The 57,671-nt window shown below is 46.7% G+C and carries 41 protein-coding genes (2 of these 41 cut by a window edge); 4 read left to right on the plus strand and 37 right to left on the minus strand.

Features of this window, described 5'->3' with window-relative positions:
• From Q9R46_RS25195 to xylA, 8 genes are all read right to left on the minus strand, one after another.
• A protein-coding gene (locus tag Q9R46_RS25195) for a transglutaminase domain-containing protein (RefSeq protein WP_145414508.1) crosses the window boundary here: on the minus strand, positions 1-430 show its 5' portion. 698 nt of this gene lie to the left of the window's left edge; the window shows 430 of its 1,128 coding nt (coding positions 1-430); its start codon is at positions 428-430; its stop codon lies beyond the left edge, outside the window.
• A 328-nt stretch (positions 431-758) separates the two neighbouring features.
• Positions 759-3,161: a YcdB/YcdC domain-containing protein gene (locus tag Q9R46_RS25200; protein WP_311282207.1), complete on the minus strand. Its 2,403-nt coding sequence runs from the start codon at positions 3,159-3,161 to the stop codon at positions 759-761.
• 192 nt (positions 3,162-3,353) lie between these two features.
• Entirely contained in the window at positions 3,354-4,316 is a 963-nt protein-coding gene (locus Q9R46_RS25205) for an alpha/beta hydrolase (protein WP_260984776.1), read from the minus strand.
• Between the two features lie 201 nt (positions 4,317-4,517).
• Positions 4,518-5,177, minus strand: a complete 660-nt coding sequence (locus tag Q9R46_RS25210; protein WP_311282208.1) for a bifunctional 4-hydroxy-2-oxoglutarate aldolase/2-dehydro-3-deoxy-phosphogluconate aldolase — start codon at positions 5,175-5,177, stop codon at positions 4,518-4,520.
• 982 nt (positions 5,178-6,159) lie between these two features.
• Entirely contained in the window at positions 6,160-8,361 is a 2,202-nt protein-coding gene (locus tag Q9R46_RS25215; protein ID WP_311282210.1) for a glycosyltransferase, read from the minus strand.
• A 22-nt stretch (positions 8,362-8,383) separates the two neighbouring features.
• Entirely contained in the window at positions 8,384-9,175 is a 792-nt protein-coding gene (locus Q9R46_RS25220; protein WP_311282211.1) for a glycosyltransferase family 2 protein, read from the minus strand.
• Positions 9,176-9,398: 223 nt separating this feature from the next.
• Positions 9,399-10,892 (minus strand): xylulokinase, encoded by a 1,494-nt coding sequence (gene xylB, locus Q9R46_RS25225; protein ID WP_311282212.1) that lies wholly within the window; start codon positions 10,890-10,892, stop codon positions 9,399-9,401.
• A gap of 488 nt (positions 10,893-11,380) precedes the next feature.
• Positions 11,381-12,697, minus strand: a complete 1,317-nt coding sequence (gene xylA, locus Q9R46_RS25230) for a xylose isomerase (protein ID WP_311282213.1) — start codon at positions 12,695-12,697, stop codon at positions 11,381-11,383.
• Between the two features lie 213 nt (positions 12,698-12,910).
• On the opposite strand from xylA, the gene Q9R46_RS25235 reads away from it, so the two are divergent.
• Both Q9R46_RS25235 and Q9R46_RS25240 read left to right on the plus strand, forming a co-directional pair.
• Positions 12,911-14,074 carry an ROK family transcriptional regulator gene (locus tag Q9R46_RS25235; protein ID WP_311282215.1) on the plus strand — a complete coding sequence of 388 codons (1,164 nt, stop codon included), beginning with the start codon at positions 12,911-12,913 and terminating at the stop codon, positions 14,072-14,074.
• A gap of 154 nt (positions 14,075-14,228) precedes the next feature.
• Positions 14,229-14,426 (plus strand): hypothetical protein, encoded by a 198-nt coding sequence (locus Q9R46_RS25240; RefSeq protein ID WP_123065878.1) that lies wholly within the window; start codon positions 14,229-14,231, stop codon positions 14,424-14,426.
• A gap of 218 nt (positions 14,427-14,644) precedes the next feature.
• Here Q9R46_RS25240 and Q9R46_RS25245 read toward each other — a convergent pair whose 3' ends face one another.
• Together Q9R46_RS25245 and trxB are read right to left on the minus strand one after the other, a co-directional pair.
• Complete coding sequence (locus Q9R46_RS25245; RefSeq protein WP_111268376.1) at positions 14,645-14,875, minus strand: glutaredoxin family protein; 231 nt, start codon at positions 14,873-14,875, stop codon at positions 14,645-14,647.
• A gap of 87 nt (positions 14,876-14,962) precedes the next feature.
• Entirely contained in the window at positions 14,963-15,904 is a 942-nt protein-coding gene (gene trxB, locus Q9R46_RS25250) for a thioredoxin-disulfide reductase (RefSeq protein ID WP_311282216.1), read from the minus strand.
• Between the two features lie 257 nt (positions 15,905-16,161).
• Between trxB and Q9R46_RS25255 the strand changes: the two genes are divergently transcribed.
• Positions 16,162-16,893, plus strand: a complete 732-nt coding sequence (locus Q9R46_RS25255; RefSeq protein WP_090924449.1) for a ZIP family metal transporter — start codon at positions 16,162-16,164, stop codon at positions 16,891-16,893.
• 144 nt (positions 16,894-17,037) lie between these two features.
• Here the strand turns inward: Q9R46_RS25255 and Q9R46_RS25260 are convergent, their stop codons facing one another.
• From Q9R46_RS25260 to Q9R46_RS25390, 27 genes are all read right to left on the minus strand, one after another.
• Positions 17,038-17,847: an alpha/beta fold hydrolase gene (locus tag Q9R46_RS25260; protein ID WP_311282217.1), complete on the minus strand. Its 810-nt coding sequence runs from the start codon at positions 17,845-17,847 to the stop codon at positions 17,038-17,040.
• Between the two features lie 163 nt (positions 17,848-18,010).
• Entirely contained in the window at positions 18,011-20,095 is a 2,085-nt protein-coding gene (locus Q9R46_RS25265) for a heavy metal translocating P-type ATPase (RefSeq protein ID WP_311282236.1), read from the minus strand.
• A 959-nt stretch (positions 20,096-21,054) separates the two neighbouring features.
• Entirely contained in the window at positions 21,055-22,362 is a 1,308-nt protein-coding gene (locus Q9R46_RS25270) for a homocysteine synthase (RefSeq protein WP_145334816.1), read from the minus strand.
• A gap of 246 nt (positions 22,363-22,608) precedes the next feature.
• On the minus strand, positions 22,609-23,457 hold the full coding sequence (locus Q9R46_RS25275; protein WP_311282218.1) for a sugar phosphate isomerase/epimerase family protein: 849 nt from the start codon (positions 23,455-23,457) through the stop codon (positions 22,609-22,611).
• A 40-nt stretch (positions 23,458-23,497) separates the two neighbouring features.
• Entirely contained in the window at positions 23,498-24,250 is a 753-nt protein-coding gene (kduD, locus tag Q9R46_RS25280) for a 2-dehydro-3-deoxy-D-gluconate 5-dehydrogenase KduD (protein WP_145334813.1), read from the minus strand.
• An 80-nt stretch (positions 24,251-24,330) separates the two neighbouring features.
• Positions 24,331-25,089 carry a DeoR/GlpR family DNA-binding transcription regulator gene (locus Q9R46_RS25285; RefSeq protein WP_145334811.1) on the minus strand — a complete coding sequence of 253 codons (759 nt, stop codon included), beginning with the start codon at positions 25,087-25,089 and terminating at the stop codon, positions 24,331-24,333.
• 23 nt (positions 25,090-25,112) lie between these two features.
• Positions 25,113-25,952, minus strand: a complete 840-nt coding sequence (gene kduI / locus Q9R46_RS25290) for a 5-dehydro-4-deoxy-D-glucuronate isomerase (protein ID WP_311282219.1) — start codon at positions 25,950-25,952, stop codon at positions 25,113-25,115.
• 318 nt (positions 25,953-26,270) lie between these two features.
• The gene (locus tag Q9R46_RS25295) at positions 26,271-31,592 is read right to left on the minus strand and encodes a fibronectin type III domain-containing protein (protein WP_311282220.1); all 5,322 of its coding nucleotides are present in this window, start codon (positions 31,590-31,592) and stop codon (positions 26,271-26,273) included.
• A 238-nt stretch (positions 31,593-31,830) separates the two neighbouring features.
• On the minus strand, positions 31,831-32,160 hold the full coding sequence (cyoD, locus tag Q9R46_RS25300; protein WP_090924960.1) for a cytochrome o ubiquinol oxidase subunit IV: 330 nt from the start codon (positions 32,158-32,160) through the stop codon (positions 31,831-31,833).
• Positions 32,161-32,781 carry a cytochrome o ubiquinol oxidase subunit III gene (cyoC, locus tag Q9R46_RS25305; protein ID WP_090924959.1) on the minus strand — a complete coding sequence of 207 codons (621 nt, stop codon included), beginning with the start codon at positions 32,779-32,781 and terminating at the stop codon, positions 32,161-32,163.
• Positions 32,782-34,752 (minus strand): cbb3-type cytochrome c oxidase subunit I, encoded by a 1,971-nt coding sequence (locus Q9R46_RS25310; protein WP_090924958.1) that lies wholly within the window; start codon positions 34,750-34,752, stop codon positions 32,782-32,784.
• Positions 34,753-34,773: 21 nt separating this feature from the next.
• Positions 34,774-35,745 (minus strand): ubiquinol oxidase subunit II, encoded by a 972-nt coding sequence (gene cyoA / locus Q9R46_RS25315; RefSeq protein WP_154891743.1) that lies wholly within the window; start codon positions 35,743-35,745, stop codon positions 34,774-34,776.
• Positions 35,746-36,067: 322 nt separating this feature from the next.
• Positions 36,068-36,331 (minus strand): hypothetical protein, encoded by a 264-nt coding sequence (locus Q9R46_RS25320; RefSeq protein ID WP_090924956.1) that lies wholly within the window; start codon positions 36,329-36,331, stop codon positions 36,068-36,070.
• A 630-nt stretch (positions 36,332-36,961) separates the two neighbouring features.
• A complete protein-coding gene (locus tag Q9R46_RS25325; protein WP_311282221.1) occupies positions 36,962-38,308 on the minus strand; it encodes a GH1 family beta-glucosidase in 1,347 nt (448 codons plus the stop codon).
• A 403-nt stretch (positions 38,309-38,711) separates the two neighbouring features.
• A complete protein-coding gene (locus Q9R46_RS25330; RefSeq protein ID WP_311282237.1) occupies positions 38,712-40,397 on the minus strand; it encodes an ABC transporter substrate-binding protein in 1,686 nt (561 codons plus the stop codon).
• Positions 40,398-40,561: 164 nt separating this feature from the next.
• On the minus strand, positions 40,562-42,262 hold the full coding sequence (locus Q9R46_RS25335; RefSeq protein WP_311282222.1) for an ABC transporter substrate-binding protein: 1,701 nt from the start codon (positions 42,260-42,262) through the stop codon (positions 40,562-40,564).
• 398 nt (positions 42,263-42,660) lie between these two features.
• Complete coding sequence (locus Q9R46_RS25340; protein WP_311282223.1) at positions 42,661-44,340, minus strand: ABC transporter substrate-binding protein; 1,680 nt, start codon at positions 44,338-44,340, stop codon at positions 42,661-42,663.
• A 222-nt stretch (positions 44,341-44,562) separates the two neighbouring features.
• Entirely contained in the window at positions 44,563-45,465 is a 903-nt protein-coding gene (locus Q9R46_RS25345) for a carbohydrate ABC transporter permease (protein ID WP_145334797.1), read from the minus strand.
• A gap of 15 nt (positions 45,466-45,480) precedes the next feature.
• Complete coding sequence (locus Q9R46_RS25350) at positions 45,481-46,464, minus strand: ABC transporter permease (protein ID WP_145334795.1); 984 nt, start codon at positions 46,462-46,464, stop codon at positions 45,481-45,483.
• A 299-nt stretch (positions 46,465-46,763) separates the two neighbouring features.
• The gene (locus tag Q9R46_RS25355; protein ID WP_311282224.1) at positions 46,764-49,796 is read right to left on the minus strand and encodes a glycoside hydrolase family 2 protein; all 3,033 of its coding nucleotides are present in this window, start codon (positions 49,794-49,796) and stop codon (positions 46,764-46,766) included.
• A 137-nt stretch (positions 49,797-49,933) separates the two neighbouring features.
• The gene (locus tag Q9R46_RS25360; RefSeq protein ID WP_311282225.1) at positions 49,934-51,541 is read right to left on the minus strand and encodes a response regulator transcription factor; all 1,608 of its coding nucleotides are present in this window, start codon (positions 51,539-51,541) and stop codon (positions 49,934-49,936) included.
• Positions 51,534-53,324: a cache domain-containing sensor histidine kinase gene (locus Q9R46_RS25365; RefSeq protein ID WP_311282226.1), complete on the minus strand. Its 1,791-nt coding sequence runs from the start codon at positions 53,322-53,324 to the stop codon at positions 51,534-51,536. The genes Q9R46_RS25360 and Q9R46_RS25365 overlap by 8 nt, the downstream gene beginning before the upstream one ends.
• 288 nt (positions 53,325-53,612) lie before the next feature.
• Positions 53,613-54,035: an OsmC family protein gene (locus tag Q9R46_RS25370; protein ID WP_090924948.1), complete on the minus strand. Its 423-nt coding sequence runs from the start codon at positions 54,033-54,035 to the stop codon at positions 53,613-53,615.
• 74 nt (positions 54,036-54,109) lie between these two features.
• Positions 54,110-54,856: an amino acid ABC transporter ATP-binding protein gene (locus tag Q9R46_RS25375; protein WP_311282227.1), complete on the minus strand. Its 747-nt coding sequence runs from the start codon at positions 54,854-54,856 to the stop codon at positions 54,110-54,112.
• A gap of 15 nt (positions 54,857-54,871) precedes the next feature.
• Entirely contained in the window at positions 54,872-55,516 is a 645-nt protein-coding gene (locus Q9R46_RS25380; protein WP_123065900.1) for an amino acid ABC transporter permease, read from the minus strand.
• A gap of 31 nt (positions 55,517-55,547) precedes the next feature.
• Positions 55,548-56,408, minus strand: a complete 861-nt coding sequence (locus Q9R46_RS25385; protein WP_311282228.1) for a transporter substrate-binding domain-containing protein — start codon at positions 56,406-56,408, stop codon at positions 55,548-55,550.
• Between the two features lie 146 nt (positions 56,409-56,554).
• The gene (locus Q9R46_RS25390) at positions 56,555-57,187 is read right to left on the minus strand and encodes a TetR/AcrR family transcriptional regulator (protein WP_145334782.1); all 633 of its coding nucleotides are present in this window, start codon (positions 57,185-57,187) and stop codon (positions 56,555-56,557) included.
• A gap of 243 nt (positions 57,188-57,430) precedes the next feature.
• On the opposite strand from Q9R46_RS25390, the gene Q9R46_RS25395 reads away from it, so the two are divergent.
• Positions 57,431-57,671, plus strand: the 5' portion of a protein-coding gene (locus Q9R46_RS25395; protein WP_240037061.1) for an undecaprenyl-diphosphate phosphatase. It continues 548 nt past the right edge of the window; only the first 241 of its 789 coding nucleotides appear in the window; it begins with the start codon at positions 57,431-57,433; the stop codon falls past the right edge of the window.

A 57,671-nucleotide genomic window follows, 5' to 3' on the forward strand; every position in this document is an offset into this window, starting at 1 on the left:
TCGTCATGCCGGGTTTAATAATTTCTTTGAGTACACTAGCTACTTTCCGATTTACATAATCGGTCTGCGCCTTCGTTTCCCGGTAAGAGAGGGTCACATCCACCTCGGCCGATGTATTGGAGCCTTTATAGTTAAACGCATAACTTTTCACTGTATATTGAATATAAGGATCACTCTTCATTGCTTCATCGATCGAGGTCTGTAGCTGTTTCTTGAGGCCCTTTACATTCCCCTTATAGGTAAACACCACTTTCTCTGTACGCTGCGACATCGCATTCAACAGTGTCTGACGCAAATCCGTCGCTGTAGATAGTTCGGACGTGCCTGACGCTGCATACAATTGATCCAAATCAACTGTACGCGGCAACCAGGCGGCAACAAGACAGCCTGCGAGCAACATGGTGATTACTCGTTTACCGTTCTTACCCATGAAAGGACCCCACCCTTCTTCGTAGCATTCTCATGCCTTATTGTATCATAAAAGGTCTTGTTTTCAGTGTTCTATATAAGTTGAATTAAAAATTTTACACAGTCCACTCCGAGGACAGAATAACCTTCCCATCGCTGTTATCCCCAGATTTTTTTGAATTCCCTTTTCCAAAGAGGAAAAAGGGCCTTCTCGGAAGGCCCCTTGAACTTTAGTTGCAGTCATCATGTTTGCCGCTTCACTTCATCCTATGTCTTCCTGGAGCAAATTATGAGTGGCTTTGCATACGCACGGATACGTACAAATGAATGCAGGTGAGCCCTGCCTGGAATTAATAAAGGCGGCTACCCGTCATAAACGTGTCCGTTTTGCCCTGTAACTTGGCAAGTCGTTCAAGAACTTGAGATGCCTCGGCTACCGTGACTTTGCGTGCGGGCATGAATCTTCCCTCAATAGAAGGTAACAAGCCAAGCTTCAAGCTCAGAGAAACAGCACCTTTATTGTTGATCGCACTTGCATCGGCAATGTTAGGCAAATCTGACGGCTGCATATAGAATCCGGCGAGCTTCTCATAACGCAGAATACGCATCAGCAAGACCGCCAATTCTTCACGTGTCATTTCTTCCTCAGGTTTTAGCTGCTTCTCAGGGTCAGCTCCACCGATCCAGCGTTGATCTATAAGGACTTTCACTGCTTTGTAATACGGACTTTCTATCATTACATCAGCAAAAAGTTTTTCATTGCTATCGCTGTTATAGTACATGTCCATGTTCGGATTAATCGCTCTTGCCAGATAATTAAACCAATCTCCCCGGGTAATGACCCGATCCGGAAATACACGTCCCTGCTCGTCAGCAATCAACACCTTATGCTTGCTCATGTTACGCAAAGCTGATTCAGCAATATGACCCGCAATATCTGTCGGTTCGATCTGAGATGCCGTATGGTCCAGACCATACATGAAGAACCATTGACCTGTATTGGCATCAAGCAGTACATTCAAATTGTACAGAGATTTCTTGTCGCTTACCGGCACATATGCCAAATTCACTCCTGCAGGTACAGGTTCGCTAGAACCCAAACCGTACCCACCATAACGAGCATAATTCAACGTTAACGTATATTTCTTCAGATAGAGTTCTTTCGCTTTTTCGTAAGAGATTGCAGGTGTAATATCTGCCGGTAGCTGCTCAGGAGATGCCGCGAGGCGTGTATAGAATTCAGTAATATCCCCGTTGTTCTTTACCTGCACCTGTGCCGTGTCATCTTGAACACGAATCCCGTTCAAATAACGCTGAAACACAAACGTACGAGCATCGTCTACTTCTATCATTCTGGCAAGCTGATACTGCTCTTTTGCTTGCGGTACAGTGGCAATAATTGTATTCATTGCCAGCTTCTCGGCCTGTTGTGAAGTAACCGTCTTTTTCTCCTTCTCTTGAGGAGGCTTCTCCTGTCCCATCTCTGGTCCAACCCGTTGCATCAAGTTGTAGCTGTAGACCTGTCCGGTAACCGCATCGACCTGTGCCGAAATATCACGCATGAACATATAGGATATGTTTGCATTCCGATTGCTCCAGCTCAGACTCCATACCTGATTGTTCATGTTGCTGTAATAACCTTTAGTTAATTGACTGTGTTCGAGTTTGTAATCCTTAGGAATGTCAAAATTGGCCGCAACCCGCTCTACTGCCTGTTGCACATTTAAGCGCTGACCGCTGGCTGCAACAAATGCCGGCCCATTGCCTGTTACTTTTTTATTTTGTTGTGAACTGCTCTTTTCCACGGCTTTTCCTGTCATCACGTCAATTCGATCTAACGTGTTAGCGTTGATCGGCCCCATACTATCACCTTTTGGCAAATAACCGAGAACATATTTTTGCCCTTGTCTGGATGACCATTGTTCTTTGGAGATATAGGCAAGCTCTACATCAAATCCATCTTCAAATACCTGTCTGGCCTGCTCTTCCGAGGCCCTCGGCTTGGAGGAAGGATATTTCGCCGAGATGGTCGAACGTGAATACGATGTGGCCTGACCTCTCTCATCCACAGTTATGTAGACTGTCTCTGCATCCGACACGACGCCATCATGCTTCAAGTTATAGACAAACTGATATTCATTGCGACCAAATAACGCTTGTTGCTCCACAGGTGAAACCATGTCTCCTAGCGGCACATACTGTCCTTCCTGTAGTTCAGGAATTGCCTGATGTAGCAGTTCCAAAGCTGTTTTTTCAGCTTCTTCCTTGGTAAGTTGAACATCTGAAACGGATGACAACTGACTCTCCACAAATTCAGATGGCAGATGTACGCTTAGGACTTCTCCCGTACCTGCATGCACATTCGCGCTGAATCCCATGGTGTGATTACCTTGTACAATCTGAAATCCGATATCCCATACCTTGTAATCCGGCGGTGGATAGGAATTGGATACATCAAAATTGGCAGACGAGATCGTCGCTTTTTTTAATAATGGAAACAACTTTACTATATTTTCAGCGGCTTGCCTGGATGAAATTTTTGCACCCTCCGGCACGTCATTGCTTGTTATCTCTAGTTGATCAATTTCCCCCGACACTGCTTCATTCACTGAGCCAGCTTCCGCCTTAGCAGCAGATGCACTCCCCGTCAAACCTGGCACCTGTGTCGTCAACAGCAGAGTTGCCATTGCTGTTGCTGCGGCTTTGGCTGTGAACGTTTTAAGCCTTCCATTCATGTTCCAATCCCAACTCAAAATGGTTACCTCTCCCTTCGATTTCATGCAGGATGCATGATAAATACTCTTGCATGAATTTTGCCATTCTAATCTATGATACCATAAGCTTCCTTTTTAATCGCTGTTTTCCGGGTAATTTTACAATTGTGAATTTCTGTATAATAAAAAGGCACAACAAAAAAACGCCAATCAAGTTGGCGTTTCCATCTATCAACCTGCGCTATGATTCAGATCTGTTCCGTCCTGATTTATTGTAGCTTCATCATGTGTAACTCGCTCTGGAGCAGAACGGACATGCATTTTCAGGAACGGAATGACCGTGGCCCAGAAAGCCGGGTCTTCCTCTGAGCAGCTGTGTCCTTCACTGTTAACCCATAGATGCTCTACCGGCGGATCGGCTTTGGACATAAAATATTCCAGTTCACTCGGTGGAATAAAATTATCGCCTTTGGAGTGTATCATCAGGAATGGCAACTGCATGCTTCTTCGCCGTTCATTCAACATCATTACGGCATCATTCTGCTGATATGTCTTTAAAGACTCACCTAACCGCCAAAACCAGATTCGAGGGATCAACTGTGCCAGCGGGAACAGCGGCAGGCGCCGGCGTCTCAGTTCCGAGCTGACGATCACCTGAAACTGGGATGGCATGGAGTCGGTAACCACGGCGGAAACCGGAATGCCTTCTGTAATGGCAAGAATCGTCCCCAGTCCACCTAAGGAATGCCCCAACACTCCAATCGCTTCGGGATCAATCTCGGATCGGCCTGACACATAGGTCAACGCAGCCAGTAGATCGTCCCTGAACAGATAGGCCGATGCAGCGCGAACGGGATCACTGGCTCCATGACTACGTACATCATACATAAACAGTGCATACCCTGCCTCCCAGATGGGGCGCGCATAGCGTAACACACGAGAACGATTGGAACCCCAGCCATGTGCGATGATTACGAGCGGCCAGGGCTTAGGAACATCGGGTCTCGCTGGAATGAACCAACCTTGCACCTGTCCCCCTCCACTTTCAAAGGTAATATCCTCAAAAGGCATCGGCGGTGTCAACGTAATCGGAATTTTTTTGGGTGTCTGGCTTTTTACCGCTGCCTTCCATAAACCACCCGCAGTTACAGCGGCCACCGCCAACATACCGCCAATCATCGTTCTCGCTTTCACAAGGCCTCTCTCCTCTCTGGCTACTGACATACACTTATCATACGATAACAGGATCAACTACACGTTAAATGATCTCCACTTTTTGTTTGTTATAACGATTAACCATGTAAACTATTTTATATATACCCCATTACGCCAAATTTACTTATTTCTTCTTAAATTAAGACTTCTACTCTACTTTACTCTATTCCATACCGTTACCTAACCGCGTTGTCTGTCTGTCTGCCTGCCTGTTCTTACTGTCGCCGCCTCCACAAATGCCCTTGCTCGAGCTGAAACCTGTGTGCTATCTCCTGAAGCCAGAGCCTCTTTTGGCAAAAGTGCACTTCCCAAGCCTACTGCGGCTGCACCTGCCTCATAATAGGCATCGATATTCTCCAGTGTCGCGCCACCCGTTGCGAGCAGTGGAATGTGATCGAGAGGTGCCTTGATTTCACGCAGGTATGGAATACCCAGACTGGCCATAGGAAACAGCTTAACAGCCCGTGCCCCTGCTTCATACGCAGCTACAATCTCCGTTGGTGTCATCGCCCCTGGCCAAATCTCAACACCATGTTCTACAGCATATTCAATAACAGACAGATCGACATTGGGGGAGACCAAAAATTGTGCTCCTGCAGCCACGGCTTCCTTTGCCATGCTCACATTAAGTACCGTACCTGCGCCGACATAGGCTTGTCCTTCGTGACGTTCGCGCCAATCAGCAATGATCTGATGCGCATTCGGTGTATTCAGCGTCACTTCCATTAGACGAATGCCACCCTCGGTCATTCCCTGACCGGCTGTCACCGCCGCTTCCCGGCTTATGCCCCGTACGATTGCGACCAGTCTCGATTCGAGTAGTATTTCTGTCAGATTCATATCCATTCACTCCCTTAGTTCGTTCAGATTCGGTAGCCAAGAACCCGTGAGGACAAATTCTGGTGTTCACTGCTTTTCCGTTAAAAACTATTGTAATGCATATGCTTCATTGGAAGAAATACATTAATCCATATTAGGTATTATGAAAATAGGGGATGTAGACATAAAAACAATAAGTCTCCCCGTGGTGTCAGAACGACCAAGAGATAGAGGTGTCGAGGTATCAAGACATCAAGACATCAAGACATCAAGACACTTCCATTTTTTCATTGCAATTTATTAGAGCCGATTCCGTTTAGGCATAGCACTATAGCATTAAAATCTTCTAACGATCACCAGAAAGCTTATTTTGCCTGATTCGCCACTTTTTATTTTCTAACGATCACCTGAGAGCTTATTTACTCAAATTAGTTATGATTTCACCCGATTATGTGCATTTTTAGCGAAATAGCGTCTGTGGTGATCGTTAGAATCCTCGAACCCTCAAAAATCTTAAAATAAGCTCTCCTGTGATCGTTAGAATAAAGTCGGAGCCAATTACCCTCGCACCATGAATCCCATTAACGTAATGTAATAATCGCTCCGACATTATAATATCCACTCCGAGATACACTAATATTGGCGCACATTGTCTCTAAAGAAAACTCAGAGCGTTGGTTTTCCACAAGCTTCGGGATTGAGCTCTTCCGCGAGATTCCCAATCATCTCTGTATGATTCTCGGATAAATTTTACCGTTTGATTCTTGAATTCTTCATTATAACGTCGCTAATCCCCCCTGTGAAACCACCTCCTTAATTATAGTTTTTTAAAATAGAAATAAAAAAACCTCTTCATCGCGAAGAGGTGGACTCTGCTAGTCTTAGGATTCATTCTATTTTTTTGAAAAAGAGGACCTACCCACGCAACATTTCCGTGCACTACATGCATTACGGCAACGAACGTGCTGATCATATATCGCTATTGAAGCCCATTCAACTGACTTTAAGTGTTTTCCATTACACTTTCCTTCGCCAAATCCTTAAAATATCGATCATTGTACAACATGCTGGGGTGAGTAGGATGATAAGTTAGGGCAATGTCGTTGTGCTCCTTCGCTTTCGCCCGGTTGCCCATTCGATCATAACATACGCATAATTGCAGATGCGGCATCCAAGTCCACGCTGCTTCATTCAGTACAACCATCGGATCACCCGGACGGATTGCCTGCACAGCCTGTTCATACCAGAATATAGCTTGGCGGTAGTCTTCTCTATCTGCAAAATATCCCCCCAGTCGGCAACACACCTCTGCTCTCGGTAAATCATAGGCAAAGGAACGGAACAACGCGGCCGATTCTCGTTCCGGACGTTTCAGTACTGCCTCGCAATCGGCAATTTTCTGACAGGCCGCAATTCGATCCTCCACCCATCCCAATCCGGTATCCAGAAATTTCTCATAGTAGGTTACGGCTTCTTCATGATAAGCATGGTCTTTCAGTTCATTGCCAAAATAATAGAGGTCACGTGGTGAGAAGTCTTCACCTGCCTGTTCCCGTTTGCGGTATATTCGCAGATTTCGATCTGTATACACCTTATCTTTCTTATGGGTTACAGCCACCTCACTATGTAGCAAATTGCCTGCTACAGCGAGGTATTCATGTACTGCCCCAATCCAACGAAACTGGCGATCCCGACGCACCAGACGATTTCGCCGCAGACTATACGCGACCTTGCCCTCTGGCGTGAAGGAGAGGTTGTAATCCATCGTTACACTATCCACCGCCGGATCAAGGGACTGTTTCAATGCAATCAGCTTGGCGCGATCCTCCGGTTCAAACACATCATCCGCATCCAGCCACAATATATATTCGCAGGTGGCTTGGTCAAAGGCAAAGTTTCGTGCCGCTGCAAAGTCATCCACCCATTCAAAATCGAAAATACATTCGGTGTACTGAGCCGCGATTTGCCTTGTACGATCCGTGGAACCCGTGTCCACGATGACGATCTCATCGGCAATTCCTTTTACAGAATCGAGGCATCTGGCGAGGGAGGTTTCTTCATTTTTCACAATCATACATAAGCTAATACGAATGCCCTCTTCGCCTCGTCTAATTCTGCAGTTATAGGCCGCTGCCCCCGGTAAGTCGGACAAACGATAGATATGGTAGGCTGGATAGTGAGTGTCCACAAACAGTTGAAACCCGTACGCCTGAGCACGAATGCAGAAATGACGATCCTCTCCCCAAAAAGACACATTCGGGATACGGTCAAAATTCACTCCCGCTTCAAGTACGGATCGCCGAATTAGAGTACAAGCACCTAACCCGCCCACCTCATAACACCCCGGAATACGTAGCTGGTTTAGAAAGGCACTCGCCTGTGCGTCCTCATCCTGCGCCTCTGTTGCCTCAAGAGCTGAACCACCCCGCCGATAGAGTGCGTATTCATCCTGAAGCCATACCTGCGGCATTTCCTTTGTTCCCGGTTGCCAGCTGGTCCAAAAAATATTGGATACAATCTCGTTTGAGCTCGATACCAATTGTTCCAGCGTTCGAGGGTGCAACACCAGATCAGAATCGATCAGAAACACGCCGTCATATTGTTGCTCACGTGCGTAATGTAAAATGTTATTTTTCAGCCTGGCTACTCGCCATACCTGTTCATTTCTCCAGTAGTGACCACCTTCATCTTTGTTGTAGTTTCCTGGGTCATCCGCGTCCCCACTCTCCGTATCATTCAAATCGCGGGCACGAATCACCTTACCGTTATGTCGAAGTACAAAATCGTTCAGCATGTGGGAGGAGGCTTCCTCCTCATTATCATCTACAAACAAATAGTCTGTACGCACCGTCTTTCGCTCAAGTCTCTGCAAGGAATCCAGAAATTCATTCAGGATGGCAGCTGTCTGCCGTACAGGGCTAGCAATGAGGATAAGCTCACGGGTACTTTGCAGGATGTCCTCTTCCACTTTCATTTCCACTTGTTCTTTCTTTTGTTGTGGCTGTGATTGTCGGTCCCCCTTCTGCCCTGTCATTTGTTTGGACTGTTCCATTTGCTTCTGTACTCGTTCTTCCTCTTGGGATTGCTCTTGTTTTATCCTTAACGTTTGCACTGTTTCCTTCTCAGACTTGGAGGGTATGGTATCCGCTTGTGGTTTACCTTGGACACTTTTGCTACTGTTCTTACGGTCTAGCGGATTTTTCATCAATGAAACTCACTCCCTTCCCTTAATCAGACCATGGAATAAGCCGAGGCTCTGCATCCAATATCGATTCATATTGCTCTTTCCAGCCATACTGTGCTTCGGGATCCAGTCTCTGGTATCTCTCATATTTACGAACACGATCTTCTTCTCTTGCCCAGCCATAATGCTTTACTCGCGGGGGATGACAGGCATAAGGCAGATGCTGAATGCTCAACGGGAATCGTCCGCAATGTTGCGGTGTTTCCTTCCATTCATAGACCATCCCGGGACGATACTTGACTAGAAAAGGCCGATAATACATATGAGCCTGCCAGTATGCATCCTCCCGGTACGCGGTCTCACTCCACATATCATATAAACGGAGGTAAATCGCTTCTTCCATTCCACTTAAGATGTCATCACGCAAAATCCCGAAATCCGGCGTTAAAACCTCATCCGCATCCAGATTAAGAATCCACTCCGGGTTAGTTGAAAGGGTCTCCTCCCATTGTTGCTTTCGCAGACTCACCTCATCGGAAAAACGCGAGACCGGATTCTGCACTAGCACTAGAGGGATACCTTGTAAAAGCTCTCTACACATGGCAACTGTCCCATCCGTGCTTCCATCATCAATAATGACAGCCTGATCAATCCATGCACGATGTGTCATAAGTGCCTGCCTAAGATAGCGTTTCTCCTCGTTGCATACAATCATGGATAAGGTGATATGTGGCCTCCCCTTTACCGATTTTTCCTTTGCCTGCCCATGCTTCTGTTGTTCTTGTTCTTGTTCTTGTTCTTGTTCTTGTTCTTGTTCTTGCCCCCGTTCTTCCACCTCCACACCCCCATGCTTCCGATTCTTTTAGATGCCAACCCTCTATATCCAATCTATGCTAAGCCGGAATCCGGTTATGCAGGGCAAAGTGTTCCGACATAGCCACCTCAGAATTCACTTCTACACCTAACACAAAAAAAGCACTCGCTTACGCGAATGCTTTTGGATCAGGATACTTCTATTCAGTTTATTTTGAATACGGACTACTTATGAAACCTTCGATTTAACGATATGCCGCTAAACGATCATTCAAACCACGTGTCTGTCCATATACCTCCTGATAAAGAGCAAACAAACCGTCATATACTGCTACCGTCTCCGGATTTGGTTCATAGGACTTCGCTGGACGAATAAATGCCGCCGCACACTCTTGCATCGTCGGGAACCAGCCACTGCCATAAGCCGCCAGCATGGCTGCCCCCATCGCCGGACCTTGCTCGCTCTCCAGCTTCACAATTGTTGCATTGAAAATGTCCGCTTGCATCTGCAGCCAAGCTTCGTTCTTCGCCCCGCCTCCAATGGAGATCACCTCGCTGACCGTCTTGCCTGCGCCACGCAAAATATCAATCGACTCACGTAACGAGAAGGTGATGCCTTCCATTACAGCACGTCCAAAATGCTCCAGCTTATGCCCGGCATCCATGCCGATAAAACTGCCTCGAATGTTCGCATCCGGGTGAGGTGTACGCTCCCCTACGATATATGGCGTGAACAACAGACCGTTACTTCCTGCCGGAATCTGGTCAATGCCCTGCAAGAGAACATCAAATGATTTGTCTGCTGCAAAGGTATCTTTAAACCAGGAGAGACTGTATCCCGCCGCCAGCGTCACACCCATAATATAGAAGGCATCTTTCTCACCATGGTTAAAAAAGTGCACTTTCCCTTCGAAATCAAGATCCTTTCGTTCTTCGTATGAGAGAACAACTCCGGACGTACCAATGCTACACATTGTCTGTCCTTCACTCAGAATGCCTGCACCAATTGCCCCGCAGGCATTATCGGCACCGCCAGCAAATACTTTGGTTGCTGGCGCTAAGCCTGTTTGCTCTGCAATCTCAGGCAACAAGGTGCCGACTTGGTCGAATGATTCAACGAGGCGCGGGCAAAGCGTCATCGGCAAGTTGAATGCAGATGCGATCTCCGTGCTCCATTGTTTGCCTGCCACGTCCAGCAGCAACGTACCCGCTGCATCGGAATAATCCATCGCGTAATCGCCAGTCAGGCGGTAACGTACGTAGTCTTTTGGCAACAGGAACAAAGATGCTTGTTCCAGCAATTCAGGTTCATTTTCCTGCACCCACAAAATTTTAGGTAACGTAAACCCTTCCAATGCACGGTTCCGGGCAATGCTGAGCAACTTGCTGTCAAGCACCTTCTCAATCCGGCGGCACTGTGCTGTCGTTCGGGTATCGTTCCACAGGATGGCATTGCGCAACGGTTTGCCTGCTGCATCCACCAGCACCAGCCCATGCATCTGGCCGGAGAAGCTTAATCCTTCAATCTCGGAAGGTTGCACTCCAGATAATTCCAGAAGCTTGCGAAGCGATACAATCGTCTGCTCCACCCAATCCTCTGGATTTTGTTCACTATATCCAGCTTTAGGCTGGTACAACGGATAAGCCTCCGATGCTTCGAAAGCCACTTTACCTTCACGATTGACCAATACGGTCTTGACTGCACTCGTTCCGAGATCAACGCCAATTACGTAACTCATAAGTGTACTCCTTTCTTTTATACAGGATTGAAATCTTAGGTGGGACATGGAAGGTCACTCCGTGTGCAGAAAACCCTGCGATCGCCCTGACCCCCGGATTTCTTCTCTTTCCCCTCTTCAAGGGTGAAATCCGGTTGTAAATGCGTAGCATATGCTTACGATGCCAGCTTTCCCCCTGAAAGCTTTCAGCTCCGCTTCTCCGGGTTCTTTCTGCTCACTCCGTTTCTGCATGCCCCTTGTAACGTTGCTTTCAAACGGTACAAACGTACTCGTTTGGGGCAACGAGCCTCAAACCAACAAACCGTCCCCGCCTTCCCAGGGGAAAGCGGGGACGGTTTGAATGTCACGCTTATTCAACGTCCAGGGTGCAACATGCTTTTGCACCGAATAGGAAGTGATGATTCCTGCTTTATGTGCGGCAATGATTTAGTCATAGAGCCATAGCCAGTTCATTCGGACATGATTTTACTCTTCCTCTATGACTGTGATTAGTCAGCCAGGATGTATTGGTTGAGTTTTGCTCTCAGCAATTCCTGACGTCCGGATTGGTTTTTGCGTGGGTTTTCGTTGTTCAAAGCATACTCCGCGAGGGAAGCAAGTGTTGCTTTACCTGCAACAACCTCTGCACCGATGCCTTCGTTGAAGCTGCTGTAACGTTGCTCGATGAATTCATCGAATACACGGTCTTCGATCAGCTTGGAAGCTACTTTCAGACCTTTCGCATACGTATCCATACCTGCGATGTGAGCCAGGAACAGATCCTCAGGTTCGAAGGAGCCACGGCGAACTTTCGCGTCGAAGTTTACGCCACCTTTGCCCAGACCGCCGTTTTTCAACACTTCGTACATGGTCAGAGTAGCATCATACATATCAACCGGGAACTCGTCCGTATCCCAGCCAATCAGCAGATCGCCTTGGTTTGCATCCAGGGAACCGAGCATGCCGTTGATACGAGCAACGCGAATTTCATGATCAAAAGTGTGACCAGCCAGCGTTGCATGGTTCGCTTCAAGGTTCAGTTTGAACTGTTTGTCGAGATCATATTTTTGCAAGAACGCAATGGAAGTTGCTGCGTCGAAGTCGTATTGGTGTTTTGTTGGCTCTTTTGGTTTAGGCTCAATCAGGAACTGAGCGTCGAAGCCGATTTCTTTTGCATAATCAACAGCCATATGGAACATACGGGCAATGTTGTCCTGCTCCAGTTGCATGTCCGTGTTCAGCAATGTGTCGTACCCTTCACGGCCGCCCCAGAAGACATAGTTTTCTGCACCCAGACGTTTACCTACTTCCAGACCTTTTTTGATCTGCGCTGCTGCGTGAGCATATACGTCTGCGTTGCAAGTGGATGCTGCACCAAACATAAAACGCGGGTTGGAGAACATGTTAGCCGTGTTCCACAGCAGTTTTTTGCCGCTTGCTTTCATGTGCTCTTCCAACAGATCAACGATCGTATCGATGTTGCCGTAGAATTCACGCAGCGATGCGCCTTCTGGAGCCACGTCTACATCGTGGAAACAGTAGTAAGGCAGATTCATTTTTTCCATAAATTCAAAAGCCGCTTCTACACGAACTTTCGCTTTATCCAATCCGGAGTAGCTATCCCATGAACGTACTGCTGTTTCAGCACCGAACGGGTCACTACCGCCTGCAGTTAATGTGTGCCAGTAAGCCATACCGAAACGGAAGTGCTCTTCCATCGTTTTACCAGCGACAACTTCTTGTGGATTATAATGTTTAAAAGCAAATGGATTCTTGGAATCTTTACCTTCGAATGCAATCTTATTAACGGATTCAAAATAGGCCATGTGATAAATGCCTCCTCAAAAGTTTTAAAAGAGTTTGTATAAGAAATCGTTTACACCGTTATCCTAACACATTGGATTTACTTTGTCTATCGGTTAAACAAAGTAAAAATAAAATTGTTTTTTCCCGGTTCGTTTACGCTATAATAGTCGAATAGCTTCTTAGCGGATATACATGAAATCCTTTGTTACAAAGAATAGGAGTGCCTTAACGATATGAAAATTACCGGAGACCAGATGCTGGTCAAAAAAATAAACAAGTCGATCGTACTGGATACGATTCGCCGTCATGCCCCCCTTTCCCGGGCGAAATTATCCGAAGTGACCGGTCTCAACAAAGCAACGGTTTCCAATCTGGTAGCGGATCTGATCAGCGATGAGTTGGTGCAGGAGATTGGGCCAGGAGAATCTAGCGGTGGACGTAAACCTCTAATGTTGCTTTTTCGAGGTACGGCTGGATATGCTGTTGGTCTGGAACTGAGCGTAACCCGTTTGAAAGGTGTTCTCACCGACCTCGAAGGTCATATCGTTGCCGAATATGCCGTTGATCTGGAGCAGCATGATGCAACGTCTGTATTTGAACAACTAAAGCTGGCCGCGAGGCACTTGATGGATCAGGCTCCCTCCTCTCCACACGGAGTCATCGGCATTGGCATTGGAGTGCCAGGGATGGTGGACGAGCAAGGCACCGTGCTGTTTGCACCCAACTTGAAGTGGGAAATGGTTCCCTTGCAAGCCATGATGGAGGAAAGTTTCAACTTGCCCGTCACGATTGATAATGAAGCTAACGCCGGTGCGCGTGGTGAATTGAACTTTGGTGCAGGTGTTGGTGTACGTCATCTGATCTATATCAGTGCAGGGATCGGAATTGGTTCAGGTATTATGGTTGATGGTGAATTATATAAGGGTGCTTGGGGATACGCCGGTGAGACTGGACATATGTCCATTGAAGCAGAGGGTCTGCCTTGTTCTTGCGGTAATCGGGGATGCTGGGAGTTATATGCCTCGGAAAAAGTATACGAACACCCGGATCAGCAGCACCTGCCTGCATATACGACCAAAGAACTGATTAAACACGCACGGAATGGACACAAGGACGTGATAGCATTGTACGACATTATTGGACGCAAGCTGGGCGTCGGCATTACCAACATCGTAAATAGCTTTAACCCGGAGCGTATTATTATCGGCGGTCCGCTTTCAGAGGCTAAGCCTTGGATTGAATCGGCGCTCAAACAGGTGGTCGAGGAACGTACGCTCCCTTACCACCGTCGAAGTCTGCAAGTGGAATGGGCTGCACTCGGTAGCCGTTCGACCAGAATTGGGGCTGCCTACTCTGCAATATCCCAATTTTTAGGGAATGTACGGGTGTCTGTTTAATATTTTGCACAAAAAAATATAAAATGGACAAGATTTTGCCCCATTTCCTCCCTTTTTGTTAAAGAAATCCAGAGGTATAATGAGACTATGTGATTTTTGTCATGGCAGCGCTATAGTTGCTGTGTTATCCGATAATGAAACGGAGTGAAAACTCGTGACCTACGTGGATACATCAGATATCTCGGCGCCAGTATTTGTCACCGTACTCCTGTTCCTGATTGTGCTTGCGCCCCTGTTCAGCCTGGGCATACTTCGATTTTTTCAGAGCAAAAAGAAGGCTGGTTTCATGTACATGCTGTCAGGTTTACTGGTGTATGTCGTATTTCAGACGTGTATGAGTATTTTTTTCTAGCTCAAAAAGAAGACGCTTATGCGCAGTGTCCTTAAGTCCTGACGTTGCCTTACGCGTCTTCTTTTTTTCTATCCATTCCACATGTAAAAACAGAAAAACCGTACCTCATCCGGTACGGCTTTCTTATTCACTTCTATATTCAAACGGCTCGCGCGAACCGGAATAGCTTCAACTTTTCTAAACTACATTGCCAGCAACCAGAGCTAGGCAAGCGTTAATTAAGCGTCCAATACTTTTGCAAATTGGGTTTTGTTCATACCCAGAATGCGGTGTTCACCGATCACAGTCAGAGGAACTGCGCGTACGCCCATGTCCCATACTTGTTGTGCGAACTCGTCGCTTGTCTCGATGTTGCGCTCTTCATAAGCAATACCTTTATCAGCCAGGAAAGACTTCACGGATTTGCAGTTCGGGCAGTTCGTGGATGTGTATACAATTACGTTTTCCATGTTTAGTTCACCTCATAATGATTATTTGATTTATACAGTTAATTTATAAGCTAAATGAAGAACTGTTTAAACACCGGACTTTCCGAATTACAACGCTACTGCGCTGTGCTCCAGGCTTTCAATGAATTTCTCGGTGTCCATTGCAGCCATACATCCGCTACCTGCAGCGGTGATCGCTTGTTTGTAGCGTGTATCCTGAACGTCACCACATGCGAATACGCCTGGGATGTTCGTTTCAGAAGTTCCTGGTGTAGTCAAAATGTAACCATGCTCGTCTGTAGTAATCTGACCACCCAAGAAACCTGTGTTTGGTGTGTGACCAATCGCTACAAATACGCCGCTTGCCGAAATCACTTCTTCTTCACCAGTTGCGTTGTTGAGCACTTTCAAGCCAGTTACGCCGTTGTCGCCAGCAATCACTTCAAGTGGTGTGCGGTTCAGGGCCATTTCTACTTTCTCGTTGCTACGTGCACGATCTTGCATAATTTTGGAGCCACGCAGTTCTTCACGACGGTGCACCAAGGTTACTTTGGAACCGAAACGGGACAAGAAACTCGCTTCTTCCAATGCGGAATCGCCACCGCCAATAACGATGATTTCTTTGTTGCGGAAGAAGAATCCGTCACATGTCGCACAAGTGCTGACACCGCGGCCCACGTTTGTTTCTTCTCCCGGGATACCCAAATACTTAGCAGATGCGCCTGTAGACAAGATCAACGTCTCGGATACGAGTTCGCCCATACCTTCGACTTGAATTTTGAAAGGACGCTCGCTCATGTCGATGTTGTTTACCCAGCCCGTACGGAATTCTGCGCCAAAACGCTCCGCTTGTTTACGCATGTTGTCCATCAGTTCAGGGCCCATGATACCATCAGGGAAACCCGGGAAGTTTTCCACTTCTGTCGTTGTTGTCAGCTGTCCACCAGGTTGCGGTCCTTCAATAACGAGCGGGTTCAGGTTGGCGCGTGCCAGATAGATTGCTGCTGTCAGCCCTGCAGGGCCTGTTCCAATAATAATTGATTTATACATGTATAGTTCCTCCCCCATGTTCTGCAAAAAGATCAAGCTCTCCGGCATCAAAAGCGCGAGCCTTTGCATACACTAGAACGGATAGCCCACATCATGTCCATAAGAGCTGCCTACGAATATGACGATTCACCTATGCAGAAACGGAATTCTAATTTATAATCATTCTAATCTGTTGTTCATTATGATCTCTTTTACGTACGGTGTCAATGCTCGGCAGCGATTATGAAGAAGTCTTCATCAGGAGGGAAAATGGAAGCATGAACGACGCTCTACTCGGCAGTATTATTTCGGCCATGTCGACTGGACTTGGAGCCGTACCGATCTTATTTATGCGTAAAATATCACATCGTCTGCGCGACATTTTACTCGCTTACGCAGCGGGTATTATGACCTCAGCCTCGGTGTACAATCTCATTCCCGAAGCACTGGGACAATCTAATTTATTTGTTCTTGCTTTTGGCATTATGCTCGGCAGTCTGGTTCTGCTGGTGCTGGAGATGCGGATTCCACACGTAGATCTGGAAAACCCCGAAAAGATGCCTTTCAAAATTGAAGGCAAAGCCTTCATGATTATCGCAGCCATTACGATGCATAACTTGCCGGAGGGCTTGTCTGTCGGTGTAAGTTATGCAAGTACGGATGAAAATTTAGGGAATCTGATTGCCTTTTCGATCGGTTTACAAAATGCACCGGAAGGTTTTCTGGTCGCTCTCTTTCTCGTCAATCAGAACATCGGTCGCTTCAAGGCACTTGGCATTGCAACATTGACCGGGGCTGTAGAGATTATAACGGCCATGATCGGATATACACTCAGTAGTCTTGTTGCCGGACTGGTGCCTTACGGTCTCGCGTTCGCAGCAGGTGCGATGATGTTCATCGTTTATAAAGAGCTGATCCCTGAGAGTCATGGTGACGGCAATGCACGCGCAGCTACAATCTCCTTCCTGTTTGGTCTGATTACGATGATCGGACTAACCGAACTGTTCTAGATTGGCGAAAGGCAAAAGAACCCGGACCCCAGCAGATGCTGAAGTTGGGTTCTTTTTTTAGCCATAAATGAAGATTCCATGAAATTACTGAAATTGCTGAAATCATCTGTAAGGCAATTTATACTTTCTTTTTGATCCAAACGATCAAGATTGAATAAATCGAATCAGTTCAGCATTGTATTTTTCCAATTCATCGTAAAAGGCACCGTGTCCACTTTCTTCAAACACAACCATTTCAGCCGAAGGGATCGCTTTGTGCATCTCTTCAGCGAATTCGAATGGGCAGATTTCATCTTTTTTACCGTGGAAAATGGCTGTAGGCACCCGGATCGTTTCCAATTCCCCACGCAAATCCTCATCACGTAGCGCCATCGCACTGCTAATCGTACCATAAGACGAAGCCTCCATGCCTAGTGCATGGAACCATTGCATGAACGGCTCGCTGTGCTCTTTTGCAAAAAACATTCCGCCGAACGTATCCAGCAGCTTCGCACGATCCGTGAAGATCGGCTCAATAATCTGCTCATTCAGCTCATCCGGCGTTAAACCGTACGGATAACGTTCACGCTGTGTAAATACAGGAGCCGCCGCCGATAACAAAGCCAGCTTCGATACTCCGTGACCCTCATGACGCGCCATGTAATGTGCCGCGATAGCACCACCCATGGAGAAACCAGCGAGTATGGCATCTGTCAGCCCCAGGTCGTCAATAACAGCACGAACATCGTCTGCCATACGGTCATAATCATATCCGGTTGACGGCTTATCGGATAAACCATAACCTCTGAAATCCATTGCAATGGTACGAATGCCGTGGTTCGGTAGCACATTCAATTGGTATTCAAACATTTTATAATTGACAGGCCAGCCGTGTAAAAACAGTACCGGAGTCCCTTCACCAACATCTTCAACATATACTTTTACATTCGGTTCAACTTGTACGTAACGGCCCATTGATCACAGCTCCCTTTATCGTTAAAAGTAATTATCGTCAGTGAGATACATTGCATTTGCATTGTATCGTCTCTTCGACTATTACCCTCTGACCACAGGTTCAAACGGGAACTGCTGAAGCACTGTGCGTCAAATCTGGTTGTCCCCATGGCCCTCTCACAACTTAACGCAACAGCCGAAGCCCATTCAGAATCACCAAAATAGTACTGCCTTCATGACCAACCACTCCAAGTGGCAAAGCAATATCTTGTAAGAAGTTACCCGCGATTAACGCCAAAATAACTGTAATGGCAAAGCACATATTGTATTTCACCGTGCGTTCTGCTCGCCGAGCTTGCCCGATTACCCAAGCAATCTCTTCGATATTGTCATTCATAAGCACCGCATCCGCTACCTCGATCGCTGTTCCACTGCCTGACAAGCCCATGCCCATCCCCACCGTTGCTACCGCAAGCGCAGGCGCATCATTAACCCCGTCACCAACCATCAGCACATGACCATATTGCTCACGGAGCGCTTGTACCTGTTTGACCTTATCTTCAGGTAGCAGATCAGCATAGACCAGACTAACCCCGGTTTCACCGGCAATGACCGAAGCTGAACGGGCACGATCACCGGTTAACATCGCTACTTTGACACCCATATTCTCCAGCTTCTTCACAGCTTCAGCCGCCTGCGGACGGATCATATCCCTCATCGCAATCAAACCCGCAAACTCACCATTGACGGTTACAACAGATATCGTTTTGCCTTCCCGCTCCAGTCGGGTACATACCGTTTCCCAGTCTGCTTCACCGTTTACGGGTACATCATTAGTTATGGACTCCACAGCTTTGCCATTCTGTAATTCGCCAGTTAGCGTAACAGCTAGCGTTTCCGTAGCTCCTCTCTCTTCCATCGTCTGCTTCTCTTGTATCTCATGTATCTCTTGTGCCCACACTGTTCCATCCAGCCGTCCAATCTTCCACACGACGCCATTTACGATTCCTTCAATGCCGTGTCCTGTAATAGACTGCACATGCTCTGCCTCTTGTAGAGGTACGTTTTCCCTGCTCGCCTGTTCCACGATAGCCCGAGCAAGGGGGTGCATCGAGAGATTTTCAACAGACGCCACTGCGGACAATAATTGCTCTCTGCTTACTCTCGGTGCAGTTAGGATATCCGTTACTTTGGGAGTTCCCATCGTGAGCGTGCCTGTTTTGTCAAAAGCGACCACTTGGGTATGAGCAATATTCTCCATATGCGCCCCTCCCTTGAACAATATCCCGCGGCGAGCGCTGCTGGACATTGCAGACAGCATCACAGGCATGATGGAGGACACCAGTGCACAAGGTGATGCCACCACAAGAAAGACCATGGCTTTGTAAAAAGCTTCATTCCACGTCCATCCCAAGAGTAGTGGTGCTCCTCCAATAACAAGAAGCGTAACACCTACAACAATTCGTGCATAGATGCCTTCAAAACGTTCCATAAAACGTTGCGAATCCGGTACCTCGGCTTGCGCTTCCTCCACCAGCTTGATGATTTTTCCGAACAGTGAGCCCCCGGCCGACTTGGTGACTTCGACATATAGCGCCCCCTCACCATTTACTGTACCAGCATAAACTTCGTCCCCTGCACTCTTATCGACTGGCATGGATTCCCCGGTAATCGACGATTGATTGATAAAAGAACTTCCACGATAAACAATTCCATCAGCAGGAATCAGTTCGCCTGGCTTCACGAGTAAAAGATCCCCCGGTTTCAAATCCTCAATCGCCACGACATTCATTTGTCCATCCTCGATCCGCAGTGCCGTCTCCGGTTTAAGTGCCAGCAAGGATGAGATGTCTTTGTGACTGCGCTCCGTCGCGTAGCTTTCCAGTGCTCCACTAAGGGCAAAAATAAAGATCAGCATCGCGCCTTCATTCCAGTAACCAATCGTCGCCGCTCCAAGTGATGCGGCAATCATTAGCAAGTTAACGTCCAGATCACGATCCTTAACCAATGTTTCGACACCTTCCTTGGCCTTCGTCCAACCGCCAATCCCGTAAGCGGCAATGTAGATTATCACAGACAACGTTGCAAAATAAGGTGCTATTCCCCATGCAATCAGCATCATGATGCCACTGCCCAGCGCTGCCTGCATCTCCTTGTTTTGCAACATCGCGCGGAAATTCGGTTTCTTGCCACGTTTAGGTCCAGGAGTATGGGCCGATTGTTGCTTGGCTTGTTGTTTCCCTTGTAAAGGCTGATGTATCGCTTGCATATAAATCACGTTCCCTTCGGATGGTTTTGTTCTCATCTGACTGCATTAACCCAGGTTGTATTGAGAATGAGAGCCATTGTTATTGCCCTAAAAATGGCACATGCTGCTACGGGAATCCCGTAGCAGCATGGTTTAGAGACGATTGACATTTTCATTAGATCATTAATCCAGTGAGAATGATAATCATTTTTGTACTTATGCAATTATTTTTACTCAATACAACTTTTGTTCAATTATATGCCTGCGCTGTTCATTTGTAAATGGGTGTTTCTTGTAGATTTTAGAACATATCAAAAAATCACAAACTCACAAACTCATCTAAATAATCCAAACACATTAAAAAAGCCGCTAACTGCGGCTTCATGGTAAAGAACATTAAATTTTTTTGTCTCTAATCCAGGAGATATACCGGACAATTGATGTACCTGTCACACAGGTCAACATACCCCATACAAGTAAAAGCATGCTTGCTCTTCCCGTCTCCGATAAACCTTCAAAATTCCTCACAATAAAAATCAACAAACCAATGTCAGTAGCAACAAAGATTAGAACTGGGATGGCGTAACCTATACGTAATTTAATACTTTTCGCCCCCTCTTAAAAAATATACATAGATAAGTATATCAAAGCTAGGTACTTCTCTGTACATCCTTCTCATGCAAACTTTATATCTTCTCAGATTCAATGAATTCTTCTTCTCCTCCTCCTATCCCTTATAACTCCCCTCTGCATTCCACTTGACCATATTACACAGAGACAGCAGCATGCTAATTTGCTGGGTGCTAACCATATAGCTCTTCATACTAAAAACTTCCCATACAAAAAGGTCAAAGCCCCTCTGAACGCGGCTTTGACCTTTCAATGTACTGCATGTTTTTTCTGTTACACCACTTTAATTCTGTTACATCGCTCTAATCCATTTTACATGCTTTGATACACCTACAGTTGTAACGTACTTTTTAAGCGCCTACGCTTGCACCTTGGCTCGCTTGAATCGCTTGCTCCAGATCGTAGATGATGTCCTGAATATTTTCCGTACCGATAGAGAGTCGGATCAATTCCGGATTTACGCCAGCCGCTGTTTGCTCTTCTTCCGTCAATTGAGCATGGGTTGTGCTTGCCGGGTGAATGATCAATGACTTGGAATCGCCTACGTTAGCAAGGTGGGAGAACAATTTTACGCTTTCGATTAATTTACGTCCTGCATCTACGCCGCCTTTAATACCGAACGTCAGAATCGCACCTTGCCCTCTTGGCAGATATTTCTGTGCAAGTTCATAGGATGGATGACTTGGCAGACCAGCATAGCTCACCCACAGGACATCCTCATGTTTCTCCAGATACTCTGCAACTGCCAGCGCATTGCTACTATGACGTTCCACGCGAAGGTGCAATGTCTCCAAACCTTGTACCAACAACCAGGAGTTAAATGGTGAAATGGACGCTCCCAAGTCACGTAGCAACTGTACACGCGCTTTAATAATATAAGCAATCGGGCCGACCGCTTCCGTATACACAACCCCGTGATAACTTGGGTCTGGTTCAGTCAGTCCCGGGAATTTACCACTTGCTTTCCAATCAAATTTACCGCTGTCTACGATGACACCACCGATGGACGTACCATGTCCTCCAATAAATTTGGTCGCCGAGTGAACGACAATGTCTGCTCCATGTTCAATTGGACGAAGCAAATACGGACTCGGGAACGTGTTATCTACGATCAGTGGAATCCCATGTTCATGGGCAATCGCTGCCACCGCTTCAATATCCAGTACGTTTCCCTTCGGGTTACCGATCGTTTCAGCGTACAACGCTTTTGTTTTCTCCGTAATCGCTGCACGGAAGTTCTCCGGATCACTGGAATCTACAAATTTCACATCAAGACCTAATTTCGGCAACGTAGTTGAGAACAGGTTATATGTTCCGCCATACAGACTTGCCGAGGACACAATCTCGTCTCCAGCACCGGCAATGTTCAGCAAAGAGAACGTAATGGCTGCTTGACCCGAAGCTGTAGCCAATGCGCCTGCCCCACCTTCCAGAGCCGCAATCCGCTGCTCGAATACATCGGTTGTCGGATTCATCAGACGTGTATAAATGTTGCCAAACTCTTTCAAACCAAACAGATTAGCAGCATGCTCCGTATCACGGAATCCATAAGATGTGGTCTGGTACAAAGGTACAGCTCTAGATTGGGTTGTCGGGTCAATCTCTTGACCTGCATGAATAGCTAATGTTTCAAATGAAAGCTCACGTTCGTTTGACATAATTCTGAATCCTCCCTTGATATATGCATTCTTGTGCATCCTGATCTCAATTGCTGGCTTCTTGATGTCTCATCATGGCGGCTTATGTTTTCCATATTCTCTCACAAGATGTCGGTTTTGAAAAGAGTTATTTCCGATTTTTCCGATAAGAAATGTTAATATGCAAAAAACGATCCTGCTGTACTAAAAAAACCTTTGCCTCAGCAAAGGTTTTTCAGTTCATTCATCGTTAGAACTTCTTCTACCTCATCTTACCTTCACAGCGTCCCATACCGCTCGCAGATGCTTGGCAGCAGGCACAGCTTCTTCTGCATTCACACCTTCCAGCGAGATATCAATGTGTGGTTTATACGTCTTGAGCAATTCGAAGAACAACGGATAATCCAGAATGCCCGCACCAGGAACAGGGTTATACTTCTCACCCTGTGCATTGAATGCTACATCTTTTGCATGAATCACGATGATTTTCTCATACAGCTTCTCCATGACTTCACGCAGAAAAGCTCCTTGATCTGCTGTATTTTGTTGTTTAATCAGATTGCACGGATCAAACAACATGCCCAGATTGGATGACGGAATCTCTTCAAACAACCGGGTCATATGCTCATGGGTATGAAGCGTATGGGTGGCCACGGGTTCAATGGCAGCATGTACGCCCCATTTTTCAGCTTCCTCCGTGATTTCCTCCAGCGTATCTTTCAGAACACTCCATGACTTTTCATCATATGTGTCTGGATGAGAATCCTTATAAGTCGTTCGTTCTCCTGTTTCTGTTGCCACCATACTGCACCCAAAATCCCGGGCATAACGCAGATGTTCCTTGAACCGGTTAATGTCTGCGCGGCGGCTTACAGGATCAGGATCAATCGGATTGATATAACAGCCTAGAACGGCAATTTTCACCCCGCGGCTGGAAAATTGTTCCCCTACCTCATTAGCGAATCCAGGACTCAATTTGCCGTTCGCTGAATCCATGTCCGACAATGCTTTGGCAAGAGCCAGTTGCACGGAGTTGAATCCGTTGTCCGCAATGATTTGCGCCAGCTCAGCTGTAGGCCGTTTACCAAACGTATGGGCCAGAACACCAAGTTTCATCTCATTGCCTCCTTTTGCAAAACGGATCTCAGATGACGGATTAACGCGCCATCCATCCGCCATCCACATTAAGTACGTGACCATTCAAATAATCCGATGCGGCAGAAGCCAGGAATACCACTGGACCTTTCAAATCCTCTGGTGTTCCCCAGCGACCTGCTGGAATACGCGCCGTAATATCGCGGTAACGGTTCTCGTCCGCACGAATTTGGGTTGTATTATCCGTTTCCATATAACCTGGAGCGATACCATTAATCTGGATGCCTTTGCCAGCCCATTCGTTGGCCAGAGCTTTAGTCAATCCGGCAACGCCGTGTTTACTAGCCGTATATCCTGGAACATTAATGCCACCCTGGTAGGAAAGCATCGATGCAATGTTAATGATTTTGCCGCTTCCACGTTCAATCATATGTCTACCCGCCAGCTGGCTCAGGAAAAATACACTGTTCAGGTTCAACGCGATGACATCATGCCAATCCTGATGTGCGTGATCCGCTGCCGGAGTACGGCGAATAATGCCGGCATTGTTGACGAGAATATCAATTCTGCCTTGGAAAGAAAGTGCTTTTTCAAACACAGCTGACAGTTCTTCTTCCTTGCTCAGATCAGCTTCAATGATATACGCTTTACGTCCCAGTGCTTCAATTGCACTTGCCGTCTCTGCCGGTTTGGAGTAAGACACCAGCACCACATCTGCCCCCGCTTCAGCGAGGCCAACTGCCATCCCTTGCCCGAGCCCTCCTGAAGTACCTGTCACCATTGCAACTTGTCCGCTTAAATCAAATGGGTTCATGAACATTTCCTCCATATGTCTTTGATATGCAAATTACAACTGTATCGTTCGTTATTTCATCCCGTTAAAAATACATGAAGTTAACTTGTGTAATCCACGTTGACACCACTCTGCCTGTATAAAGCCGCTGTCTCTTCGTCCAGATTCCGGTCGCTGATAATATAATCCAGTTCAGAGCACTGTGCGAAGGTACGGAGTGCGAATTGCCCGAATTTGTAATGATCCACCACGCCAAATACCTGTTGCGCGGCCGCAATCATTGCTTTCTTCAGAGGAACCAGATCGCCTGTATAGATTGACAAGCCAAATTCAGGATGAAGTGCCGTTGTTGAAATGAAGGCTTTGTGAATGTTCAGACCGGAAATAAATGCCGCCGTATCTTCACCCACCAGCATATTACGCACACGCGCTCCACCAGGAACGACCAGTCGCACCTGCTCCTTTTTCGTCAGCTCTGCGATGATGTATAAATCACTAGTGATCACCGTTAGCGGCTGGTTGTCGAGCCGCTTGGCCATCTCTAGCGTGGTGCTGCCACCGTCCAGTGCTACAATATCCCCGGGCTTAATGTACGCGAGGGCTCGTTCGGCAATCTCGGTTTTCTCGGACTGGTGTTTCTCCAGTGCCCCGCGGCTGTTCAGAATCCCGTATTGGTCATTCTGAGCCAGCATCGCTCCGCCGTGTACACGCACAAGCAATCCCATACTCTCCAGCTTATCGAGATCCTCTCGCACCGTTTTGCCAGTCACCTGCAACAGTTCGCTCAGGTCACTAACCGTGACCTCCTGACGCTCCAGCAGAGCCTCCATGATCTTTTCATGTCGTTTCAATGGATTCATCTAATCAACTTCCTATTTCTTTCTTATTTCAGATCCTTCATCGCTACGCCGTCCATGTCTTCGAACGTTTGGTTTTCTCCAGCCATTGCCCAGCAGAAAGTGTAGTTGCTTGTGCCCACACCGCTGTGAATAGACCAGCTTGGAGAGATGATCGCCTGACGATCACGTACAACGAGGTGACGCGTTTCCGTCGGCTCACCCATCATATGGAATACTACGCCATCTTCGGGCAGGTTCCAGTACAGGTACACTTCGGAGCGGCGGTTATGCGTATGTGCCGGCATCGTGTTCCACATGTTACCTTTGTTCAGTTCAGTGATCCCCATCACCAGCTGACAGCTCTTGATTCCGCCTTCACCTTGGTGAATGTAACGGTAGATGGTACGTTCGTTGGAGGTTTCGATGCTGCCGAGGTGGTTCGGCTGTGCTTGCTCTTGAGTTGCTTTTACCGTTGGATAGGTATGGTGAGCCGGTGTAGAAACAAAGTAGAACTGAGCTGCCTGCTCTGTGCCATTGCTCTTGAATACCACTTCCTTTACCCCTTTACCGATGTAGAGGCATTCTTTGGCTCCAATTTCGTACACTTCTCCGTCCGCTGTTACTGTACCTTGTCCACCCACGTTGATGATACCGATTTCACGACGCTCCAGAAAAAAGTCCGTTCCGATATCTTTCAAGTTGACTTCAAGGGTAATGTCCTTGCTCTGTGTAACCGCAGTTCCGACAATGTAACGATCCACATGAGAGTACACAGTCACCAGTTCGTCTTTGGCAAACAATTGCTCCATAAGGAATTCCTCACGCAAACGAGCTGTATCATACGCTTTTACTTCATTCGGGTGTGCTGCATAACGGTTTTCCATTTGTTATCCATTCCTTTCGTCTTGTGAATTAAGTTTAGAGTTGAGCTCATTGATGCTTTGTGGCATTCAATAAGTTCACTATTGTTTATTAAAGTTCATATAAGTTCATTTTAGTTCATTTCCTATCATTTGTGTACCCTTATTTTATGATTCATGCAAATCATTGAATTTTGTTGGCTATTTCTAGTAAAACTTGTGACTCCAGTTAACCATACAACTCACCACGAAAAAAAGATGATTTCTGCAAAATGCAGAAATCACCCTTTTTTAGTCAACTCTCTTTTTTAAGATCGCTTGATAAATTGAACTGTATTTACATTAGATCAATTCGGACTTTTGAAGAAGCTTCTGGATAATCGTGGCTACCTCAGCTCTTGTAATATAAGCCTTAGGTACAAGTGCTGTGGCACTTCTGCCGGATATGATGCCTGCTTGTACACTTTCCATAACGCTACTTTGTGCCCACTGAGAGACACTAGCCGCATCTTGGAATGAATGAAGTATTCCATCTGTCGAGTGTACAGGTTGCTTTTCCTTCAATCTGGTCAGAGTCATTGCCTTGGAAAGGATCACCATTGCCTGTTCTCGTGTAATCTTATCCATCGGTCGGAAGGTACCATCTGGATAGCCATCAAGCAATTCGTATGCATAAGCCGTACTAATTACACTGCTGTACCAATCGGAAGACTTAACGTCTGAGAAAAGCCTAGTCTCGTTCTCAAGTTTAAGCCCCAGTCCTCGAACAATGCTGGCCGCGAATTCGGCGCGTGTAATATCTTGGTCGGGATTGAACTGTTCATTGCCGGTACCGTTGACAATCATTCGGGAACCCATATCGTTCACAGCTTTTTTAGCCCAGTGCTTCGCAACATCACTGAATTCTAACGGGTGCCAGACAACCGTATAAGTACTGTTTGTTAAACTGTTGATCCGAGCGTAATACATTCCCTCCTTGAAAATCACTTTGGTTGGTACATGTCTTACTGATCCATCCGGCTCTACCACCAAACCTGTTGTAATCTTATTCGGATCCATACCGTTCGGAAGAGCAACGCTTCTTTCAACATATGCGTTAAATTTTGATACGTCAATGGTCGTGCTTCCATATGTTGCGCTAATCTTGAAATCCGTCGGTGGGGCAACGAGCGTGAGCTCATTCTTCCCTGCCGCTTGGTCTACCACTTGCATCATATCCGTTATTGGAGCGGCGATTTCAATGCGAACTTTGATGTCTTTCAGGTTCAACTCTTTACCCAATTGGGCGGATAGGGCATTAATATTTATTTGTTGAGCTGGCAACGTATATGTTGCTCGGGCTGTTCTAATCTCCAATGTTGCACTATAGCTTTCCAGATTTTTAATCATCTGACCGTTCAATTCACCAATCACAATATCCGATTTCGTATTAACCGGTAAAGTCACTACGGCTCCAGAGCCTTCCGATGCAAGCTTGTTGTCCAGCTTGTTCTGGTCGACGGATATCGTGGTTACGCTTTGATTGTTGCGTTGCGATGTCGTGGCTGTACCCGCACTCTCCACTTTCCCGTTAACAAGAATGTCTACTCCAGTAGTGCCGCTTGAAGGAGCGCTGCTACCAGAACTGCTATTTACCGGACTAGTCGGCGAACTTGGTACGTTAGGTACGTTAGGCACGTTTGGCACGTTTGGCACGTTCGGTGTGGTATTCGTCGATACGTTTGAGACCACATTCGATGTACCGGCATTCGTACCGCCAGTAACCACGAGACGGAAGTCGTAGGACGTGGCTGGATTCAATCCCGTTACGGTTGCATTTGTGGCATTAGTCGCTAGGGCTCCGCTTGTAGACGATGTTGTCCACGTGTTCGCACCTGCTGGCGATTGCTCGATCACCAGCCCTGTTGCTCCGCTGGCTGCTGTCCAGCTAAAGCTTGCCGTTGTACTCGTCTTCGCCGAATTGGCAAAGTCGGTGAGCGGCACGCTCGGTGCATTATCTGTCGTGATGTTCGAGACCACGTTCGATGTGCCCGCATTCGTACCGCCAGTAACCACGAGTCGGAAATCATACGACGTGGCCGGGTTTAATCCTGTTACGGTTGCACTTGTGGCATTGGACGCAAGGGTACCGCTTGTCGATGCCGTTGTCCACGTGTTCGCACCCGCTGGCGATTGCTCGATCACGATTCCGGTTGCTCCGCTGGCTGCTGTCCAGCTAAAGCTTGCGGTTGTACTCGTCTTCGACGTATTCGCAAAATCGGTGAGCGGCACGCTCGGTGCATTGTCCGTCATGATGTTTGAAACGACATTCGATGTGCCCGCATTCGTACCGCCAGTGACCACGAGGCGGAAATCATATGACGTGGCCGGGTTTAATCCTGTCACTGTGCCACTTGTGGCATTGGTCGCAAGGGCTCCGCCTATAGACGCTGTAGTCCACGTATTCGTGCCCGCTGGCGATTGTTCGATCACCAGCCCTGTTGCTCCGCTTGCTACTGTCCAGCTAAAGCTTGCGCTTGTACTCGTCTTCGCCGTATTCGCAAAGTCGGTCAGCGGCACGCTTGGTGCATTATCTGTCGTGATGTTCGAGACCACGTTCGATATACCAGCGTTCGTACCGCCAGTGACCACGAGTCGGAAATCATATGACGTGGCCGGGTTTAATCCTGTCACTGTGCCACTTGTGGCATTGGCCGCAAGGGCTCCGCTTGTGGACGATGTTGTCCACGTATTCGTGCCCGCTGGCGATTGCTCGATCACGATTCCGGTTGCTCCGCTGGCTGCTGTCCAGCTAAAGCTTGCGCTTGTACTCGTCTTCGCCGTATTCGCAAAGTCGGTCAGCGGCACGCTTGGTGCATTATCTGTCGTGATGTTCGAGACCACGTTCGATGTGCCAGCGTTCGTACCGCCAGTAACCACGAGTCGGAAATCATATGACGTGGCCGGGTTTAATCCTGTCACTGTGCCACTTGTGGCATTGGCCGCAAGGGCTCCGCTTGTGGACGATGTTGTCCACGTATTCGTGCCCGCTGGCGATTGCTCGATCACGATTCCGGTTGCTCCGCTGGCTGCTGTCCAGCTAAAGCTTGCGCTTGTACTCGTCTTCGCCGTATTCTCAAAGTCGGTGAGCGGCACGCTTGGTGCATTATCCGTCGTGATGTTCGAGACCACGTTCGATGTGCCAGCGTTCGTACCGCCAGTAACCACGAGTCGGAAGTCATACGACGTGGCCGGGTTCAATCCTGTTACGGTTGCACTTGTGGCATTGGCCGCAAGGGCTCCGCCTGTAAACGCTGTAGTCCACGTATTCGTGCCCGCTGGCGATTGCTCGATCACGATTCCGGTTGCTCCGCTGGCTGCTGTCCAGCTAAAGCTTGCGGTTGTACTCGTCTTCGCCGTATTCGCAAAGTCGGTCAGCGGCACGCTCGGTGCATTATCCGTCGTGATGTTCGAGACCACGTTCGATATACCAGCGTTCGTACCGCCAGTGACCACGAGTCGGAAGTCATATGACGTGGCCGGGTTTAATCCTGTCACCGTGCCACTTGTGGCATTGGCCGCAAGGGCTGCGCTTGTAGACGATGTTGTCCACGTGTTCAATCCCGCTGGCGACTGTTCAATCACAATTCCGGTTGCTCCGCTGGCTGCTGTCCAGCTAAAGCTTCCAGTCGTACTCGTCTTCGCCGTATTGGCAAAGTCGGTGAGCGGCACGCTTGGTGGGGTATCCGTCGTTATGTTTGAAACGACATTCGATGTGCCCGCATTCGTACCGCCAGTAACCACGAGTCGGAAGTCATACGACGTGGCCGGGTTCAATCCTGTCACCGTGCCACTTGTGGCATTAGCCGCAAGGGCTGCGCTTGTGGACGATGTTGTCCACGTGTTCGTGCCCGCAGGAGATTGTTCGATCACGATCCCGGTTGCTCCGCTAGCAGTTGTCCAGCTAAAGCTTGCGCTTGTACTCGTCTTCGACGTATTCGCAAAGTTAGAAATTGGTGCCATCCTGTTGATACTGATCTTGTAGTACAAGGTTGTATTGTCTGCCGCAACGACTTTGATGTATACATCTGTTACTGAACCCGATGTAAGGTTTACAGTCCCGACCTCAGGCGTCACGAAAGTACTGTCTGTTCCGTAGAAAGTCACCGTTGCACCTGCGTCCTGCTTGACGATATCCCCGGCCGATACAGATGATACTCCATTGCTTACCTCGATGGTTGCAGTCTTCGGAGCTGACGTCGTACCCGCTTCCGAACCTGTCGTTAGGGTCTGCCCCAATACACTGCTCAAACTTGCATCGTCGCTTAAGCTGGAAGAAGCAAAAAAGTCGGTTTGTTTTCCATAAACATAACTTGCCTTATTTGTGTCCTTTTCAAAGTACTGCAACATCAGATTCCCGGTTGACGGAACAAAAGGATGCAACCAGTCCAAATTCTTGCCTATCATATTGTTTAATTCGGGAATATCATTCTTCCCTTTCATCCAAGTATTACTTCCAGCGAATTTTCCATAATAATAATAAGAGGTAGCCGCATAATTTGATGGATCAATGGAAGCTGCAAGGACAAGCATATTATCATTCGCATCGATAACCAAGCGGCTCACCGCTTGAGGAGAATCGTTTGAAGTTGCGACGTAGTCGACATTATCAATTACTGTTGTTTCCCATGAACCCCCGTTTCCGGTATTAGATACAATTTTAAAACCTTCATACCCATAGAGAACATGAATGTGATCCGATGAATCTATTGCGGATCCGTAATAAGAATAATAGTTATTGTCTCCAGTTAGTACTTTAGTGGAAGTAGCAAAGGGGACGCTGGATACATAGATATCCGGACCAATCCCCGTCTCAACTGAATATACAACACTTAAATTTCCGTTATTATCGCTCAAAAGGCTATTAATGCTTACGAAGACTCCTGTATTCAATATGGTCTCGGACCAAGTGGTATTTGTATTCGAGCCAGTTTTAATTTTTATGTGATAATTTTTTGGATCTACGTTTGTGTTTTTGACATAGGCAATAGTAGCGTCACCCGATGAATTCACTTGAAGTTGCAGCGAAGTATAATAGTCATGGGCTACATTTACATCTTGTGTAGGAAGACTCTGTGTCTCAATTCCCGTAAATCCACTTGACCATGAGCTACTGTTCGTATTGTATGTACCATAAAATACGCCCTTGGAGTAGGAATACCAATTCCCATAATTTATAGAACCAGTCTTTAAGAAAGCAACGTGTAATGTGCCGTTGGTGTCAACTGCCATCTTTAATTCCCCATAATAGTCATTAAGTTGATCCAGTCCAACCGCTGCGTTGACACTTGTTTCTAGTGAAAAAGAATTGCTCGCTGAAGTCCATTTATAAATTTTAAAATCCTTAATACCCTGGCTTCCACCTTGAATAGTTCCCATTTCAGGATATGCGAGATACAAGTCTCCATTCGCGGCTTGAGTCGTTGCAGAAGGGATACCGTAGAAACCGGGATATGAAATGCTTGTAATCCCTGAAGCAGCCGATACAGGAAAAGAATGCAAACTAACGAAAAGTACAATTGCCATGAATGAAGAGAACACCTTTTTAAGGTAGCTCTTCGCATTTTTTGTTGGATGGGATAAATGTCTTTGCAGCCCGATTTCTTCAGCTGTGGCCTTTTTCATCGCTATTCTCCTTTTTATTGAACCGTAGACTATGCAAAAGTTATTACAAATCTTATTTTGCTCGAGATTACATCACTGATTTTAAAATCCTAAATTTAAAGTTTTGCCCCAGCCCCTCCCACAAATCATCCCTATAAAGTCTATATCGGTTTGTAACCATACCGCCATCAGGCCTAATTGAAAAAAAAAGAACCTTCCTGTCTGAAAATTCAGACAAGAAGGTTCTCCTTAAAGACTATTAATGTGCAACTGCGTTGTTCAGCATGATCCAGATCGAACCAATAACGATGGTCAACATCATCAGCAATCCGAAAATGAGAGCCATCACGTTCCAGCGAGGTTTCTCTGTTTCACGGATATGCATGAAGAAGAAGAGTTGAACGACAAACTGCAGTGCCGCAGTTCCCAAAATAACAATCATCGTTCCTGTTTTACCCATCATGTCGTTCAGCACCACTACCAGAGGAATGATGGTCAGAACGATGGACAGGATGAAGCCGATGACATAAGACTTCAGGGAACCATGTTGTTCATGGCCATGAGAATCATGTGCGTTGTGCTGTGCCATCTACATCACCCCCATCAGATAGACGATGGTCAGGAGGAAGATCCATACAACGTCCAAGAAGTGCCAGTACAAGCTGATTACGTTGATTTTACCGCGAGTAACATCGGTAATACCCCGTTTTTTCAGTTGGAACATCAGGCCGATCATCCAGATCAGACCGAGCGATACGTGAAGTCCGTGAGTACCTACAAGCGTGAAGAACGCGCCGGATGCCGCACTTGTTGTGTAGCTGAATCCTTCGTGAACCATCTCAACAAACTCATAGATCTCCAGGGCAAGGAATCCTGCACCCAGAACGGCTGTAACGATCAGCCAGTTAATCAATTGTTTTACTTTGCCTTGGTTCATCGCCAGAACCGCAAGTCCGCTCGTGAATGAACTTGTAAGCAACAAGAAGGTTTCAGCAATGACACCAGGCATTTTGATCAGTTCAGACAAAATCGGTCCGCCCGCCGTATTGTCACGCAACACAATGAAGGTTGCGAACAATACGGAGAACAGGATAACGTCGGAAATCAGGAAGAACCAGAATCCGAGAATTTTCATTTCCTGTGGATCATGGTGGCCATGGTCATGACCGTGTGCATGATTCTCACCGTGTTTAGCGGCTGCTTGAGCCATCTATACCGACCCCCTTAACGACGCTTCGGTACGCTTGATTTCATCGACCGGAATGTAATAATCCGTATCGTAAGAGAAGGAACGAGCAATCATGCAGATACCCACGCCAGCGAGTCCGAGGATTGCCATCCACAGCCATCCAAAGACGAAGCCGAAACCAGCAACGAACCAGAAGACAGACATAATGAACGGAATCGAGGAATTTTTCGGCATATGAATTGGCTCATATACAGGCTCAGGCGGATGAATGCCTTTCGCACGACGTTCTTTCTCTTCCCACCACTCATCCACATCATCTCCGCGCGGTGTAACAGCGAAGTTGTATTCTGGTGCTGGTGAAGGAATCGACCACTCGAGCGTACGACCATCCCATGGATCGCCAGAAGCTTTGAGTGTTTTGTATTTGCGAATACCGTCTGCAATTTGTGCAACTTGGAACAAGAAACCAACGCCCATCAGGAATGCCCCGATTGTGGATACGAAGTTCAGTTCCCACCAGCCGGTATCCCAGCCGTAAGTGCTCAGACGACGAGTCATACCCATCAGACCGACAGCATACTGCGGCATGAAGCACACATAGAAACCAATATTCCAAGTCCAGAATGCCCATTTGCCCAGTTTCTCTTCCAATTGGAAACCGAACATTTTTGGCCACCAGTAGTACAGACCTGCGAAGTATCCGAAGACAACGCCACCGATCAATACTTGGTGGAAGTGGGCAATCAGGAAGTAACTGTTGTGGAACTGGAAGTCAGCAGGAGCAACGGATAACAGAACGCCCGTCATCCCCCCGACGATAAAGCACGGAATAAAGGCAAGTGTCCACATCATCGGAGTGGCCATGCGTATCCTTCCCTTATACATCGTAAACAGCCAGTTAAATATCTTAACCCCTGTTGGAATGGCAATCAACATCGTCGTAACCGCGAAGAATGCATTCACGTCTGCTCCTGAACCCATCGTGAAGAAGTGATGCGCCCATGTGAAGAAGGACAGGAAGCTGATGATCAACATCGCGAATACCATCGATTTGTACCCGAACAGTTTTTTCTTCGAGAACGTACTTACGATCTCGGAGAACACGCCAAATGCCGGCAAGACGACAATGTATACCTCAGGGTGACCCCACATCCAGATCAAGTTGATATACATCATTGGGTTGCCGCCCAGATCAAGCGTGAAGAAATGCGCCCCGGCAAACCTGTCGAGGAAGAGCAATGCAAGCGTCACGGTCAAGATTGGGAATGCAAACAAGATAATGATACAAGTGGAGAATACCGACCATGTGAACATCGGCAGTTTCATCCATTTCATTCCTGGCGCACGCATTTTAATGATGGTAACCATAAAGTTGATACCGGTTGCCAGGGAACCGATACCCGATATCTGGATACCCCATATATAGAAGTTCTGTCCTACCCCCGGACTGTGTGACAGCTCCGATAGAGGCGGGTAACTCAGCCATCCTGCATCCGGTGAACCACCGATAACGAAGGACAGGTTGAACAGCATTGCGCCCAGGAAGAATAACCAGAAGCTCAGTGCGTTCAGGAACGGGAATGCCACGTCCCTTGCTCCGATCTGCAACGGCACAATGACGTTAAACAAACCGAACATGAATGGCATCGCCATGAACAGGATCATGATCGTACCATGTGTTGTGAAGACCTGATTATAGTGTTCTGGATGTAAGAAATCCATATTAGGCATAGCCAGCTGCAGACGCATCATCAATGCATCCACACCACCACGGAACAACATGATAATGGAAGCAATGATATACATAATACCGATCTTTTTGTGATCGACAGTAGTTAACCAGTTACGCCAGAGCCAGCCCCATTTTTTGAAATAAGTCAGCACCGTTACGATGGTAATCATCGTAATCCCGATCGCCACGTCTGCTCCATAGATCAGCGGGTCGCCGGTAACGAAAAACTCCGATGCAAACTCCTTTAATCTCTCTAACATTGGGGGCCTCCTTTCGAATCTTTAGTTCGTACTTGTATTTAATTTCGGTACAGACAAGGATTTATCTCCAGCAGCAGACTCGTTCGAGCTTGAACCTTCATGCTTGCTGTGAGCACTTTTACCGTCAACAACATATTTAGTTACGATTTTCTGGAACAGTCCTTCAGGGAATGCAGAATAATACGCAACATTGCTTGTTCCTGGCTTAGCCAGCGTGTCATACGTTTCTTGAGTCATTGGCTGGGATTGTTGCTTCACTTCAGCTACCCATTTATCGAATTCTTCATCCGACGTTGCATTGACATCAAAACGCATCTCTCCAAAGTGTTCACCAGTGAAGTTCGCGCCTGAACCCCAGTATTGACCCTCATGGTCAGCTTGCAAATACAAGGTCATTGCCATTCCTGACATCGTGTAAATTTGTCCACCCAATTGCGGAATCCAGAACGAGTTCATGGGTGAATCCGCAGTGAGCTCAAATTTCACAGGCCGGTCTGCAGGAATATTCAGTGTGTTAACTGTTGCAATGCCCTGCTCAGGATAGAGGAACAACCATTTCCAATCCAGTGAAGATACCTGAATCGTAATTGGCTCTTTCTCATGTGCCAGTGGTTTGGAAGGCTCCAAATCATAGGTGTAGCGCACAGTAACGATGGCCAAAAGTCCGATGATGACAATCGGAATTGTCCACCAGATGACTTCCGCCTTTGTACTATGAGCCCAGTTTGGCTTGTACTCGTTTTTGTTTTCTGGTTTGTCGCGGTAACGCCAAACGATTACTGCAGACATAATCAACACAGGGACGATGACAACAGCACACAGAAGAGTTGAAATAATAATCAAATCTTTCTGTGCAGCGCCAATAGGCCCCTTCGGATCCAGAACAACATACTGCCCGCCTGCCAGCATTGGCCAGACAATCAACGCAATTGTAACCAACGTCAGGACTACCGGAATAATAATCCGGATAAGCGACCTAGGTTTCTTGTTCATTTTGATCCCCTCTCCTTAAATATTCGCTAATACTAAAAAATCAGTATACTACTCTCTTCCTACTAAAGATATCAGAAACGAGCGACTTTTTTGTTCATGTTAACAAATTTGTCGATTTTACACCCTAAATGTGTGAATTTTTTCTCACAAATCGCTTGATCGGTTGATATTTGTACATTGTAATCTTTACACTTCAGGTCACAAAATAAAACCCTTTGCAGTCCCGTTGAACAATTGTCAACGAATCCGCAAAGGGCTTTATTGACTGGATTTCCGGGGAATATTCCAGTCTTATTATGGACGATTTTACGCAAGATTATAATTAATCTGCACCTTCATCTTCATGCCGTGTATGAACCAGACCAATCGATTTGGCAATAACGTAGATAAATACGCTACCTACGAGAAAACCAATGCCGACCATTAATCCTAAATTACGATCATTAAAATCATTCAAGTTAATCAGGCACAGTACGACTCCAGTAATGAGTGCAACCCATGCCAGAACTGTCATCGTCAAAACTGCGCGACGCATATTTTTATCTTTACGCTCTAATTGGCTGACCATTGCTGTTTTAGATGCCATAGTAAACACTTCCTTTTCCCTTTTTGTAAGTGCTTTCCTAATACCAATATACCACATCAGTATGAATTTTAGTCAACAAATGTTCAAATTTTCTTCTTATTTTTGACACTTTATTTCTCCGAAACATATTGACAAACACATCATTGACACCACCATACTTCTTATAACCCAAAAACAATCATTTTATAACAGAAATTTAGTTAACCCTTATGACAGTTAAGAAATTTCAATTTTACTTGTGACAACAGAGATGCTTAACGATTATCTGGCTCTGTTCTTTTAGTTAAACGAAGAGGAAGTTAGATTGGGAATGTTAAGATGCTGAGACGGCTCGTTTTTCTAACGATCACCAGAGACGCTATTTAGGGTATTTCACACCTTTTTATTTTCTAACAATCACAGGAGAGCTTATTTGAGTTGTTTGGCGCCAAAATGGGCTTGTTTCTTCTGTTTTTGTTGAAATAAGCTTTGTGGAGATCGTTACAATTTCAGAAGGCACTATTTCGTTCAAATAAGCTCATCTGAGATCGTTAGAATAAGAAAAAGACGGTCTATCGGAGAAGTCCGACAGAACCGCCTATATAATAGTAGAAAAAATAATTTCTGTTAAAGAAGAAATTCGTTTAAAGTTTAGTTCCGGATCTCCAGCCAATTATTTTTAATCACGCTTTGATACCAGTAAAAGCTTTCCTTAGGCGTTCTCACAAGCGAACGAAAATCAACGTGCACCAAACCAAACCTCATCCGGTAACCTTCAGCCCACTCATAGTTATCCATCAGCGACCAAGCCATATAGCCCTTCAGGTTGATGCCATCATTGATAATGCGGTGGATCTGCGCCAAATGTTGCTCATAATAAGAAATGCGACGATCGTCGTTAATTTTGCCGTTTTCCAGATCGTCGTTAATACATGCACCATTCTCGGTAATATACACATCCACGTTCCCATACTTTTGCAAGTAATGCATAAATTCATACAAGCCTCGTGATTCAACCGGCCAGCCGATATCTGTTTTAATCAATCCCATGTTCATTTCTTCCGACTGAAGCACACCCGCTTCGGGATTATGACGGTTAATGCCCATCGTATAATAGTTAATGCCAAGCAAGTCAATCGGCTCTGAGATAATTTCCATATCTCCGTCTTGAATCGGTACAGTTGCTCCTGCTTCAGCAAACCAGTCCACCAGAAACTGAGGATAGGAGCCTTTATAGATTGGATCAAGGAACCAGTCTGTATTCAGCGCGATAGAGCGGTCACACGCTGCCTGATCCTCAGCAGATTTACTATATGGTTCAGCCCAGCATACATTAGGTGCAATACCGATCTGACCGGTAATCCCCATACGGCGGAAGGACTGAACAGCTTTACCATGTGCAACGAGTAGACCGTGAGCCACGTTAATTGCCGTTTGCACATCTTTATTACCTGGCGCATGAATGCCCAGCATGTTGGAGAGGAACGCAATACACCATGGTTCATTGAAGGTCAGCCAGAAGTTGATTTTGCCTGAAAATTCTTTGAAGATCACTTCAGCATATTTGACAAATGCATCCACCGTTCTGCGGTTTCCCCAGCCCCCGTCATCCTCCAGTGTCTGCGGCAAATCCCAATGGTACAATGTGAGGAACGGTTCAATACCAGCATCTAGCAGAGCATCTACAAAACGATGATAGAAATCCAATCCTTCACGATTGATCTCTCCATCCCCATCTGGAATAATGCGCGGCCACGCAATAGAGAAACGATACGTATTAATGCCAAGCTTCTTCATTAGTGCAATATCTTCTTCATAGCGGTGGTAACTGTCACACGCAACATCACCATTATCACCGTTAAACACTTTACCAGGGGTACGTGCGAATGTATCCCAGATGGATACTCCACGCCCTCCCTCTTGTGCAGCCCCCTCAATCTGGTAGGATGCGGTTGCGGTCCCCCACCGGAAATCTTGCGGAAATTGAAAAATCGTCATAGCTAAATCCTCCATTTCAGATGACGTACGGATATCGTGCATCCCACGTCATTCAATAGTAATAGGGTCATGCATGTAAGGCATGATTTCCATTGATTCCATCTCGCTTATCGCTTAAATTATTTCATCTTCCGAAATAGGCAATAGCGAAACTGGTTTCCTAAAACGTTTTCGAAAATTCATAAATAAAAAAATAACAAAGTTGTAAACATGAAAATCTTAGAATTCATCCATTATGTTGGCTGGAAGTGCTTACAATAAGAGGATTATATGCGATTTCAAAAATGACGTCAATGCTTCTCGTTACAGAATTAACAAAAGATATAACTACAGAAAAAAAGCCCTCACAATGAGGGCCGTTTCCTATTACTTCGATTTGAAATTGAAATAAAGATGAACATTATTATTTCACATCTTTACCTGTCCACAGGGATACACGATCTTTGATCCATTCCGTGTATTGTTTTTCCATCTCCACTGCACCGGCTTTGTCGAGTTCAGCCAGGAATGCATCATAGGTTGCATCGAAGTTCGCCGGTGAAGTCAGAACAGCTTCCGGAATACGTTTGCGCACGATATCCTGTGTTTTCTGGAATTTCACACTGTAATCTGTACCGGAAGGTACGGGCATATTGTAAGCCGCCCCCCACTCTTTCAGCTTCAGATCGTCTTCAGCAGGATAGAAATCCTTCCACGTGTTAATGCCATAAGCTTTCAACGTTTCCTTCTCAGCTGCCGTGTATCCGGCCTGAATCTGTTCAGGGAAGTTGGTTGTGAAGTAATTGTCCGTTGCATCCTTCACGCCATCACCGTATCTGGCACTGAAAATGTTATACATGCCGATACCCGTTTCTTTGGTGAATGCGGAGTTATCGTTTACTTTACGATCCTGTATATCCTGCGGAACGACACGTTTGCCATCCTCTACTTTGTAATGTTCATTTTCAATGCCCCAGTTTCTCAGGACTTGACCTTCGTCGGATGCGAGCCAATCCATGAACTTGATGATGCGAACCGGATCTTTGGCAGACGTCGTGATTCCGATGCCGTAACCGTCAAAGCCGGTTGGTTGGAATGTATGGTCTACGATGTCCTTGTTCAGAGACACAGAGAAGTGAGCATACGTGCTGTCATCCTTACCTGCGGATTTGAGCGCATTCTCGGCTTCACCATAGTTCCACTCCTGATCAATCAGACCCAGAACACGGCCGCTGGCGATTTTGGACTTGTACTGGTCATCCTTTTGCACAAATGTATCTTTGTCCAAGAGACCTTCGTTGTACATTTTGTTCAACCAGCGGAAGTATTCTTTCTCCTCTGGACGTTTATAATGAAGCATCGCTTCATACGTCTCAGGATTGATGTAATACTCCCCATCATCCGGTGCACCCGTTGCCTGGAAGGCCGGATTCGTAACGGTAATCATGATTTTCCAGTCATCGGCATTCAGCGTCAGTGGAATCGTTGGCTGACCATCGATGGTAGGATGTTTTTCATAATATGCACGAAGTACATTTTCGTAATCTTCCAGTGTTTTTACTTCAGGGTAACCCAGTTCTTTCAATACCTTTTGCTGGATTTCGAATCCGCCTGTAGCGTCAAAGACAACGTTGTCTACCCCCATGTTGGTCGGGATGGTATAGATCGCTTGATCTTCGGTGCTATATTTCAGACGGTTCATCTGATCACCATAGATTTTTTTCAGGTTAGGAGCATGCTCCTCGATCAGATCGGTGAGGTCGATCATTGCACCTGCATCCACCAATTTTGACAAGTTTCCTTTTGGGAAAATCATGTCTGGATAGTCACCGCTGGCCGCCATCAGCGCAACCTTCTGGTCACCGCCATTGTTAACATCATACTCAGCCTCAATCGTAACGCCGGTTTGCTTTGTGATTTCTTTACCAACGGCATCCTGCATGTTGTTCCAGGTTGGACTTGGGTCCGCACCAAAGAACGAGATCGTAATTGGGTCGGTACCGCTGGATTCAGTAGTCTCCTTAGTGCCGGAGTTACCGCATCCAGCCGTAACCAACATTGCACTAGCCAACATTAACATTGCAAACGTCTTGGGTGTTTTTCCTGTCATTCTGCCTTTCATTTTGCCTCTCATTTGTCTATCTCCCCTATTTATGAAGGTTTTATCTGTATAACAGGCTTAGTGCCTGTGAATACCACATCTTATTTGAGCGAAGCTTGATCCTGAAAAATATAATTACAATTTCCCTTCAATGCATTGATCATGCTGAACACTTATTTCACATCTTTACCAGTCCACAGGGATACACGATCCTTGATCCATACGGTGTACTGTTTTTCCATCTCTACTGCGCCTGCTTTATCCAGTTCGGCCAGCAACCCGTCATAGAGACTGTCAAACTGATCCGGCTTCGCCAAGATCGCTTCCGGAATGCGTTTGCGGATGATATCCTGTGTTTTTTGGAAAGTAACGTTGTATTCGGTATCGGAAGGCACCGGCATGTTATATGCTGCACCCCAATCCTTCAGTTTCAACTTATCCTCAGATGGGAAGAAATCTTTCCATGTTGTGATGCCATACGCTTTCAACGTTTCTTTCTCCGCTGCTGTATATCCAGCCTGAATCTGTTCAGGGAAGTTCGTTGTGTAGTAGTTATCTGTGGAATCTTTCATACCATCCCCATATCTGGCACTAAAGATGTTATACATTCCGACTCCAGACTCTTTCGTGAACGCGGAGTTATCGTTCGTTTTACGATCCTGTACATCATCTGGTACGATGCGTTTTCCATTCTCGACTTTGTAGTGCTGGTTCTCAACACCCCAGTACCGGAGCACCTGTCCTTCGTCAGAAGCAAGCCAATCCATAAACTTGATGATACGAACAGGATCTTTCGCAGACGTTGTAATACCGATACCGTAACCGTCAAAGCCGGTTGGCTGGAACGTATGATCTACGATGTCTTTGTTCAGGGAAACGGAGAAGTGGGCATATGTGCTCTCGCCATTGTTTTTGGATTTGAGCGCATTCTCAGCTTCGCCATAGTTCCACTCCTGGTCAATCAAACCGAGAACGCGGCCACTGGCGATTTTGGATTTATACTGGTCATCCTTCTGAACAAACGTATCTTTGTCCAAGAGACCCTCGTTGTACATTTTGTTCAACCAGCGGAAGTATTCTTTTTCCTCTGGACGTTTGTAGTGCAGCTTTGCTTCATATGTCTCTGGATCAATATAATATTCACCATCGTCTGGTCCACCCGTTGCTTGAAAAGCCGGGTTTGTAACCGTAATCATAATCTTCCAGTCATCCGCATTCAGCGTGAGCGGAATCGTAGGCTGACCATCAATGGTTGGATGTTTCTCATAGTAAGTTCGTAGTACATTTTCATAATCTTCAAGAGTTTTCACTTCGGGATAACCCAGCTCTTTCAACACTTTCTGCTGAATCTCGAATCCGCCGGTAGCATCGAATGCGACGTTACCTACACCCATATTCGTTGGAATCGTATAAATTTTCTGATCTTCATTGCTATATTTCAGACGATTCATCTGATCACCATAGATTTTTTTCAGGTTAGGTGCATGTTCCTCAATCAGGTCGGTTAGATCAAGCATTGCACCTGCATCCACCAGCTTCGACAGGTTTCCTTTAGGATAGATAATATCAGGGTAATCACCACTAGCAGCCATCAGCGGAATCTTCTGGTCTCCGCCATTATTCACGTCAAACTCAGCTTCCAGCGTGACACCGGTTGCCTTCGTGATCTCTTGCCCAACAGCATCCTTCATGTTATTCCAGTTCGGACTTGCATCGGCTCCGAAGAATGTAAAGGTGATTGGCGTTGTTGTATCCCCCGTATCCACCGGTTTTTCTTCAGCCGATTTCCCTCCGGTAGTTCCGCATCCTGCTGTGATCGCAAGAGCGCTCGCTAACAAAAGCATTGCAAATGTTTTTGGTGTTCTGCCCTTCATGTATAATCCCCCTTTGGATAAAATGAAGCTGTGTATTTGTACAACAGGACACGCCTGCTCATACCATATCCGGGTGAATCAAATTGCATTTCTCAGATCCCATTGACATTAAAAGCGCTTACCTATTTCCTAAAACGATAAGGGATGCAATTCTGACCTAACCAAGCTCTGATAACTTCTTGTTCATACAATTTAGTACTAACTTAAGAGATTATCAAAATTGCACAAGCAATTGTAAGTGCTTTCACAGTTGAATCATAATCGTTAAAAAAATCCTTGTCAATAGCTAATTTAACAAAACTAAAACGGTTTCACTAAAACGTTTTCTGTATAAAACAAACCCGATATTCCGGGTTTTATTCTATTTTTGAAGTAGACAAGTCTGTACTATTCCAACACTAATCAGCGTTCCACAAACGAACGCGATTTTGAATTAAAACCGTATATTGTTTTTCCATTTTTTCTGCTCCCGTCTGGTTTAGTTCAGCGATCAAACCATCATAGATGGCATCAAATTGATCCGGCGAACTTAAAACAGCTTCGGGAATCCGTTTGCGAATGATATCCTGTGTTTTCTGGAAAATGACATTATAATCCGAGTCCCCGGGTGTAGGCATGTTATAAGCCGCTCCCCAAGGTTTAACCGGAAACTCCTCTTCCTTTGGAAACAAATCCTTCCAAGTGGATGCACCATATGCCTGTAGAGTCTCTTTCTCTGCCTGGGTATATGAAGCCTGAATTTGTTCAGGGAAATTCGTCGTATAATAATTATTCGTCGAGTCTTTTACACCATCCCCGTAACGTCCGGACATATTTTTATATAGTCCAATGCCAGACTCTCTCTGGAAAGCAGAAGCATGGTTTGTTTTCTGATCCTGGACTTCTGAAGGAATTACACGTTTGCCATCCTTGATCTCGTAGTGCTGGCCTTGTATGCCCCAGTTCATCAAGATCTGACCTTCTTCGGAAGCCAAATAATCAAAGAACTGGATGGTACGCACCGGATCAGGGTTTGAAGTCGTTATGCCTATTCCCCAGCCCGATACAAATCCCGTGTCTTGAAAAGAATGATCCTTCATGTCTTCGGACAACGTCACCGGAAAATGGGAATAGGTTGCCTCCGCTTTGCCCGCCGATTTCAATGCGTCCTCAGCGTCGGCATATCCCCAATCCTGATCAATGAGACCCAGCACGCGTCCACTCGCAATCTTGGATTTATACTGATCTGATTTTTGTACAAAGCTTTCCTGATCTAACAAACCTTCGTTGTACATATGGTTCAACCAGCGGAAGTACTCCTTCTCCTCTGGGCGCTTATAATGTAACTTCGCTTCATAGGTGACTGGATCAATGTAGTATTCGCCGTCATCCGGCGCGCCTGTCGCCAGAAACGCAGGATTCGTAACGGTGATCATGATTCTCCAATTATCAGCATCCAGCGTTAACGGAATGGTCGGTTGACCATCCGTCATGGGGTGTTTCTCGCTGTAAGCTCGCAATACATTTTCATAATCCTGAAGCGTACGAACCTTGGGATATCCCAGCTCTTTGAGCACACGATGCTGAATACCGAATCCCCCGCCGGCATCAAAATACTTCTGGTCCACCGCATAATACGTCGGCAATACATAAATAGACTGATCCTCGTTGCTGTATTTCAACCGATTCATGGAATTACCATATAGCTTCTTCAGGTTGGGAGCGTGTTGTTCAATCAGGTCTGTCAGGTCGAGCATCGCTCCGGCATCAACCAGCTTGCTGAGTTCCCCTTTCGGGGAAACGATATCTGGATAGTCTCGACTTGCTGCCATCAGGGATATTCTATCCTGTCCCCCGCTAACGGCAAATTCACCGTTTAGGATGATGCCTGTTTTGGCTGTAATGACCTTGCCCACTTCATCCTTCATGCCATTCCAGTTCGGACTCGGATCAACACTGAAAAAATCGAATGTAAGTGGAGATGGCGCTCCGCTTGTATTCGTAAGTGACGTTTTACCGCCAACGCCTCCATCACAGGCTGTGAGCAAAAGTAAAGCCAGAACAGGCGCCAGTGCGACCTTCATTTTGAAACTGGACATAATGGTAATCCTCCCTATTCATACGTCTGTCTTATACGGAACTGTTCTGTTCCTCTCTATAGCTTCATGAACATCCTCTGCCGCAGTAGCTGTAAATCATGCCGTACGGCAGCAGTTCGGATATTCCGAGCTTCTTGTATAAGTACTTTATTATAGGTGTACGATCCATTATTAAACCAGTCTTCACATGAGATTACAGGTCTATGCTACGAGATTACAGGTCTAAGCCTTTACGGCTCCAAGCGTCATCCCGCCAACAAAATACTTTTGCAGGAATGGATATACAATCAGAATTGGTACGGTAACGACGATCGTAATCGCCATTTTGATCGACTCTGGAGAGATTTGCGTCATTTGCTGTGCCATATCATTCGCATTCCGTCCGGCTCCCGAACCTTGTTGTGTACTTTGCAGTACTTTCATCAACTCGTATTGCAACGTCGTCAGATGTGCTTTCGAGCCGTTATACAGATACGTATCAAACCACGCATTCCACTGACCTACTGCCAGGAACAAAGCAATCGTTGCGAGTACCGGCTTACAGAGCGGCAAAATAATGCTGTAATAGATTTTAAAATCATTCGCACCGTCCAGCTTGGCTGATTCTTGCAAGGCATAGGGCAATCCGTCAATGAATGAACGGATGATAAATACGTTCCAGGCACTGATCATGCCAGGCAATACGTATACCCAGAATGTACCGATCAGGTTCAGGTCACGCATCAGGATGTATACCGGAATCAGACCACCCGAGAAATACATCGTCAGCGCCAGCGTTGTAGATACAAACTTCCGAAGACCGAAGTCAGGTCTGCTCAGCGTAAATGCAATCATGGAAGAACTGATCAGCCCAAGCAGTGTACCTACAAGCGTACGCATAATGGAGATTTTCAATCCTTGGAGCAGACCTTCATACTGGAAGATCGTCTGATAGTTCTGTAATGTAAATTCACGAGGCCATAAGTAAATTCCGCCGCGTACCGTATCCGCTGAGTTGTTCAGTGAGATCGCCAGTACGTTAAGGAATGGATAGAGTGTTACAATCAGCACCATGGTCATCGCGAGGATATTGAATATATCGAACACTTTATCGCCCCGTGTGGCATTGAATGTTTTGTTCGCCATAATGTCTCCCCCTCCCTACATGATGCTTTCTTTGGTGAATTTTTTGAACAAACCGTTAGCCGTGAACAGAAGGATGATACTGACAACAGAGTTGAAGATACCTATCGCTGTACCGTACGAGAATCGGCCCATATTCAAACCGTAATTGAGTGCGTAGAGATCAAGGACTTCCGAGTAATCCAGGACCAGACTGTTTTGCAGCAAAAATTGTTTCTCAAAACCGATACTGATCAGATGTCCGATGGACATGATGAACAATACGGAGATCGTCGTCCGGATACCTGGCAGTGTAATATGCCACATCTGTCTAAAACGGTTTGCACCGTCTACACGGGATGCTTCATACAGTTCCTGGTCAATACCGGTGATGGCCGCCAGATAGATGATCGCATTCCAGCCCGTTTCCTTCCACATATCTGAAGCGGTTACAATGTACCAGAACAGATTGCCTTTGGCCATAAACTGAATGGGCTGATCAATAATATTGAGACCGATGAGCAGGTCATTGATAATGCCTCCATCCGTGGACAGCATCTTGGTAATAATCCCCGCGACAACGACCCAGGATACAAAGTGAGGCAAGTACGATACGGTCTGTACAGCCCGTTTGAAGAACATGCCTTTCATTTCGTTCAGGAGGATTGCGAAGAAAATCGGCACGATAAAACCGACAACCAGTCCCATCAAACTCATCGCAAGTGTATTTCGAAGCACCAGATAGAACCGGTCATCACTGAACAATTCTACAAAGTGTTTAAAACCAACCCAGTCCTGTTCACCGAACGACCTAGCCGGTTTATAGTTTTGAAAAGCCATCGTCCATCCCCACAGCGGAAGATAGTTGAATACAAAAACCCAAGCAACGAATGGCAATGACATAAGATAAAGATACTTCTGCTGTTTCATTCTGTCCCAAACTCCGTTACGCCTTGGCTTCAATGGCGGCTGGGAGTCACTGCCTCTTTTCGCGGAAGCGGATTTTTTTGTTAGCGTTTCCATCTCCGTTCCCCCTCCTCTGTTTTTATAAAATAATCATAATCGATAGAGCGTTTTCAAAATACCATCTGGATTTTAGAGAAAATCATATAGAAATTAGATATCCCCCTCTAAAATCAGACATTTATCCGTTAAAATTAGAGATATTAAATACTTATTAGTGTTATAAAATCTATATGAAGTAAAAAATAACTTTTTTAACTAAAATACGAAAACGTTTTTCGGAAATCGTTTACTTCACATTTTATACATCAAAAAAAGAGACCTGGTCAGGTCTCTCTAGTGTCTTGATTCGTGTCTTATCACAATGTGAATTGAATAGGTTGAAGTTTGAATCCCCCCAGCAATTCGGCGGCTGTAACGGAGCTTTCCGGATGAAACTGCGCTCCGCGGGCATAAGACAACATCTCTTGAAAAAGAAACGCAGCTTCCGGACGCTTCATCAAGGCTGTATCGGTAAAAGGAAAAGAGGATACCAGGATACTCCCCTTCCCCGCTCTGGCCTCAAAAGCATAAGCCAGCCGTTTCGCTCGGTGGAAATGATCTACCACCTCGATCAGCGGTGTAGCCCCCTGCATGGTATCCAGGCATATGGCCGGCGTACCATTCACAAGATGATACCAATGCCAATCCGAAGCTCCATCCTGCGGAAAAGCTCCGAGAAGAGCCGTTTCTTTCTCGATATACATGCCCATCGTAGCCCCCGGCTGTGTGGCAAACATGAGATAATTCCAGAACACTGGCAGGTACTTCGTTTCCACTGGATCATACAGATCCGTTGCACCCGGCATAAGCCAAACTCTTGCACCATTCAAGAGAAGATCCAGTACATTGGATGTTAACGACTTCACGATCAACAGGTCATGCTGATTTTCCTTTAACCATCGGAAGCCATTCACATGATCTACAGCATCATGATAAGAATCAGCGAGTAGGGGCTGTAGTTCCTTTACCGTATTCCAGATGCGCTTCATCTCTCCATGACGTTCGTTTTGCATCTTCATCTGTGGGAAAGACCAACCATGCCACTGATTCCGGGCTATCGTAACGGTTGCTAAACGATGGGAAGAGTAAACGGTGGAATGCTCCGCATTACCGGAATGCAGCGGATCATTCACATGGTCGCAACGTAGCTCAGCCTCCACTCGAAACGCAACTACACCTTCGGCCGGCGAGTTAACCATAATACTCCCGAGAGATGTTACCGCACCGCAAGGCATATCTCCGTAGCTCCATTCTCCTTCAGCAAGCTTCCGTTCGTCCGTAACCGTAACCATTCTCCAGTGAATGGAAGCATTTTTCAACACCTTTTTGCCAAAGTGGGATACACGTACTTCGATTTCGATCGGTTCTCCAGCATAGTATGTCCGCTCTCTGGAGCCAAGAAGGATGACCACCTCAGCATTGAATTGTTTCACTTCATTCGGTGTGGTTATCCCTTTATCTTCCCAAAACACATCCAGAAAACCCGTGGTGGCATGTCCCTGTCCCGGGAAATCACGGATATCCAGTAGCTGAATGCCCGCAGCATCTGGCGTACGTCTTACTCGCTCCATCGCTTCTTTAAGGGATCGCATCAGATGGATGCCCGTTGCCTGCTGATATTGTTCCAGCTTTGCAATCATGCCTTTACGTGTAAGCGACTCTTCGACAGGATCTAACCACGTAGGACGAAGGACACCTGTATACTTCTCTCGTTCCTGCGGACGTACATACATCGTAAATTGCGCATGTTCATGCCCGATCACCGGATGTGATGCAAGCCGTGTAACCGCATGATAATCCAGCGTAGTGTCGGGTACCGCCGCCAATACAGATTCCAGCGGGGGATGCCAGTTGAATGATTGAATAAAATAATCGGTCTCCCTGCCTTGAGCTGGAAGTTGTCCAAATCCTGTGTTATCCGTATATAGTCTCGACGGATCTGTATCTCTTGCTCTTGAAATAAGCGCATTCAGTTCAGGATGCCCGTTTGCGCCAATTAACTCATTGCCGAGGGAGAACAGGACAAAGGAAGGATGGCGATGCAATGCTTCCAGCAACCGATCCAGCTCCTGTGTCAGATACGTCCGTATTTCAACTGGAGCAGGCATATCCCGCTGTTCAAAAAAACGTGACCAATGGGGAAGCTCTGCCTGTACAAGCATGCCCTCTTCATCGGCGGCTTCCCAGAATGGTTCCGGTGGACTCCACCCGTGTAAACGAACATGGTTGAAGCCGTATGACTTGGCTATGCGAAATTGCTTCACATAGTACTGTGCATCCCAAACGGGATATCCCGTAAGTGGAAAGATACAACAGTCCACATACCCGCGCAGAAACACTGGTGTTCCGTTCAGGACGAGTTGTTTTCCCTTGGATGCAAAAGAACGCATGCCAAACCGCTGCTCCACCTGGTCAAGCTTCTGTTCGCCTGCCTGCAATTGGACTACCGCCCGATATAAGAGGGGCCTCTCATCACTCCACATGGCAATCGCTTTCTCGGAGTCCAATGCAATCTGGCATCCCCCCGTAACCCACCCCTTCTCAACACTGCTATTCAAGGAATCATCATCACTTCCAGTGTTTGCACTGTTCCCAGTACAATCGATATCAAAACACTCTCGCTTAAGCCATGATCCATCCGGATGCTGGATATCGATTAGAAGCTGCAACGGTGCGACTGAGTCTGCAACCGGATTATTAACCGTATACCGAACTGCTATCCTTCCGTTAGCAGGATCGGGTTCAATACGCACCGTATGTACTCGCTGCATGGGTTGCCTCTCCAAATAGGCTCCTCCTGTAATACCTCCCCAAGCCGTAGCCGTATGTAATGAATGAATGTGACTGCCCGCGAGAGGAAGCTTCATCGTGTTATCGACCCGAATCTCGACACGGTTGATTTCTCCTGCCCTTACCCAAGGGGTCACATCCCACGTCTGTTCCGTCAGCAGACTATCTCGTTCTCCCGCTTCGTTCCCATTGAACCATAGCCTTGATGTCCAACGTACACCTTTAAGTATGAATACATAGTGTCCGTTCTGTGGATCAGAGGGAATATAAATGTCCTGCGCATACCAAGCTGCCCCCTCATACTCCCGGATTTTGGTCCATGTGTCGATTCTGGCGTACTCCGGCGCTTCCCCGTATCCTTGCTCTTCCCATGACCCCGGAACTTGAATCGTATTCCACAAGACATCATCCCTGTGCGGAGGATTACATGGCCCAGCATTCCCTCGTTCTCCTCGTTCTCCTCGTTCTCTTCGTTCTCCACTCTGTTCAGCTAATTGGAAATGCCATGTTCCGTTCAACTTGATCGTGTGACGTACAGTCGTTAAATCAGTACGATTCATATCCTGCAGCCATCCCTTCATCTGGACTCTTGTACTTTGTACAATCAGTCTACGGTGTACAGCTTGGACAAACCATTGCTTATTCGGGGAAGTACATGGACTATATTATGAAGAACTCCCGTACCACCGCGGGTTATTTATTCCTCTTCATTGTCATGGTGATTTGTTTCTCTCGTGTGAGATTGGGATCTGGATTGTTTATACGCCGAAGGAGATTCTCCTACGTATTTTTTGAATTTACCGTGAAAATAGTCCACATTGGCATAACCGACTCTTGAAGCCACCTGATGCACCTTTAATCCTTCGTCAAGCAAAGCTTTCGCTTTCTCGATTCGAACTTTATCCAGAAAGGCGTTAAAAGACTCGCCCGTGTGGTTCTTGAACAATTTCCCCAGATAACTGCTGTTGTAGTTAAACACCTCGGCCAGAACCTCCAGCTTGAGATTCTCACCGGGATTCCGTTGAATGAACTCAATCATCTGTTTCATCACGGTATCGGTACTGCCGCCGCCCATACGCTGAATCAGACGATCCAGATGTTCCGCCGCCATCGCTTTAAGATCAGCCATCGTGAACTGATGATACACCTCATTAATCAGCACGGAGTGATCCTGCATAATGGTTTGCATATGCTGATTCGCTGCAGCAAGTTTATTGAACGCGAGCGAGAACACCTGCGAAAATGCCGTTTTGATCGCTTGCTCCGTCCAATGATACGGAATCAGTCGCTCCTCCATCTCTCCAAGCACACGCATAACCGATTCACTACTGCGAATGTCCAAGGCATAATACAGCTTGTCCGCAAGTTCAACTTCATCAGGCTCTTGAGCGCCGTCTGGCTGGGCTCCCGTACCGTTACCCTCCGCACTTGAAGGAGACAGTCGCCCTTCATCCCAGCGTTTGATCCGTTGCTCTGTGAACAGGAACCGTTCTGCCATAAGGCTACTCGCCTGTGTGTATGATCTGGCAATCTCAGTAGTAGACTGTACCGGTTCTCCAGCGGTAGCGTACATGTGAATGTTCCATTCTGCGAGTAATGCTTGCAATTCATCATAGAGATTCTGTGATGAGGTATTCTGAGTAACCGCTTCTTTGATCAATAACCCCAAGCCGGAATGATATGAAAATACGATACCTTTGTCCTTCTGATCGAATGCTTCAATCAGTTTGCGTTTCATCTCATTCCCCCGCTGCAGATCAAGCGTTGCATGAATCTCCAGCAAAATCACTTGATACTGTGGCCAGTGCAGTCCAAGGCTGTCCTCTTCCTCGCTCCCCTTACCTTGTAAAGAGTCATATAACAATGCCTCAATCTGATGTTCTCTGTATGCCGTATCTTCTCCGGCGTAGCGAGCCTGCGTTTCCTGTTCCTGATGAAGCTGTCCCGCAATTCGTTCCAGTTCAGCGATGATCTCTTCTTCGTCCACCGGCTTCAGCAGATAACCATCCACGCCGAAGCTGATTGCTTTCTTGGCATAATCAAAGTCAGCATAACCGCTCAAAATCAGAAAATGTGCATCAGGTTCATGCTGACGGATCTCTTCGATGACTTCCAGGCCAGTCATGCCTGGCATCCGTATATCAATAATGGTCAGGTCCGGCTTGATTTCGTTGAAACAGGCGATGGCCTCGCGCCCGCTTCCGGCTGTAGCCATGACCTGGAAGCTGTATTTTTCCCAATCGATAATCGTGGTCAATCCCTCGCGAATGCTTGGTTCATCGTCTACCAACAATACTTTATACATGCTGGTTCCCTCCTGCTGGCAAGGTGAAAGAAACCTCTGTTCCTTCCCCGTACACACTGTTAATCTGTAACCCGGCATTTTCCCCGTACGTCAAAGTCAAACGCTGATGCACATTGCGCATGCCAATCCGGCTCTTCTCCTCTTCTTCAGGACCGCTGACAAACTGCATCACTTCTGCAAGTCGTTCCGGCGTGATGCCCGCTCCATCATCTTTCACTTGTACCGTGACCATACGATCCACCATACATATCAGAATGTGCACCCGCACGGTTCCTTCTTTGTTCTCTAATCCATGCACAATAGCATTTTCCACAATCGGCTGAATAATCAAAGGCGGGATATACATCCTCTCCACCTCAGGGTCGAGATGAATTTCAAAGGCTAACCTGTCCCCATACCGAAACTTCTGAATCTCCAGATAAGAACGTACCATTTCCAGTTCTGCGCGAAACGTTGTTTTGCCGCTGCCAATCTCCAGGCTTTTCCGCATCAGCTTGCCAAGCAACCTGACAATATTCGCAATCTCCGCTTCTCCCTTGATATGAGCCTTCATACGAATGGATTCAAGCGCGTTAAACAAAAAATGAGGATTAATCTGGCTGGCCATCATTTTCAGTTTAATCTCTTTTTGCGCGATTTCCAATCGGTTGTTCTGCTCCGTTGTCTCGACCACCTGGGTCATCAGTTCGTTAATACTTTTCACCATGTAGTTGAACTGACGTGATAATTGCCCGATCTCATCGTTCCCGTCAATGCGCGAAGTGACGTTCAAATCTCCAAGAGCCAGCTTGTTCAGATGTTTACTGAGGCGTAGTAGCCGGTTCGACGTGAGAAATGAAATAATGTACACCAGAAGCAACGCAATCACCAGCACCATGGTAATAAAAATCATGCCGATCTGACTAATCTGGTTGGCATCTTTTACGATATTTTTGGTCGCAAACACCGAGATAACCTTCAGCTTGTTAAAGCTCGATCCCGGCCCCAATTCATCAATGACAATATTCGAGGGTTCCCCCTGGAAATCAGCTTCAATGGTGCCCTTAGGCTGGCTCTGGAGGTCTACGCCAAAATCAAGCTCTCCCAGCGTCTTCCCGACCAGGTCCGTATTTTTCGCTGCAACAACGTACCCCTGCTCATCGGTAATCAGTGTCTCGAACTGCTCCTGGCGCAGCAAACCGTTAAGTTCCTCCTGATTGATTACGATCATCAGCACACCTTCGGTCTTATATTCGGCAAAAGGAACTTTACGTACCAGACTAAGCCGGTGAACCGGATTGTCTTCGTTGCCAGGGATGTAAAACCAGCCGATGCTCGTTGTTTTCAGCGCTTCTTTATACCAGTAACTCTGCTTGGTTCGTTCATTGACCGGAATAAATTCCAGGTTGTTGATCAATGTCGGGTTCGTCGAGTAAAAACGTATACCCGTAATTTCCCGATATAGCCGCCGATATTCCTGGAAATCTTTATATGCGAGGTAAGCCGAGGTCAGCTCCACCACACTCTTATACTGTCGATTCACGATCTCCTTGAGATCGGTGTTAAACATGAGCAAGTTGGATATGTCTGTAGGTACGCGAAGCATCGTTGCCGTCTGGCTTTTAATTTTATCCACATTGATGATCGTTTGCCCAATGGCATTATCCAGCGCTTGCTGACGAAAATAACTGGTCACCGCGAGACCAATAATCAGGACGGGAACCATGACAACAAGCACGTAGGAAATGAGCAATTTATGCTTTAATTTGAGATCATTTGTAATACGAATCAGCCGTTTTAACATATCCGCACCTTCCGTCATCTTGTATAAGCGCTTACAACTTGCGATCATCCGAAGAGTTCATTCTCACCTGCGCATCCATCATACCATATAACTGCGGCCTTCGATTCGACATTAAAGTGGAGATATGGACCTGAGTTGTTATAGGTACATGAGTGGGATTCAATAAAATATGCCAAGCTAAAAAGACACTTCCGTGATTGGAAGTGTCTTTTCATTCAAACTAACGTTAGATTTATCAATAGATCTGATGTTGTTCTTAAGCTTAAGTGAAAGTGAAATTAAAGCTTTTTAAGGACGCGGTGTGCTCACGCCGTTGAGGATCAGCTTCGGATGGATATCTGCGCTCAGTGATGCGGAAACGGCGCAGTATTTCTCTTCAGCCATCTGGATGGCTTTCCAGATCCGGTAATCCGGGATGTCCCCGTCCACTTTGAAGATCAGGTCAATGGACGTAAAACCTTTTGGCATATCCTCGCTCCGTGTGCCTTGTGCTTCAATCTCAATCGAATCGATCTTGTCCAGAAAAGCATCCAGAATCATCGTGATGTCGATTCCCATGCAACCACCAAGGCCGGCGAGTAACAATTCCATCGGCGTAGCGCCCTGGCTGTCACCGCCATATGCCGCTGTGGCATCCATGCCTACAGCATACCCTGAGGGTCCTTCGGAGGTAAACGCGCGTTTTCCCTTCCATACTGTTGTTACATTCATGATGTTTTCCTTCTTTCTATAGTAGTTTACACATACACTGCGATGACAGAATAACCTTCCACTCACCGGGTGGTTTAAAATTCCGTGATCTGCCGCAGGAACTGGCGTGTACGCTCTTGCGCCGGATGTTCGAAAAAGGCTTCGGGGCTTGCCGTCTCCACAATGGAGCCATCCGCCATAAAAACAATTTTGTTCGCCACGTTCCGGGCGAATTTCAGCTCATGTGTCACGACCAACATGGTCATGCCTTCCTGCGCCAGTTCTTTCATGACCGACAGCACCTCTCCAACCAGTTCGGGGTCGAGGGCCGAGGTCGGTTCGTCAAACAGCATCACTTCCGGCTCCATTGCCAGTGCCCGTGCAATGGCTACGCGTTGCTGTTGTCCACCGGATAAACGGGAAGGATAGGCATCCTGCTTATCCGACAGTCCTACACGATCCAGCAAAAGCCGTCCGCGTTCAGCGGCTTCGTCCCGCTTTATTTTTTTCACCGTCACAAGACCTTCCATGACATTGCCAAGCACGGTCTTGTGCGGATACAGGTTAAACTGCTGGAACACCATGCCGGTCTGGCGACGAATCTCCAGCACCCGGGCACGTTGAACGCGCAGCGGATCTGCGCTGTTTACTACAACGCCGTTCACTTCGATCTGTCCGCCGGACAACTGTTCCAGTCCATTAAGACAGCGTAGCAGGGTACTTTTGCCTGAGCCACTGGGACCCAGCAGAACGACAATATCCTTGGCATCTACATGCATATCGATATTGGTGAGCACTTCATGATTTTGAAAACGTTTGGTTAGTCCGGTTGTTGTAATCATCGCTTCTCTCCCCCTCTAGTAAGCCCGGGCCAGCCGGCGCTCTACTTGCTCCAGAATGGCCGAGAAGCCGATGCTCATAATCCAATAAATGACACCAATCGCCAGGTAAAATGGCATATTCAGCGCATACTGCGATACCAGGAGCTGTGCAGAACGCAACAGTTCGGTAACGCCAATTGCAGCGACTAGCGATGTTTCCTTGAGCATGCCAATAAAGGTATTGCCCATCGGTGGAATGGCAATGCGCACAGCCTGCGGGAAAATGATCCGTCTCATCGCCTGAGCCGGAGTCATACCCGTAGCGTATGCCGCTTCCGTTTGCCCTTTCGGTACAGCTTGAATCGCACCTCGGAACGTTTCCGACAGGAACGCCCCCGCATTCAGACTGAGCCCAAGACAAGCGGCCGTTAGTGACCCGAGGGTTACGCCATAATCCACAAGCCCGTAATAGATAACGAATAATTGCACCAGCAGCGGGGTTCCCCGCATGATGGATACATAAAATCTGGCGATCAGCCTTAACCACATCGGTCCTTTAAGCCGGGCAATAGCGACCAGCACCCCGATAATAAAGGCAAAAAACATAGAAATCACCGTGACATAAAGCGTATAATAAGCCCCCTTCAGAAAGAAGGGGATGTTTTCGAATATCAGTTCCATCGATCAGACTTCCCTTCGCCTTGCCGGTTCATTATTGCGCAGGCTCTTCACCGAACCATTTTTTGAAAATGGTATTGTACGTGCCGTCATCCTTCATGCCTTTCAGTGCATCGTTCAGTGCGGCTACAAGCTCAGGGTTGTCCTTACGTACCGCAATACCTGCCTGGTCGCTCTTGATTGCTTCGCCTACAGCTTTAATTTTGAATCCATTTGCATCTACGATGGGCTTCAAAGCATACAGGTTGTTGATCGTGGCATCAATCCGTCCTGCGTTCAGGTCTTTCAGAGACGAGATCACATCATCATATGTTTTGATTGTAAAATCTCCGACTTTGGGCAGCACTTCGTTCCGCAGGTATGTTTCATCGTTTGTGCCCAAACCTACACCAATCGTTTTGCCTTTGAAATCTTCCAGTTTCGTAATATGGTTGTTGTCTTCTTTAACAATAATTTTGACCTGGTTGGTGATATACGGATCACTGAAATCCAGCACTTTTTTACGATCGTCCGTAATCGTCATTTGGCTGATAATCGCATCCAGCTTTTTCGCCTGCAAACTTGGTGTCAGACCGGAGAACTCCTGAGATACAAACTCAACCTTAACGCCAAGACGCTTCGCTACTTCACGTGCGATATCCGCATCAAATCCGTCCATTTCTTTTTTGTCATTCAAGAAGTTGTATGGACGATACGTACCCATCATGCCGACCTTCATGACACCTGCTGATTTGATCTGCTCCAGTTCGTTGCCGCCAGACTGTGCTGCATTGTTTGTATTGCCATTCTCCGCCGCTGGTTTGCTGCCGCACGCACTTAGTACAAGCACAACCATGAGCAGAATTGCGGTGAGTGACCACCCTTTGCGAATTTTAGTTCCATATGTGTTGTTCATGACGTTAACTTCCTCTCATTCATCTTATGTTCTCTTGGTGATTCCATTATTCCCTGTGACTGGCTTAATCATGTGAAGAAGTGTGTTAAATATGAAGCCTTGCTGCCTCTTTTAAATGTAAAATAAAGCCCCAGGCCTTGCCGACATTATGTACCGAGCAGGCCGTAAAACTCAAAACTCGCCGCTTCAGTTGCCAATTCAGTAGCGCTCATCTCCGCGAAACGGCCGTGTAGCTCCTCTGAGCCGAACAACCAGCGCGAGATCATGCCCTCGATCATGCTTACAAGCAATGCCGCGCGTAAGGGTACATTCATATCTGCTGGCAGCATCCCCAGTTCGATGGCACGCTCCATATTGTGACGGAATGCTGTCTCCACCGCATTGCGAGTCTCTTCAACTAGCCTCTGGACGGATTCTTCGGTCACGATCCCCTTAAGCAACAACTCCATGAAATATCGGTTCTGCGCTGCAAAGGTGAACAAGTTGGTAAACAGCTTCTCCGAGGCCTTCACCATATCTTCAACCGACCCGGCATCCTTCCGGTACCCTTGCCCGATTGCTTCAAGCAATTGTTCTCTGCCCGTTAACAAAATCTCGGAAGCAATGGCTTCCTTGCTCTTGAAGTGCCAGTAAAAGGTTCCCTGAGCGACTCCAGCTTCGCGAACAATATCAGAGATTTTCGTCTGATGATACCCTTGAGTTGCGAATCGTTCCATCGCTATACGAATAATTTGGTCCCTTCGTTCTTCTCCGGGTCCCAAACCGTTGACTTTGGCCATGCTTTTTACCCTCCCGATTGATCAGTCAGTCAGTTAATGTATATCCTATGGGATAACTAGGTTTTTGTCAATATAGTTTTAAACAACGGGTTACAAGCATAGAGTTGAAGTGGGAGGCAATTCTGAGCATAATAGAGGATAGTCTTGTTCGAAAGGACAGACATCGTTATAGCAGGACAAGCCTTATGGCTGTCATCTGCATCTCAAGGAGGAAGAGAATTGGACTTTATATCATCCATTATTATGGGCATCATCGAAGGTTTGACTGAGTTTTTGCCCGTGTCCTCTACCGGACACATGATTCTGACAGCTCACTTGCTGGGTCTATCAGAGGACAACGAGTCAGTCAAAACGTTTGAGGTGGTTGTCCAGCTTGGTGCTGTACTGGCTGTTGTCGTACTGTACTGGAACAAATTCATTGATATGTTTCGCTTCACTGGAGGCAAAAGGCCGTATTCCCGCCGCCTCAATCTGGGACATATCA

Source organism: Paenibacillus sp. RRE4 (assembly GCF_031844205.1).
In the GTDB taxonomy this organism is placed as follows: Bacteria; Bacillota; Bacilli; order Paenibacillales; family Paenibacillaceae; genus Paenibacillus; species Paenibacillus xylanexedens_B.

Coding starts and splice junctions, on each gene's coding strand:
- Q9R46_RS25210 (WP_311282208.1), bottom strand. CDS start 5,177: ATGAATCTGACAGAAATACTACTCGAATCGAGACTGGTCGCAATCGTA.
- Q9R46_RS25215 (WP_311282210.1), bottom strand. CDS start 8,361: ATGAAAAATCCGCTAGACCGTAAGAACAGTAGCAAAAGTGTCCAAGGT.
- xylB (WP_311282212.1), bottom strand. CDS start 10,892: ATGAGTTACGTAATTGGCGTTGATCTCGGAACGAGTGCAGTCAAGACC.
- xylA (WP_311282213.1), bottom strand. CDS start 12,697: ATGGCCTATTTTGAATCCGTTAATAAGATTGCATTCGAAGGTAAAGAT.
- Q9R46_RS25235 (WP_311282215.1), top strand. CDS start 12,911: ATGAAAATTACCGGAGACCAGATGCTGGTCAAAAAAATAAACAAGTCG.
- Q9R46_RS25245 (WP_111268376.1), bottom strand. CDS start 14,875: ATGGAAAACGTAATTGTATACACATCCACGAACTGCCCGAACTGCAAA.
- trxB (WP_311282216.1), bottom strand. CDS start 15,904: ATGTATAAATCAATTATTATTGGAACAGGCCCTGCAGGGCTGACAGCA.
- Q9R46_RS25255 (WP_090924449.1), top strand. CDS start 16,162: ATGAACGACGCTCTACTCGGCAGTATTATTTCGGCCATGTCGACTGGA.
- Q9R46_RS25260 (WP_311282217.1), bottom strand. CDS start 17,847: ATGGGCCGTTACGTACAAGTTGAACCGAATGTAAAAGTATATGTTGAA.
- Q9R46_RS25265 (WP_311282236.1), bottom strand. CDS start 20,095: ATGCAAGCGATACATCAGCCTTTACAAGGGAAACAACAAGCCAAGCAA.
- Q9R46_RS25270 (WP_145334816.1), bottom strand. CDS start 22,362: ATGTCAAACGAACGTGAGCTTTCATTTGAAACATTAGCTATTCATGCA.
- Q9R46_RS25275 (WP_311282218.1), bottom strand. CDS start 23,457: ATGAAACTTGGTGTTCTGGCCCATACGTTTGGTAAACGGCCTACAGCT.
- kduD (WP_145334813.1), bottom strand. CDS start 24,250: ATGAACCCATTTGATTTAAGCGGACAAGTTGCAATGGTGACAGGTACT.
- Q9R46_RS25285 (WP_145334811.1), bottom strand. CDS start 25,089: ATGAATCCATTGAAACGACATGAAAAGATCATGGAGGCTCTGCTGGAG.
- kduI (WP_311282219.1), bottom strand. CDS start 25,952: ATGGAAAACCGTTATGCAGCACACCCGAATGAAGTAAAAGCGTATGAT.
- Q9R46_RS25295 (WP_311282220.1), bottom strand. CDS start 31,592: ATGAAAAAGGCCACAGCTGAAGAAATCGGGCTGCAAAGACATTTATCC.
- cyoD (WP_090924960.1), bottom strand. CDS start 32,160: ATGGCACAGCACAACGCACATGATTCTCATGGCCATGAACAACATGGT.
- cyoC (WP_090924959.1), bottom strand. CDS start 32,781: ATGGCTCAAGCAGCCGCTAAACACGGTGAGAATCATGCACACGGTCAT.
- Q9R46_RS25310 (WP_090924958.1), bottom strand. CDS start 34,752: ATGTTAGAGAGATTAAAGGAGTTTGCATCGGAGTTTTTCGTTACCGGC.
- cyoA (WP_154891743.1), bottom strand. CDS start 35,745: ATGAACAAGAAACCTAGGTCGCTTATCCGGATTATTATTCCGGTAGTC.
- Q9R46_RS25320 (WP_090924956.1), bottom strand. CDS start 36,331: ATGGCATCTAAAACAGCAATGGTCAGCCAATTAGAGCGTAAAGATAAA.
- Q9R46_RS25325 (WP_311282221.1), bottom strand. CDS start 38,308: ATGACGATTTTTCAATTTCCGCAAGATTTCCGGTGGGGGACCGCAACC.
- Q9R46_RS25330 (WP_311282237.1), bottom strand. CDS start 40,397: ATGACAGGAAAAACACCCAAGACGTTTGCAATGTTAATGTTGGCTAGT.
- Q9R46_RS25335 (WP_311282222.1), bottom strand. CDS start 42,262: ATGAAGGGCAGAACACCAAAAACATTTGCAATGCTTTTGTTAGCGAGC.
- Q9R46_RS25340 (WP_311282223.1), bottom strand. CDS start 44,340: ATGTCCAGTTTCAAAATGAAGGTCGCACTGGCGCCTGTTCTGGCTTTA.
- Q9R46_RS25345 (WP_145334797.1), bottom strand. CDS start 45,465: ATGGCGAACAAAACATTCAATGCCACACGGGGCGATAAAGTGTTCGAT.
- Q9R46_RS25350 (WP_145334795.1), bottom strand. CDS start 46,464: ATGGAAACGCTAACAAAAAAATCCGCTTCCGCGAAAAGAGGCAGTGAC.
- Q9R46_RS25355 (WP_311282224.1), bottom strand. CDS start 49,796: ATGAATCGTACTGATTTAACGACTGTACGTCACACGATCAAGTTGAAC.
- Q9R46_RS25360 (WP_311282225.1), bottom strand. CDS start 51,541: ATGTATAAAGTATTGTTGGTAGACGATGAACCAAGCATTCGCGAGGGA.
- Q9R46_RS25365 (WP_311282226.1), bottom strand. CDS start 53,324: ATGTTAAAACGGCTGATTCGTATTACAAATGATCTCAAATTAAAGCAT.
- Q9R46_RS25370 (WP_090924948.1), bottom strand. CDS start 54,035: ATGAATGTAACAACAGTATGGAAGGGAAAACGCGCGTTTACCTCCGAA.
- Q9R46_RS25375 (WP_311282227.1), bottom strand. CDS start 54,856: ATGATTACAACAACCGGACTAACCAAACGTTTTCAAAATCATGAAGTG.
- Q9R46_RS25380 (WP_123065900.1), bottom strand. CDS start 55,516: ATGGAACTGATATTCGAAAACATCCCCTTCTTTCTGAAGGGGGCTTAT.
- Q9R46_RS25385 (WP_311282228.1), bottom strand. CDS start 56,408: ATGAACAACACATATGGAACTAAAATTCGCAAAGGGTGGTCACTCACC.
- Q9R46_RS25390 (WP_145334782.1), bottom strand. CDS start 57,187: ATGGCCAAAGTCAACGGTTTGGGACCCGGAGAAGAACGAAGGGACCAA.